Source organism: Halobacterium litoreum (genome assembly GCF_021233415.1).
Lineage (GTDB): Archaea > Halobacteriota > Halobacteria > Halobacteriales > Halobacteriaceae > Halobacterium > Halobacterium litoreum.
This window is the reverse complement of the sequence record NZ_CP089466.1, coordinates 2,077,016-2,131,746: the sequence shown is the minus strand read 5'-3', so window position 1 is coordinate 2,131,746 and position 54,731 is coordinate 2,077,016. Positions and strand designations below refer to the sequence as shown.

At 70.3% G+C, this 54,731-nt stretch carries 62 protein-coding genes, 1 tRNA gene and 1 pseudogene (2 of these 64 running past the window's edge); 39 read left to right on the top strand and 25 right to left on the bottom strand.

All coding sequences use genetic code 11. The features are described 5' to 3' along the window. A protein-coding gene (locus LT972_RS11710; RefSeq protein ID WP_232570563.1) for a type II/IV secretion system ATPase subunit crosses the window boundary here: on the bottom strand, positions 1-66 show its start. The gene continues 2,076 nt to the left of window position 1, outside the view; 66 of the gene's 2,142 nt are visible here — the first part of the coding sequence; its start codon is at positions 64-66; the stop codon falls past the left edge of the window. A 110-nt stretch (positions 67-176) separates the two neighbouring features. On the opposite strand from LT972_RS11710, the gene LT972_RS11705 reads away from it, so the two are divergent. The 5 genes from LT972_RS11705 (at position 177) to LT972_RS11685 (ending at position 4,430) form a co-directional block, all read left to right on the top strand. After that, positions 177-1,073, top strand: coding sequence for a diacylglycerol/lipid kinase family protein (locus LT972_RS11705; protein WP_232570562.1), 897 nt, complete (start codon positions 177-179; stop codon positions 1,071-1,073). A 69-nt stretch (positions 1,074-1,142) separates the two neighbouring features. Continuing rightward, positions 1,143-2,096: a DUF4129 domain-containing protein gene (locus LT972_RS11700; protein WP_232570561.1), complete on the top strand. Its 954-nt coding sequence runs from the start codon at positions 1,143-1,145 to the stop codon at positions 2,094-2,096. Beyond that, the gene (locus tag LT972_RS11695) at positions 2,093-2,677 is read left to right on the top strand and encodes a DUF7269 family protein (protein WP_232570560.1); all 585 of its coding nucleotides are present in this window, start codon (positions 2,093-2,095) and stop codon (positions 2,675-2,677) included. Before LT972_RS11700 ends, LT972_RS11695 begins: the two co-directional genes overlap by 4 nt. Next, on the top strand, positions 2,677-3,939 hold the full coding sequence (locus LT972_RS11690; RefSeq protein WP_232570559.1) for a DUF58 domain-containing protein: 1,263 nt from the start codon (positions 2,677-2,679) through the stop codon (positions 3,937-3,939). The genes LT972_RS11695 and LT972_RS11690 overlap by 1 nt, the downstream gene beginning before the upstream one ends. After that, entirely contained in the window at positions 3,936-4,430 is a 495-nt protein-coding gene (locus LT972_RS11685; RefSeq protein ID WP_232570558.1) for a DUF7519 family protein, read from the top strand. Before LT972_RS11690 ends, LT972_RS11685 begins: the two co-directional genes overlap by 4 nt. Here LT972_RS11685 and LT972_RS11680 read toward each other — a convergent pair. Then, positions 4,427-5,380 (bottom strand): AAA family ATPase, encoded by a 954-nt coding sequence (locus tag LT972_RS11680; RefSeq protein ID WP_232570557.1) that lies wholly within the window; start codon positions 5,378-5,380, stop codon positions 4,427-4,429. The two genes, LT972_RS11685 and LT972_RS11680, sit on opposite strands and share 4 nt — an antisense overlap. 119 nt (positions 5,381-5,499) lie before the next feature. Between LT972_RS11680 and LT972_RS11675 the strand changes: the two genes are divergently transcribed. After that, positions 5,500-5,584: transfer RNA gene (locus LT972_RS11675), tRNA-Ser, on the top strand. A 415-nt stretch (positions 5,585-5,999) separates the two neighbouring features. On the opposite strand, the gene LT972_RS11670 is transcribed toward LT972_RS11675, so the two are convergent. Continuing rightward, entirely contained in the window at positions 6,000-7,529 is a 1,530-nt protein-coding gene (locus LT972_RS11670; RefSeq protein ID WP_269780552.1) for a 2-isopropylmalate synthase, read from the bottom strand. Positions 7,530-7,636: 107 nt separating this feature from the next. After that, positions 7,637-7,981 carry a DUF192 domain-containing protein gene (locus LT972_RS11665; RefSeq protein WP_232570555.1) on the bottom strand — a complete coding sequence of 115 codons (345 nt, stop codon included), beginning with the start codon at positions 7,979-7,981 and terminating at the stop codon, positions 7,637-7,639. Positions 7,982-8,040: 59 nt separating this feature from the next. Between LT972_RS11665 and LT972_RS11660 the strand changes: the two genes are divergently transcribed. The 4 genes from LT972_RS11660 (at position 8,041) to LT972_RS11645 (ending at position 11,551) form a co-directional block, all read left to right on the top strand. Beyond that, positions 8,041-8,559 (top strand): DUF7097 family protein, encoded by a 519-nt coding sequence (locus LT972_RS11660; protein WP_232570554.1) that lies wholly within the window; start codon positions 8,041-8,043, stop codon positions 8,557-8,559. A gap of 45 nt (positions 8,560-8,604) precedes the next feature. Next, entirely contained in the window at positions 8,605-9,036 is a 432-nt protein-coding gene (locus tag LT972_RS11655; RefSeq protein ID WP_232570553.1) for a VOC family protein, read from the top strand. A 94-nt stretch (positions 9,037-9,130) separates the two neighbouring features. Further along, positions 9,131-9,682: a GMP synthase subunit A gene (locus LT972_RS11650; protein ID WP_232570552.1), complete on the top strand. Its 552-nt coding sequence runs from the start codon at positions 9,131-9,133 to the stop codon at positions 9,680-9,682. A 3-nt stretch (positions 9,683-9,685) separates the two neighbouring features. Further along, positions 9,686-11,551, top strand: a complete 1,866-nt coding sequence (locus LT972_RS11645) for a DUF2070 family protein (RefSeq protein ID WP_232570551.1) — start codon at positions 9,686-9,688, stop codon at positions 11,549-11,551. A gap of 66 nt (positions 11,552-11,617) precedes the next feature. On the opposite strand, the gene LT972_RS11640 is transcribed toward LT972_RS11645, so the two are convergent. The 8 genes from LT972_RS11640 to pth2 form a co-directional block, all read right to left on the bottom strand. After that, positions 11,618-11,860 carry a DUF3194 domain-containing protein gene (locus LT972_RS11640; protein WP_232570550.1) on the bottom strand — a complete coding sequence of 81 codons (243 nt, stop codon included), beginning with the start codon at positions 11,858-11,860 and terminating at the stop codon, positions 11,618-11,620. A 3-nt stretch (positions 11,861-11,863) separates the two neighbouring features. Then, the gene (locus LT972_RS11635; protein ID WP_232570549.1) at positions 11,864-12,238 is read right to left on the bottom strand and encodes a prefoldin subunit beta; all 375 of its coding nucleotides are present in this window, start codon (positions 12,236-12,238) and stop codon (positions 11,864-11,866) included. 171 nt (positions 12,239-12,409) lie between these two features. Beyond that, positions 12,410-12,661: a KEOPS complex subunit Pcc1 gene (locus LT972_RS11630; RefSeq protein ID WP_232570548.1), complete on the bottom strand. Its 252-nt coding sequence runs from the start codon at positions 12,659-12,661 to the stop codon at positions 12,410-12,412. A 2-nt stretch (positions 12,662-12,663) separates the two neighbouring features. Next, positions 12,664-12,798, bottom strand: a complete 135-nt coding sequence (locus tag LT972_RS11625) for a DNA-directed RNA polymerase subunit P (protein WP_135827932.1) — start codon at positions 12,796-12,798, stop codon at positions 12,664-12,666. A gap of 3 nt (positions 12,799-12,801) precedes the next feature. Further along, positions 12,802-13,086: a 50S ribosomal protein L37ae gene (locus LT972_RS11620; RefSeq protein ID WP_232570547.1), complete on the bottom strand. Its 285-nt coding sequence runs from the start codon at positions 13,084-13,086 to the stop codon at positions 12,802-12,804. Positions 13,087-13,128: 42 nt separating this feature from the next. Then, complete coding sequence (locus tag LT972_RS11615) at positions 13,129-13,851, bottom strand: DUF2103 domain-containing protein (protein WP_232570546.1); 723 nt, start codon at positions 13,849-13,851, stop codon at positions 13,129-13,131. Positions 13,852-13,891: 40 nt separating this feature from the next. Beyond that, positions 13,892-15,196 (bottom strand): tRNA pseudouridine(13) synthase TruD, encoded by a 1,305-nt coding sequence (truD, locus tag LT972_RS11610; RefSeq protein WP_232570545.1) that lies wholly within the window; start codon positions 15,194-15,196, stop codon positions 13,892-13,894. A 70-nt stretch (positions 15,197-15,266) separates the two neighbouring features. Beyond that, positions 15,267-15,605, bottom strand: coding sequence for a peptidyl-tRNA hydrolase Pth2 (gene pth2 / locus LT972_RS11605; protein ID WP_232570544.1), 339 nt, complete (start codon positions 15,603-15,605; stop codon positions 15,267-15,269). Positions 15,606-15,684: 79 nt separating this feature from the next. Between pth2 and LT972_RS11600 the strand changes: the two genes are divergently transcribed. From LT972_RS11600 to LT972_RS11580, 4 genes and pseudogenes are all read left to right on the top strand, one after another. Beyond that, positions 15,685-16,293: a YIP1 family protein gene (locus tag LT972_RS11600; protein ID WP_232570543.1), complete on the top strand. Its 609-nt coding sequence runs from the start codon at positions 15,685-15,687 to the stop codon at positions 16,291-16,293. 50 nt (positions 16,294-16,343) lie between these two features. Continuing rightward, positions 16,344-16,697: pseudogene (dcd, locus tag LT972_RS11595) on the top strand (dCTP deaminase); the annotation flags it as partial. Then, on the top strand, positions 16,680-18,374 hold the full coding sequence (locus tag LT972_RS11590) for a dCTP deaminase domain-containing protein (protein ID WP_408610821.1): 1,695 nt from the start codon (positions 16,680-16,682) through the stop codon (positions 18,372-18,374). The pseudogene dcd and the gene LT972_RS11590, both read left to right, overlap by 18 nt. Then, complete coding sequence (locus LT972_RS11580; RefSeq protein WP_232570542.1) at positions 18,371-19,273, top strand: thiamine-phosphate synthase family protein; 903 nt, start codon at positions 18,371-18,373, stop codon at positions 19,271-19,273. Before LT972_RS11590 ends, LT972_RS11580 begins: the two co-directional genes overlap by 4 nt. On the opposite strand, the gene LT972_RS11575 is transcribed toward LT972_RS11580, so the two are convergent. The 7 genes from LT972_RS11575 to LT972_RS11545 form a co-directional block, all read right to left on the bottom strand. Next, entirely contained in the window at positions 19,265-20,032 is a 768-nt protein-coding gene (locus LT972_RS11575) for a DUF7551 domain-containing protein (RefSeq protein WP_232570541.1), read from the bottom strand. The genes LT972_RS11580 and LT972_RS11575 overlap by 9 nt on opposite strands. Positions 20,033-20,133: 101 nt before the next feature. Further along, on the bottom strand, positions 20,134-20,877 hold the full coding sequence (locus tag LT972_RS11570) for a 4-phosphopantoate--beta-alanine ligase (protein WP_232570540.1): 744 nt from the start codon (positions 20,875-20,877) through the stop codon (positions 20,134-20,136). A gap of 50 nt (positions 20,878-20,927) precedes the next feature. Further along, positions 20,928-21,761, bottom strand: coding sequence for a pantoate kinase (locus LT972_RS11565; protein WP_232570539.1), 834 nt, complete (start codon positions 21,759-21,761; stop codon positions 20,928-20,930). A 296-nt stretch (positions 21,762-22,057) separates the two neighbouring features. Beyond that, on the bottom strand, positions 22,058-23,362 hold the full coding sequence (gene aspS, locus LT972_RS11560; protein WP_232570538.1) for an aspartate--tRNA(Asn) ligase: 1,305 nt from the start codon (positions 23,360-23,362) through the stop codon (positions 22,058-22,060). A gap of 72 nt (positions 23,363-23,434) precedes the next feature. Next, positions 23,435-24,694, bottom strand: coding sequence for an ABC transporter ATP-binding protein (locus tag LT972_RS11555; protein ID WP_232570537.1), 1,260 nt, complete (start codon positions 24,692-24,694; stop codon positions 23,435-23,437). Beyond that, entirely contained in the window at positions 24,687-25,691 is a 1,005-nt protein-coding gene (locus LT972_RS11550) for an ABC transporter ATP-binding protein (protein WP_232570536.1), read from the bottom strand. Before LT972_RS11550 ends, LT972_RS11555 begins: the two co-directional genes overlap by 8 nt. Then, a complete protein-coding gene (locus LT972_RS11545; protein WP_232570535.1) occupies positions 25,692-26,882 on the bottom strand; it encodes an ABC transporter permease in 1,191 nt (396 codons plus the stop codon). Between the two features lie 125 nt (positions 26,883-27,007). Between LT972_RS11545 and LT972_RS11540 the strand changes: the two genes are divergently transcribed. Further along, on the top strand, positions 27,008-27,961 hold the full coding sequence (locus LT972_RS11540; RefSeq protein WP_232570534.1) for an ABC transporter permease: 954 nt from the start codon (positions 27,008-27,010) through the stop codon (positions 27,959-27,961). A gap of 13 nt (positions 27,962-27,974) precedes the next feature. On the opposite strand, the gene LT972_RS11535 is transcribed toward LT972_RS11540, so the two are convergent. Beyond that, positions 27,975-29,150, bottom strand: coding sequence for an ABC transporter permease (locus LT972_RS11535; RefSeq protein ID WP_232570533.1), 1,176 nt, complete (start codon positions 29,148-29,150; stop codon positions 27,975-27,977). A gap of 132 nt (positions 29,151-29,282) precedes the next feature. On the opposite strand from LT972_RS11535, the gene LT972_RS11530 reads away from it, so the two are divergent. Further along, positions 29,283-30,275 (top strand): ABC transporter permease, encoded by a 993-nt coding sequence (locus LT972_RS11530; RefSeq protein WP_232570532.1) that lies wholly within the window; start codon positions 29,283-29,285, stop codon positions 30,273-30,275. Between the two features lie 112 nt (positions 30,276-30,387). Further along, positions 30,388-31,383 (top strand): ABC transporter permease, encoded by a 996-nt coding sequence (locus LT972_RS11525; protein WP_232570531.1) that lies wholly within the window; start codon positions 30,388-30,390, stop codon positions 31,381-31,383. Here the strand turns inward: LT972_RS11525 and LT972_RS11520 are convergent, their stop codons facing one another. Continuing rightward, on the bottom strand, positions 31,384-32,094 hold the full coding sequence (locus LT972_RS11520; RefSeq protein WP_232570530.1) for a phosphoglycerol geranylgeranyltransferase: 711 nt from the start codon (positions 32,092-32,094) through the stop codon (positions 31,384-31,386). It lies immediately after the preceding gene. Positions 32,095-32,204: 110 nt separating this feature from the next. Beyond that, positions 32,205-33,167, bottom strand: coding sequence for a transcription initiation factor IIB (locus LT972_RS11515; RefSeq protein WP_232570529.1), 963 nt, complete (start codon positions 33,165-33,167; stop codon positions 32,205-32,207). 179 nt (positions 33,168-33,346) lie between these two features. On the opposite strand from LT972_RS11515, the gene rnhA reads away from it, so the two are divergent. Both rnhA and LT972_RS11505 read left to right on the top strand, forming a co-directional pair. Further along, positions 33,347-33,943: a ribonuclease HI gene (gene rnhA / locus LT972_RS11510; protein WP_232570528.1), complete on the top strand. Its 597-nt coding sequence runs from the start codon at positions 33,347-33,349 to the stop codon at positions 33,941-33,943. Then, on the top strand, positions 33,936-34,472 hold the full coding sequence (locus LT972_RS11505; protein WP_232570527.1) for a DUF7108 domain-containing protein: 537 nt from the start codon (positions 33,936-33,938) through the stop codon (positions 34,470-34,472). The genes rnhA and LT972_RS11505 overlap by 8 nt, the downstream gene beginning before the upstream one ends. 41 nt (positions 34,473-34,513) lie before the next feature. Here the strand turns inward: LT972_RS11505 and LT972_RS11500 are convergent, their stop codons facing one another. Beyond that, positions 34,514-34,864 carry a helix-turn-helix transcriptional regulator gene (locus LT972_RS11500; RefSeq protein ID WP_232570526.1) on the bottom strand — a complete coding sequence of 117 codons (351 nt, stop codon included), beginning with the start codon at positions 34,862-34,864 and terminating at the stop codon, positions 34,514-34,516. A 130-nt stretch (positions 34,865-34,994) separates the two neighbouring features. Between LT972_RS11500 and LT972_RS11495 the strand changes: the two genes are divergently transcribed. From LT972_RS11495 to LT972_RS11480, 4 genes are all read left to right on the top strand, one after another. Further along, entirely contained in the window at positions 34,995-35,528 is a 534-nt protein-coding gene (locus tag LT972_RS11495) for an inorganic diphosphatase (protein WP_232570525.1), read from the top strand. Positions 35,529-35,795: 267 nt separating this feature from the next. Next, a complete protein-coding gene (locus LT972_RS11490; protein ID WP_232570524.1) occupies positions 35,796-36,905 on the top strand; it encodes a DHH family phosphoesterase in 1,110 nt (369 codons plus the stop codon). Positions 36,906-36,943: 38 nt separating this feature from the next. After that, positions 36,944-38,302, top strand: coding sequence for an alkaline phosphatase family protein (locus LT972_RS11485; protein WP_232570523.1), 1,359 nt, complete (start codon positions 36,944-36,946; stop codon positions 38,300-38,302). 53 nt (positions 38,303-38,355) lie between these two features. Beyond that, complete coding sequence (locus LT972_RS11480; RefSeq protein ID WP_232570522.1) at positions 38,356-38,538, top strand: hypothetical protein; 183 nt, start codon at positions 38,356-38,358, stop codon at positions 38,536-38,538. Between the two features lie 165 nt (positions 38,539-38,703). Here the strand turns inward: LT972_RS11480 and LT972_RS11475 are convergent, their stop codons facing one another. Beyond that, positions 38,704-39,777 (bottom strand): tubulin/FtsZ family protein, encoded by a 1,074-nt coding sequence (locus LT972_RS11475; RefSeq protein ID WP_232570521.1) that lies wholly within the window; start codon positions 39,775-39,777, stop codon positions 38,704-38,706. Between the two features lie 77 nt (positions 39,778-39,854). Between LT972_RS11475 and LT972_RS11470 the strand changes: the two genes are divergently transcribed. Genes LT972_RS11470 through LT972_RS11420 form a run of 11 tightly spaced genes read left to right on the top strand, consistent with a single transcriptional unit; the run spans position 39,855 to position 50,909 of the window. Next, positions 39,855-40,334, top strand: coding sequence for a DUF7310 family coiled-coil domain-containing protein (locus LT972_RS11470; RefSeq protein WP_232570519.1), 480 nt, complete (start codon positions 39,855-39,857; stop codon positions 40,332-40,334). Continuing rightward, positions 40,331-40,780: a DUF7311 family protein gene (locus LT972_RS11465; RefSeq protein WP_232570517.1), complete on the top strand. Its 450-nt coding sequence runs from the start codon at positions 40,331-40,333 to the stop codon at positions 40,778-40,780. Before LT972_RS11470 ends, LT972_RS11465 begins: the two co-directional genes overlap by 4 nt. Beyond that, entirely contained in the window at positions 40,764-42,560 is a 1,797-nt protein-coding gene (locus tag LT972_RS11460; protein ID WP_232570515.1) for a type II/IV secretion system ATPase subunit, read from the top strand. The genes LT972_RS11465 and LT972_RS11460 overlap by 17 nt, the downstream gene beginning before the upstream one ends. Beyond that, positions 42,557-44,134: a type II secretion system protein gene (locus LT972_RS11455; protein ID WP_232570513.1), complete on the top strand. Its 1,578-nt coding sequence runs from the start codon at positions 42,557-42,559 to the stop codon at positions 44,132-44,134. Before LT972_RS11460 ends, LT972_RS11455 begins: the two co-directional genes overlap by 4 nt. Before the next feature lie 32 nt (positions 44,135-44,166). Then, positions 44,167-44,637, top strand: coding sequence for a DUF7283 family protein (locus LT972_RS11450; RefSeq protein ID WP_232570511.1), 471 nt, complete (start codon positions 44,167-44,169; stop codon positions 44,635-44,637). Then, positions 44,615-45,010 (top strand): DUF7285 family protein, encoded by a 396-nt coding sequence (locus LT972_RS11445; RefSeq protein ID WP_232570509.1) that lies wholly within the window; start codon positions 44,615-44,617, stop codon positions 45,008-45,010. Before LT972_RS11450 ends, LT972_RS11445 begins: the two co-directional genes overlap by 23 nt. Next, positions 45,007-45,459 carry a DUF7284 family protein gene (locus tag LT972_RS11440; protein ID WP_232570508.1) on the top strand — a complete coding sequence of 151 codons (453 nt, stop codon included), beginning with the start codon at positions 45,007-45,009 and terminating at the stop codon, positions 45,457-45,459. The genes LT972_RS11445 and LT972_RS11440 overlap by 4 nt, the downstream gene beginning before the upstream one ends. Continuing rightward, positions 45,456-48,416: a DUF7286 family protein gene (locus tag LT972_RS11435; protein WP_232570507.1), complete on the top strand. Its 2,961-nt coding sequence runs from the start codon at positions 45,456-45,458 to the stop codon at positions 48,414-48,416. The genes LT972_RS11440 and LT972_RS11435 overlap by 4 nt, the downstream gene beginning before the upstream one ends. A gap of 38 nt (positions 48,417-48,454) precedes the next feature. After that, the gene (locus LT972_RS11430; protein ID WP_232570505.1) at positions 48,455-48,886 is read left to right on the top strand and encodes a DUF5791 family protein; all 432 of its coding nucleotides are present in this window, start codon (positions 48,455-48,457) and stop codon (positions 48,884-48,886) included. Then, positions 48,886-49,800 carry an SDR family oxidoreductase gene (locus LT972_RS11425; protein ID WP_232570503.1) on the top strand — a complete coding sequence of 305 codons (915 nt, stop codon included), beginning with the start codon at positions 48,886-48,888 and terminating at the stop codon, positions 49,798-49,800. The genes LT972_RS11430 and LT972_RS11425 overlap by 1 nt, the downstream gene beginning before the upstream one ends. Positions 49,801-49,820: 20 nt before the next feature. Then, entirely contained in the window at positions 49,821-50,909 is a 1,089-nt protein-coding gene (locus LT972_RS11420; protein ID WP_232570501.1) for an aldo/keto reductase, read from the top strand. Here the strand turns inward: LT972_RS11420 and LT972_RS11415 are convergent, their stop codons facing one another. Then, entirely contained in the window at positions 50,910-51,077 is a 168-nt protein-coding gene (locus tag LT972_RS11415) for an HVO_0758 family zinc finger protein (protein WP_232570499.1), read from the bottom strand. Positions 51,078-51,165: 88 nt separating this feature from the next. On the opposite strand from LT972_RS11415, the gene LT972_RS11410 reads away from it, so the two are divergent. The 5 genes in view from LT972_RS11410 to LT972_RS11390 are tightly spaced (at most 60 nt apart) and all read left to right on the top strand, a layout consistent with a single transcriptional unit that may run on beyond the window. Further along, complete coding sequence (locus LT972_RS11410) at positions 51,166-52,368, top strand: MFS transporter (protein ID WP_232570497.1); 1,203 nt, start codon at positions 51,166-51,168, stop codon at positions 52,366-52,368. 26 nt (positions 52,369-52,394) lie between these two features. Then, positions 52,395-53,489, top strand: a complete 1,095-nt coding sequence (locus tag LT972_RS11405; protein WP_232570496.1) for a glycosyltransferase family protein — start codon at positions 52,395-52,397, stop codon at positions 53,487-53,489. Between the two features lie 26 nt (positions 53,490-53,515). Further along, positions 53,516-53,959, top strand: coding sequence for a DUF7109 family protein (locus LT972_RS11400; protein ID WP_232570494.1), 444 nt, complete (start codon positions 53,516-53,518; stop codon positions 53,957-53,959). A gap of 30 nt (positions 53,960-53,989) precedes the next feature. Next, the gene (locus tag LT972_RS11395) at positions 53,990-54,622 is read left to right on the top strand and encodes an NUDIX hydrolase (protein WP_232570492.1); all 633 of its coding nucleotides are present in this window, start codon (positions 53,990-53,992) and stop codon (positions 54,620-54,622) included. A gap of 60 nt (positions 54,623-54,682) precedes the next feature. After that, on the top strand, positions 54,683-54,731 hold the 5' end (the start) of the coding sequence (locus tag LT972_RS11390) for a hydroxysqualene dehydroxylase (protein ID WP_269780530.1). The gene runs 1,577 nt beyond the window's last position; only the first 49 of its 1,626 coding nucleotides appear in the window; the start codon lies at positions 54,683-54,685; the stop codon falls past the right edge of the window.

Here is a 54,731-nt window from a genome sequence, read left to right as displayed (position 1 = left end):
GGCGTACCACGCGTCGGGGTCGCCCGGCGGCACCGGCGCCGGCACGGACTCGACTCGGTCGGGCATTGTCCGCGAATCACGCCTTGTGTAATTTAAAATTTAGTAATTCAGGCCTGAATTATCGCCGCGTGCGGAATGCCGTCCGAGTTAAACCGCTCGGGCGCGACCGTCCGGATATGCAAGTCGGTTCGCGTCGGTGCATCGTCAACCCCGTCAGCGGGACGGGCGACCACACCGACTACGTGCGGCGGCTGATGGCGGCGCGCGGCTTCGAGGTCGTGGAGACGACGGGGCCCGAGGACGCCGCCCGGAAGGGGCTGGAAGCCGGACGCGACGACGTATCGGAACTCGCGGTCTGTGGCGGTGACGGCACCGTCAACGACGTGCTCCGCGGTCTGGCGTCCGCGAACCACCTCGGTGACGTGACGCTCAGCGTGGTGCCGGCGGGCACCGCGAACATCCTCGCGGGGAACGTCGGCGTGCGCGACATCGAACACGGCGTCGAAGTCGCGGACACCGGCGACGTCCGCACCGTCGACCTCGGGGTGGCAGGCGACGAACCGTTCGCAGTGTCCTGCATCGCGGGGCTGCCGGCGGACGCGAGCGTCGCGGCGAGCGGCGACCTCAAAGAGCGGTTCGGGACGCTCGCCTTTCTCCTGACGGGCGCTCAGGAGGCTCTCCAGTTCGACGCGCTCCGGGTCACGTTGGAGGACGGCGACGGCGGGAAACTGTGGTCCGGCGAGGCGCTGTGCGTGCTCGTCGGGAACGCCCGGCGGTTCGTGGAGAAGGGCGGCCAGGCGAACATGGAGGACGGCCGCTTCGACGTGGTGGTCGTCGAACAGATGCCGAATCGGAATCTCGTCGCGGAGAGCGTCGCCCACCGCCTGCTCGGCCGGCAGACCGACGGCGTCACGCACCTCCAGACGAGCGACCTCCGCGTCGCGAGCGAGGACGGCCCCATCACGTTCAGTCGCGACGGCGAACTCAGCACGCACGAGGAACTCGCGGCCCGCGCCCGCCCGAGCGCGCTGGACTTGCGTGTCGGCCCGGCCTACGCCCCCGACCCGACGTGACGCCTCGTGACGGACTGACGCGACAGACGTCCGCAAGACCTTTGGACTCCTCCCCGTAACCGCGGCACAGTGGACCGAAACGTTCGCGCCCTGATAATCGCCCTCCTCTGCGTACTCGCGGTGTCGCTCGCGGCCGCGACGGTCGTGAATCCGCAAGCACCACCCGGCGGCGGCAGCGGTGCCGGCGCCCCGCCCGCGGACACCCCCGGTGACAACGGTGGCGGGGGCGACGACGAAAACGACCAGCAGTCGAACAGTTCGGGCGGAAGCATCGAGTTCGCGGGCGCCTGCATCCCGTTCCTCACGTCGCCCGTGTTCTTCGGCGCCGCCCTCCTCGTCGTCGGCGGCCTCGGCTGGTACCTGAAGCGCCGCGACGGCGCGGTGTTCGCGTTCGGCGTCCTGTTCCCGCTGGTGTTGTTCGCCACGCCGCTGTGGCTCGTCCTCACCGACTGCGGGACGGCGTCCTTCGAACCCGGCGGCACGAGTGCCCTCCCCAACATCTCGTCGGACTCGTCGAGCGTCGCCGGCGGTGGCGGCGGGGGCGGCGCGACGGAGACGCTGCTGTCGCCGCCCGCACTGCTCGCGTTGCTGGTCGTCGCCGCGCTCGTCCTCGCCGTCCTCGTCTACCGCGCGAGCGGCGACGACGCGGTCGAGGAAGTCGACGAACCCGAACCGGTCCAGACCGGCCCCGAGGACGAGGACGCGCTCGCGGCGGTCGGCGCCGCGGCGGGCGACGCCGCGGACCGCATCGACGACGCGGACGACGTGGAAAACGAGGTGTACCGCGCGTGGCGGGACATGACCGACCACATCGACGTCGGCGACCCCGAGACGAGCACGCCCGGCGACTTCGCGGCCGCCGCCAGCGACGCGGGCATGGCGGACGCACACGTCGACACGCTCACGGACCTGTTCCGAGACGTGCGGTACGGCGGACAGGACGCCACCGAGGACCGCGAACGGCGCGCGGTGGACGCTCTGCGCGCCATCGAGGACCGGTACGCGGAGGGGGATGACGAATGACGGTCGTCCGTCGCGTCCTCCTCGTGTTCGGGCTGGTGTTCTCGCTGCTCGGGTTCGCGGTGGTCGTCCAGCCCGGCGTCGTCGACACCGTCCGCCTCCCGGACGTCCCGACCGTCATCGTCGGCGGGTTCGCGCTGTTGCTGGGCGTGACGACGTACCTCTCGCGCCGACACACCGAGTTCCGGGACGCGAGCGACGACGAGGAACGCAACGAACACCTCGAGGACCGATACGAGCCGCCGCGTCCGGGTGCGGACGTCGACGAACGCCTCCGCGAGGGCGCCGGCGACCTCATCGCGAGCGCGTCCGGCAACCGGTTCCGCGAGCGCATGGAACTGCTCGCGATACAGGTGCTCGTGGACGCCCGCGGCGTGAGCCGCGAGGACGCCAAGTCCCAGTTGGACGACGGCACGTGGACCGACGACACGACGGCGGCGTCGTTTTTCTGTAACGACATCGACCCGCCCGCACAGGACGTGTTCAGCACCGTCATCGGGCGGTCGACCGTCTACGAGCGTCAGGTCCACCGCGTCGTCGCGGAACTCCAGTCCATCGCCGGCCTCGACGGGGGTGAGGCGTGATGGAGTTCCGCGACACCCACCGGTGGCGCGGCGCCGCCGGCCTCTCCCTGCTCGCGGTCGGCGCGGGCGCCGTCTCGGAGACGCCGGGCGCGCTCCTGTTGGGCGCGTTCGGCGTCGCGTTCGTGGCGTACGCGCGAGTGTTCACGCCGCCGACGCCCGACCTCTCGCTCGAACGCACCGTCCACGCCGACGACCCCCAGCCCGGCGACGAGGTGGACGTGACGCTCACCGTCACGAACGACGGCGGCTTCCTCCCCGACCTCCGCCTCGTGGACGGCGTGCCGAGTTCGCTCGACGTCGTCGACGGGTCGCCGCGTCTCGCCACCGCGTTACGCGCCGGAAAGCGCGCGTCGATGACGTACACCGTCGAGGCGGCCCGCGGCGACCACGAGTTCTCGCCGGTCGACGTCGTCGCACGGGACGTCACGGGCGCCCACGAGGTGCAAGCGTCGCTGCTCGTCGACGCCGACCTGCAGTCCGTGCCCGCGCTCCCGCAACTGGACTCGTTCCCGCTGCGCAGTCAGACCGTCCAACGCGTCGGGCGCGTCCCGACCTCCACGGGCGGGTCCGGCGTGGAGTTCCACGCCACCCGCGAGTACCGGACCGGCGACCCGCTCTCCCGGGTCGACTGGAAGCGCCTCGCGCGCACGGGCGACCTCTCGACGGTGCAGTTCCGCGAGGAGCGCGCCGCGAGCGTCGTCGCCGTCGTCGACACCCGCGACCGCTCTCACGTCGCCGACGATGCCGGCGAGGACGCCGTCGAGTACAGCGTGGAGGCCGCGGGCGGCGTCGCGTCCGCGCTCCTCGACTCCGGCGACCAGGTCGGCGTCGCGGCGTTCGGCCCGCACTGGGCGTGGCTGCAACCCGGCCTCGGGCGCGAACACCGCGCTCGCGTTCGCGAGATGCTCGCCACCGACCGCGGGTTCGCGCGCGACCCGCCGGACCGGCGGTTCCTCGGCGGTATCGTCTTCCGGCGCCTCCGCAAACACCTCCCCGGTGACGCTCAGGTGGTGTTCTGCTCGCCGCTCGTCGACGACAACGCCGTCGAGTACGTGCGCCGACTGGAAGCCAGCGGCCACCCCGTGACCGTCGTGTCGCCGGACGTCACGGGCGACGGGACGTTCGGCCAGCAGGTCGCCATGCTGGAGCGCGCCGCCCGCATCCGGTCGCTCCGCAAGGGCGGCGTGCGCGTCGTCGACTGGACGACCGACGAACCGCTCGCGCTCGCCGTCGCCACCGCGGAACGGGGGTGGTCGGCGTGACGGCCTTCGACGCCCGTCCGCCCGTCCTCTCGCTCGTGCCCGCCGCCGTCGGCGCCGCGCTCGCGCTCTTCGCGAGCACCACCGGCGCCGCGCCCGTCGCGGCCGGCGGCCTCGGCGCCGTCGCCCTCCTCTACGGCGGCTTCGACGGCCGACGGAACCTCGTCACGCTGGGCGGTGGCCTGCTGTTCTTCGGACTCGTGCTCGGCGCGAGCGCCGGCGTCGACCCGCGCCTCGCAATCCTCGGCGGGGTCGGCGCGACCGTCGCGTACGACGCCGCGGAACACGCGGTCAGCCTCGGACACGACGTCGGAAGAGACGCCCGCGTCGGACAAGCGGTGCTGGTCCACGTCGCGAGCACCGCGTCGGTCGCCGTCCTCGTCGCCGCGTTCGCGTACGTCGTCTACGAGTACGGCCCGGCGAGTCTCCCGGTGACCGGACTGCTCGCGTTGCTGCTCGCGGCGTCGATGCTCGCGTACGCGCTCCGCGACTAGCGCTGGACGGTCGGCACCGCCACGTCTTCGAGGACGCTGTCGACCACGTCCTGCTTCTCGACGTTCTCCACGGCGGCGTCCGGCGTCAACACGATGCGGTGTGCGAGCACGTTCGGCGCGAGTCGCTTCACGTCGTCGGGCACGACGTACTCGCGGCCCTTCACGACGGCGCGGGCGCGCGCCGCCTCGAAGAGGCGCTGGGTGCCACGGGGGCTGACGCCCACGTCCACGCGGCGGTCCTCGCGGGTGGCGCGCGCCACCGAGACCATGTACTGGAGGAGGTCGCCCTCCACCCGGACTTCCTCGGGCGCCTGCTTCGCGTCCTGCACGCGGTCCTCGTCGAGGACGGCTTCGACGGTCGGACTGCGCGTCGTCCGGCCGGCGCGCCGTCGGAGCAAGTCGAGTTCCCCGGACTCGTCGGGGTAGCCGATGCCCGCCTTCGCGACGAACCGGTCCATCTGCGCCTCGGGCAGCGGGAACGTCCCCTCCTGCTCGACGGGGTTCTGCGTCGCGATGACGAAGAAGGGCTGTGGGAGTTCCATCGTCTCCCCGTCGACGGTCGCCTGCCCCTCCTCCATCGCTTCGAGGAGCGCGGCCTGGGTCTTCGGCGGCGCGCGGTTGATTTCGTCGGCCAGCACCACGTTCGCGAAGATGGGGCCCGGCTGGAACTCGAACTCCCGGGACTTCTCGTTGAACACGTGCGTCCCGAGCACGTCCGCGGGGAGGAGGTCCGGCGTGAACTGCACGCGTTGGAAGGAGAGCCCGAGCGCGGTCGCGACGGACCGCGCGGTCAGCGTCTTCCCGGTGCCGGGAACGTCTTCGAGGAGGACGTGGCCGTCGGCGAGAAAGCCGACGAGGACCGTTTCGAGGAACTCGCGGTCGGTGATGACCGCGCGCTCGACTTCGTTCAGGACGGCTTCGCACTCGTCACGCGCGTCGGTGACGTCCATGTCCCTGTCGTGCGACCGCCCCGGTTTAGCGTTACCGGTTAGCACGACGACTGTTTGCCCGTAGTTGGTCTGTCTCCTATCGAAACCCCTAAAGTCGAAGACGAATTCCTATCGAACGAGCCGAGGTAGCCTAGCCTGGCCAAGGCGGTTGCCTCGAAAGCAACTGTCCACACGGACTCAGGAGTTCAAATCTCCTCCTCGGCGCTTTTCGGGAGACCGCACCGGCCAGCGACGCGCCTGTGTCGCTGGCCGTGCGCGGACGTAAACGCAGTGAGGAGATTTGAACCCTGCAAGACGCAGCCCGTGACGTGAGCAAAGCGAACGAACGGGACCGTCTTGCTCCGGTTCAAATCTCCGGCAGACTTTGGTCACTCTCGCTTCGCTCGCGTGACCTCCTCCTCGGCGCTTTTCGGGCCACCGCACCGGCCAGCGACGCGTCTGTGTCGTTCTCTATCGACGCCGTCGAGGGCGACGACGCTTTCCCCGAAAGCCCCCGCGTTCTCGGGTCGCGCGCCTCGCTGCGCGCTCCCTCCGGTCGCGTGCTTGCGTCGGCGTGCTTCCCCGAGACCGCGGCCCCTTTCAGTCCACCCGGCTACCGGCTGTGTAGTCGCTGATTCACTCAGTCGGCGGCAGACGCCTGTTTCTCGGGGAGGAGGCGGTCGAGGGCGTCGACGACGGCGGTGACGCTGGCGGACGTGATGTCCGCGTCGCTGGATTCGACGGAGACGCGGCGGTCGCCGCGCGTGACGACGACTTCGACGGTGACGACGGCGTCGGTGCCGCCGGTGATGGCGTCCACGTGGTAGGAGTCGAGGTGGAAGGTCACGTCGCCGAGGGCGTCGCGGACGGCGGCGACGGCGGCGTCGACGGGGCCGCTCCCGGTGCCGGCGGCGGTGCGCTCCTCGCCGTCGACTTCGAGGCGCACCGAGGCGGACGGGGTGCCGCCGCTGGCGGCCGTGAACTCCCGGAGTTCGACGCGGCGGTCGCGGTCGCTCCCGCGCACGTCGTCGGCGACGGCGAGCAGGTCGGCGTCGGTGACGCGTTTCCCGCGCTCGCCGAGTTCCTTCACGCGCGCGACCACGGCCGCGAGTTCGTCGTCGGTGACGCTGACGCCGTGTTCGGCGAGGGCGGCCTCGACGCCCGCGCGTCCCGCGTGCTTCCCGAGGACGAGGCGGCGTTCGCGTCCGACCGCCTCCGGGGGGTAGGGTTCGTACATGCGGTCGTCCTTGAGCGTGCCGTCGGTGTGGATGCCGGACTCGTGGGCGAACGCGTTCTCGCCGGAGACGGCCTTGTTCGGCGGGAGCGGGACGCCGGTCGCGTCGGCGACCGTGGTGGCGAGGTCGTAGAGGCGCTCTGTCGCCACCGGCTCGGCGTCGTAGCAGTGCCAGAGCGCGACCGCGACCTCTTCGAGCGCGACGTTGCCGGCGCGCTCGCCGACGCCGTTGACGGTGCCGTGGACGAGGTCGGCGCCGGCGGCGACACCCGCGAGCGCGTTCGCGACGGCGAGCCCGAGGTCGTCGTGGGTGTGGACGCTCACGGGACCGTACTCGGCGAGCGCCGACACGCGCGCGTAGACCTCCTCGGGGCTGGCGTGTCCGACGGTGTCCGCGAGACAGAAGCGGTCAGCGCCGGCGTCGCTGGCGGTCTCGGCGAGCGATTCGAGGAACGCGGGGTCGGCCCGCGACCCGTCCTCGCCGATGACCTCCACCCAGAGGCCGTGGTCGGTCGCGTACTCGACGAGGTCGCGGGTGGTGTCGAGGACGCCCTCGCGGGTGGTGCCGACTTTCCCTTCGACGTGCCGGTCGCTCGCGGGCACGACGAGGTTCACGCCGTCTACGCCGCAGTCCAGCGCGAGGTCCACATCCCGTCGGACGCCCCGGCAGAAACTCGTGACGGTGGCGTCGAGGTCGAGCCCCGCGACGCGCCGAATTGTCTCACGTTCGCTCGCGCTCGTACACGCGCTCCCGGCCTCCACGACGTCGACGCCCGCGGCGTCGAGGCCGCGGGCTACCGTCGCTTTCTGGTCGGCTGAGAGCGACACGCCCGGCGCTTGCTCGCCGTCCCTGAGCGTGGTGTCGAGAAGTGCAACGTCTCCCGCGTCGTCTTCCGTGACGAAGTAATCAGTACTGCCGGCGAATTTCCCGGCCAGCCGCCGTGAGGCGACTTCCTCTATCCTCGGCGTCGGTGTGTTCCGACATACTTTCTCCGGCGCGCTCCACGCGCTTGAAGGTGTGGGGTGTGACAGGTGTTGCCGGCCTACTCGACCCAGACGCGGTCGCCGACGCGCACGTCGCTCGCGGCGCCCGCCGGCAACTCGACGAGCGTGTCACAGCGCGCTTCGCCCATCCCGGTCCACGCCGACAGCGTCGCGACCTGCTGGACTTCCTCGTCTTCCATCCAGAGCGCGTCGATGTCGAAGGGCACGAACACCATGTGGGCGTCCCGCGTCTCGACGCTGCCGAACGGGAACACGAGCGCGTAGTCGTCGGGAATCGACCGCCGGAACATCAGCCCGCGGGCCTGCGAGAGAAACGAGTCGGCGGTGTCGACGGTGGCGGCGAGCGTGCGCGCGTCGCCGTCGCGTTCGTGGCGGACGTTCACGGTCGGAGTCACACGGGCACGGCGAAAAGCGTTACTCCGCGCGCCCGCTACCCGTCGCCGTGAAGAAGACGCCGACCGGGACCGCCGTCGGGGTCGAGGACCCCTACGAGCACGCGGGCGTCTGCGACCACGCCACGAGCGACGGGAAGTGCCGGTACGCCCACGACCACGCCCGGCACGACCCCGAATTCGCGGCCGAGCGTCGCGCCGACGACTTCGCGTGCCCGGTCGCGGACGGCGACTGGGAGTGGGCGGACTGCCCGCATTACCGGTGTCGCCAGCAGGCCCGCGAGTGCGTGCGCTGTGGCCTCGAAGAGCGCCGACAGGCCCACGACGACGAGCGTCCGCTCCTCGAAGAACACCACCTCGCGTACGACGACGCCGAGGACGTCGGCCACGAGATTACGGTGTTCCTCTGCCGGTGGTGTCACGCGAAAGTTCACGGCTCGTGGGCGCGCATCGACGACGACGCCAGCCCCGACCCCGAAGCAATCGCGGCCGCCGAGGGCCGCCGGAGCGACGAGCAGGCCGAACTCGGCTTCGACACCGCCGCCGAGCGCTACGACCCGGAGGATTGAGCCGCGACCCTCGTCACTATCGCGGCGGCGCGCGTCTCTCCGGGTATGAGCGAGGGCTTCCACCTCGGACACGTCCACCTGAAAGTGCGCGACCTCGACAGAGCGCTGGCGTTCTACCGGGACGTGTTCGAACTCGACGTGACCGAGCGGTACGACCGGTACGCGTTCCTCTCGTGGGGGGACCACCACCACGACGTGGCGCTGCAGGCCGTCGGCGCGGACGCCCCGGAACCGGGACCGGGGGTCGGCCTCTATCACGCCGCCGTCGAAGCCGACTCGCCGACGCGGCTCCGCGAGGTGTACGAGCGCCTCCGCGAGCGCGGCGTGCGCGTGACGCCCGTCGACCACGGCATCAGCGAGGCGCTTTACTTCTCGGACCCGGACGGCAACGGCCTCGAACTGTACGTCGACACTCGCGACGACGACACTGAGGAGTGGAGCGGCGAGAACCGGCGCTTCGACCCGACCGAGCGATGACGGCGCCGGCGTCCCCGACTCCGGGCCGGCAGTTCTCGCCGGAACTGCGACGGAACGGCTGGGTTTTTAGGCACCAACCGTCTACCTCGGTGTAATGACTCGCATCCTCGTCGTCGACAACCACGGGCAGTTCACCCACCTGGAGCACCGAATGCTCCGGGACATGGACGGGGTGGAGACGGAACTCGTGGACAACACGACGGCCCCCGAGGACATCGAGGCTGACGGCCTCGTGCTCTCCGGCGGCCCCGACATGGACGACACCGGCCACTGCGCCGACTACCTCGACCTCGACGTGCCGGTGCTCGGCGTCTGTCTCGGCCACCAACTCATCGCCACCGAACTCGGCGGCTCGGTCGAATCCGGCGACTACGGCGGCTACGCCGACGTTGACGTCCGCATCCTCGACGAAGACGACCCGCTCGTCGGGTCGCTCGCGCCCGAGACCCGCGTCTGGGCGAGCCACGCAGACGAGGTCGTCGAAGTCCCGGACGGCTTCACGCGCACCGCCGAATCCGACATCTGCGCCGTCGAAGCGATGGCCGACACCGACCGCGACCTCTACGGCGTCCAGTGGCACCCCGAAGTCGCGCACACCGAAGAGGGTCAAGCGGTGTTCGAGAACTTCCGACGCATCTGCGAGTAGGGCATGACGGAGACGCAGGGCGAACTGGCCAGCCTCTCGAAGTACATCTTCCGCGCCCCCCGGTGGTACACGAGCGTCGCGCTCTCGCTCGTCGTCGCCGCGCTCGCCGGCATCGCGGCCTTCGACAGCCTCTACGTCCTCGAAGACGCCTGGCAGGGCGTCTTCTTCATCGGCATCCCGACGGTCGTCGCCAGCCTCGCGACCACGCCCGTCGACCGCTTCTTCGGCGGCCAACTCTCCTACAACCGGTCGTCGCTGCTCGCCACCGCCTGCGAGGTCGTCGTGGTGGTCGTCCTCGTGCTCGCGGGCGTCATCGCGACGCTGTCGGAGACGCTCGGCCAGAACTTCGTCTTCGACGCGCTCATCGCCGCGCTCGCGCTCGTGTTCGCCATTCGCTTCCTCGTCGTGCTCGCCGTCTCCCGGAACTCCCTGCTCGTCGCGGCGGTCCCGGCGGGCATCCAGACCGCGACCGGTGGCATTCTGTTGTTCGTCTACAGCGGCACGATGAATTTCCTCACCGAGGGCGGCCCCATCGTCAGCGCGTACCTCTCCCGTCCTTCGCGCGCGCCGCCCGAGATTCAGTACGCGTTCACGCCCGAGGACTTCGCGCTCCTGGCGTTCATGACGGCGCTGTACGGCGCCGTCGCGTACGGCTTCGTCGCCATCGTCGACCGCCCGTGGAAGCGCAGCCTCGGCGTGAGCGTCCTCGATTTCATTCGCGGGTTCATCGGCCACATCGCCGAAGGCACCCGCGAACTCGAGGACTTCTTCGAGCAAATCGGGGAGGAAGCCGTCGTCCCCGTCACCGTGCTGTCGTTCCGGCGCACCGGCGACGAGACGGAGAAAGCCCGGGTCGTCCTGCCGATGATTCACCCCGGGCCCATGGGCGAAATCGGCGGCGGGAACCTCCCGCAGCGAATCGCCGAGACGTCCTCGGGGCTGGCGTTCCCGCCCCACGCCACCGCCGGCCACGACTTCAACCTCGTCACCGAGCGCGAGGTCGACACTCTCATCGAGGCCGCCGAGCGCGCGTACGAGAACATCGAGTACAGCGACCGCGCGACCGCCAGTGTCCGCGTCCAGGAGGGCGAAGCGAAACTGCTCGGGCAGTCCTTCGGCGACGACGCCTTCCTCGTCTCCACGTACGCGCCCGAGTTCGCCGACGACGTCGAGTACGCGGTCGGCCTGTCGGCCGCCGCCGAGGCGCGCGTCGAGGGGATGGACGACGTGTTGCTCGCCGACGCCCACAACTGCAACAACGGCCTCGACGGCGACGACCTCGGGCACGTCTACCCGGGGAGCGAGCGCTCCTTCCAGATGATTCAGGCCGCCGGCGCCGCGGCCCGCGACCTCCGCGACGCCGACGAACACGACCTCCGACTCGGCACCGCGTGGGACCGCACGACGTGGCGGCCGGCCGACGGCATCGGCCCGCTCGGCGTGCGCGTCGCCGTCCTCGAAGCGGGCGACGAGCGCACGGCCTACGTGCTCGTGGACGGCAACAACATGGAACCCGGGCTCCGCGAGGAGATTCTCGACGCCCTCGACGGCGTCGACCACGCCGAAGTGATGACGACGGACACCCACATCGTGAACACCGTCGAGTCCTCGAACCAGGTCGGCGCCGCCATCGACTGGGCGGAACTCACCGGTCTCGTCGCCGACCTCACCGCGGACGCCGTCGACGACCTCGAACCGGTGGAAGCCGGCATGGCGAGCGAGCGCGCGGAAGTCACCGTTTTCGGGAACGACCGCACCGAGACGCTCGCCAGCCACGCCAACGCCGTCATCGCGATGGGCGGCGCCGTCGCCGGTCTCGCCGTCCTCGCGACGGTGACCATCAGCGTCCTCATCTTCTTCCTGACGTAACCCTCGCCGTCGTACGTTCGACGGACGCGCCGCTGTAGGGCGTAGCGAACTGAGAACGCAGAGGAACTACTCCTCGTCAGCGAACAGGTCGTCGACGGCGGCGCGCGCCGCGAGCGCCGCGTCCTCGGCGACCTGCTCCACGTCGGCGTCAGCCTCGGGCGCGTGGACGTACACGTCCACGTCGAGGACGCCGTCCTCGAACGTCACCGTGATGTCGAGGTCCTCCACGTCGCTGTTCCGCAGACGGTCGAACACGAGGCCTTCGGCGGCCTCGGACGCCGTCTCTACGACCGCTTCGTCTGACGGCATCCGTTACGCGCTCGGGCCGCCCATCGCACCGCCGGCGCCGCCGAGCATGTTCTGGAGTTCCTCCTGCAGGCTGTCGAACTGGTCCTGCACGCGCTCCTCCTGCTTCGTGAGGGTCTCGACGCGGATTTCGAGGTCGTCGACCTTCTCCTCGAGGTCGTCCTGGGCGTCGTCGTACTCCGTCTCCACGAGGAGTTCGCCGACCTCGCGGTACATCGTCGTGCCGGACTCGATGTCGTCCAGCGCGTCGAGTGCGGTCTCGGCCTCGGAGAGCTGGCTCTCGGCCTGCTGCTTCTGCGCGGCGACGGTCTGGGCCTTCTCCTGGAGGTCCTGTAGCTGCTCGAGTTTCTCCTGTGCTTCCGGCGGCAGATTGCCCTGCATACGTCCAGCGACGCGCGCCCGACAGAAAAACCCCCGCTTTACGCCTCGACGGCGCTCGCGGCGCATTCGCGGCATAGAGGCAGCGAAACGCCGTTTTGTTTCCGGACTGCTCTCAGTCAGTGGCTCGCTTCGCTCGCCACTCGGCTCGCGGCTCCAATAGTCCCCGCTCGCTCAGTGAGTTGCCTCACTCCGTTCGGCAACTCGCTCCGCTACCTCGACTAACGTCAACCACGTGTTCTGGCCGGCGCGCAGCGCCGTCAAATCCTGCGCCTCGACGGTGACCGTGACGGTGTCGCCGGTCCGGGAGACGGCGGCTTCGCTCCGGTCGCCCTCGATGTCGCCGGCTTCGACCGCGACGCTGCGCTCCACGACGCGAGCAGTCGCGGTCGAACCGTACGCGAAAACCAGTTCCGTCGAATGCACGCCTACCGGACGCCGACTTCCTTCACGTCGCGACTGCGCTCCTTCAGGAGCACGCGGTGACCGCAGTAGGGACAGCGCACGCCGCCGTACTCGTCGAGTTCGACGTCTCGCTTACAGCGGGAGCACTTGTACGACATTCGTTACTCCTCGACGGCTTCCGCGTCCTCGGACTCGCCGAGCGCGGTGCGAATCGAGCGCGTGACGGACTTGCCACCCGGCGTCTGCGGGCGGTATGCGCCGCCGGCGTACTTGTAGTCGCACTTGCCACACTGCCAGATGCCGGTGCCCTTCCGGGAGACGGCGTCCGCACCGCAGTCGGGACAGGCGTGGTCGTCGTGCATGTCGTCCTCGATCTCGGAGACGCGTCGGCGGGAGACGCGGCCGTAGCGCGCGCCGAACCGACCCGCGGAGCCCTGATTAGCCATAGTGGACGCTCCTACCGTCGGCGCGCACATAAACGCTACGAGTCAGTCCCGCAGGTCGGCGTCGGCGAGCGCGCCGTTGAGGTCCTCGCGCACGCGCTCGCCGGTGTCCCGGTCCATCGCCGTCGTGACGACGCGGTTCTCCTGTACGCTGGAGCCGTCCCGCACGAGCAGGCGCAAATTCCCGTTGTCGTCGGCCCGCGTCACCTTCGCGCGGACGCCGGTTCGGGATCCGGAGCCGCCGGCGTCGATAGGGCCGGGAATCACCTTCTTCACGTTCGGGTGGCCGGCGACCGTGCGAATCGCCTGCTGGCCGTCCCGGTTCCCGATGACCGTCGAGTGACGCCCGCCGATCTTCTCGGTGGCGGGCTTCTCCACGACCTCCAGCGACCGGTCGCCGCGGCGCTCCAGCACGCTCTCGACGGGGTTCTCGCTGGGGACGCGGTACACCTCGTAGTGGAGGTCCGCGCGCACCGCGCGAATCACGTCGTGGTCGCCCGCGACGAACACGTCCTCGGGGCGCTTGCGGCGAATCTCGTCCGCGATGCGGCCCGCGAAGTTCCGGAGTTCCACCACGCCCGCCTCGCCGCCCTCCTCGGGGACGGTGGCGATGTCGGTGCGGCCGACGGTGTCCTCGTCGTCCAGAAACGTCAGCGTCGCGTGGTCGCGGTCGCAGGCCGCGACGACGGCGTCGCAGTTGGCGGTGTCACAGGTCAGGCAGTAGTCGCCCGGCTTCCTGAGTGGGGTTCCACACCGCCGACACTCCATGTCTCGCACCGAGGCGGCGCGCGCGCAAAAGCCCCGTGTTTCAGAGTTCGAGCGGACTCGGCTTCAGGTACTCTCGGAGGACGACTGTCGCGTAACTCCCCGAGGGGAGCGCGAACTCGAAGGTCAGGGGGTCGCGCTCCACGGCGAGGTCGGGGCGGAGCAGGACGGCCCGGCGCGTGCCCTGCGAGTCGAAGTCGCCGGGCAGGTCGAAATCTCCGGGCGCGAGGTCGAGGTCCGAGAGGACGGAACGCTCGATGTCGCCTGGCTCGCCGTCCGCGAACTCCGTCTCCGTCCCGACGAGCGGCGCGGTGACGAACGCCCGGCCGCGCTCGCAGTGCCGCGCCATCACGTCCACCCGCGACTCGGTGACGCGCTGTTCCCGACTCGGGTCGGGGCGCGCGACGCCCTCTGGCGCGTCGGCTTCCGCGAACCACACCACGTCGCCCGCGACGGGTTCGTGGAACGGCAGGCCGCGTTCGAGGCGCTCGGAGAGCATCAGATTGAACGCGTAGGACTGCGCGGCGTTCACGAACAGCCGCTGGAGGTTCGACGGGAACGTCTCGACGGCGTCCCGGAAGCTCCCGCCGTCCGCGAGTTCGTGGAGCATCGTGCGCTCGTAGCGCAGTCGCTGCGGGAACTCCTCCAGCGCGCCCGTCCAGTCCCGCGTCTCTTCGACGTACTCTCGCGCTCGCTGGGAGTCCTCGGGCTCGTGTTCGGTCGGCCGCCCGAGGTACGCCATCGCCGCGCCCTCCCAGTCGTCGCGCAGAATCGCGAGCCCTACCTCGTGGGTGATGGGGCGCTTGCTCCCGAAGCGCTGCTGGCCGAAGAAATTGGGTACGGCTGGGTCGCCGCCCGCGAACTCCGCGAGCTCCGCCGAAATTTCGTCCACCTGCTCGGGGCGCTCGGGGTCGCGCACGACGATGCGGAACTCGTTGCCCGCGAGGTCGCCGAACTGGAGGCCGCGGCCCGCCCGACCCACGACCTCGACGTCGGCGTCGGCAATCTCGGGCACCTGCTCGGGGTCGAGGTCGCGCACCGCGAACAACTGGGTGGTGACGGCGTGGCGGTCTTTCGTCCCCGCCCACGTCACGCGCTCGCGGCTCATCCCGACGGCGTTCGCGAACGCCCGGGCGAAGTCGTTGGTGTCCCACCGGAGGAGCGTCGCGCGCACGACGAGCCACGGGTAGTCGCCGGCGTCCGCGTCCACGGGCTGGGTGTCGAAGTCCTCGATTTCGGTGACGCGGAAGTCCTCGGGCGAGTCCCGGAGGCGGCCGCCGGTGCCGTCGGCGTCGCTCGCGTAGTACTCCATCCCGACGGCGCGCTCCAGTTCGTGTGCCTCGCGCATTCACTCCACGTCGGTCGCCCGGCGGCTTAACGCGGACGGTTCGCGCGGGCCGCGGCCAGCGCCGCCCGACTCAGAACAGCGAGAGGTCGCCGGTCACTTGGTCCACGTCGGCGTCCGGCGCCGGACCGACGGCGACGGCTGTCGGCGTCCCCGGTTCGAGTTGGGTGCGGCCCGCGTCCTCGATGACCGCCGACGGCAGGCCGCGCTGTTTGGCCTCCTCCGCGATGGCGTACAGTTCGCGCTCCCCGCTGGCCTTCACGACGACCTTCTGTTGCCCCTCCGCCTTCCACCGGCGTTTCACGTCCTCGTCGGCGTACTCGTAGGCCTTCAGGGAGGCGTGGGCGACCTGCGCCGCGAGTTTCCCCTGTCCCATCCCGATGTCCGTCCGCGCCGCGATGACCTGTTTCATGTCTCGACGTGGGGGCGCCCCGGCCAAAGCGTTGGCTACTCACCACCAGACACATGACGGAGCCGAGACAGTTCCGAATATGGCTCCCCGCACGCCCCTCCGCAACCCGCGACAGTACTTCGAGGCACACGGCTTCCGCTTCGGTCCCGCGCTCGCCGCCGTCGGCGCGGCCGTCGTCGCGCTCGCCGGCACTCTCCTCGGGTTCGCCGCGCTGTTCAGCCGCCGCCTCGCGAGCGCCGGCCACGGCGACGCCGCGGACGCCGTCTGGAGCCTCGTCTGGTCCGAGTTGTTCGGCGCCGTCCTGGCGCTGTTCGTCGGCTGGCTGCTGCTCGCGGGCGTCCTCCACCTGATTGCGCTCGCGACACTCAGCCACGACGGCTCCTTCGGCGAGACGGTGGCTGTCACCGGCTGGGGCACCGCGCCGTCGGTCCTCAGTACGCTGTTCGCGTTCGTCGTGCTCGCCGTCGCGCTCGACGGCGCGTCGCTTACCTCCCCGGAAGCGTTCGCCGAACAGTTCCGGTCTACCGTCGCGTCGACCGGCGTCGTGCGCGCCGTCGTCTCCTTCCTCGTCGCGACGTGGCAACTGTACGTCTACGACGCCGGCCTCGCCGTCGCGTTCGACACCGACTCCGCGCTCCTCCCCGCCGCACTCGTCGCGTACGGCGGCTGGCTGTTGAGCCTGCTCTGACTCGGGCGTCCTTCTGAAACCTTTAGGCGGCCGGGGCGCGAGAAGCCGATATGATACTCTCGGACCGCGACATCCTCGCGCGACTGGAGGACGGGTCGCTCGTCGTCGAACCGCTCGACGACGTCGACCTGCAAGTCCAGCCCGCGAGCGTGGACGTGCGTCTCGGGCGGCGCTTCCTCGAGTTCGAGCGCGCGAACATCCCCTGCATCCACCCGAATCGCGAGGAGGAGGTCGAGGACTACGTCACGGAGACCGTCGTGGACGACGACGAGGAGTTCGTCCTCCATCCCGGTGATTTCGTGCTCGGCACCACCAAGGAGCGCGTGGAGGTGCCGCCGGACTTGGTCGCACAAGTCGAGGGCCGGTCGTCTTTGGGGAGGCTTGCCGTGGTAGTGCATGCCTCGTTACCGGCGGACGAACAGTTGTTCCTGTGGACGCCCGAAGACGGATTCGGGTTCCACGAAATGGGCGACATCGTCGAGAACGAGCGTTCGGCGCACGCGGTCTCGTTTGACCCCGAGACGCTCCGCGTCCGCACGTTCCCGGTGACCGACTTCATCACCAATCCGACGAAACGCATCTTCCGCGTCACGCTCGACTCCGGCCGGAGCGTTCTCGTCACGAAAGACCACAACGTGTTCACGCTCGACGAACACGGCGGCGTCACCAGGCTCGCCAGCGAGGACGCCGAGGGTGAACACGTCATGGTTCCGGGAACGCTCCCCGAGGCACAGGCTACCGAATCGACGCTCGACCTCGTGGAGTTGTTCCGCGGCGACGAGGACGTCGTCGCGTATGCATCGGACGGAATCGGGTCCGCGAACTGGAGTGACGTTCCGTCGGGGTCGCGCTCACACTACGAGTCGCGGAACAGCGCACCGATGAACGCGCTCGGGTCCGCGACGCTCCCGGGCGATACGCGCGTCGCGTTCAAACAGAGCGACGCGCGCCTCCCGCGTCGAATCCCGGTTTCACCCGAACTGGGCTGGATTCTGGGGTTCTACGTCGCGGAGGGGTACGCTCGCCGCAAGCAGGTCGTCTTCACGCAGAACGACCGCGGTCGACTCGAACGCGTCGCGGACTGGTTCGAGCAGTACGACACGTCGCTCTCGTGGAACGAACTGGAGGAGGGCGCACACCAACTCACGGTGTGTTCCGCGCTCTGGTCGAAGGTCTTCCGAACGCTCGCCGGCAGTGGTAGCGAGAAAAACGTCCCCGAGCGCGCGTGGAATTGGTCGACCGACGTACTCGAAGCGTTCCTCGACGGACTGCTCGACGGTGACGGGCATCGTCGTGAGGAACGGGACACGCTGTACACCGCGAACGAAGCGCTCGCCGACCGCGCGACGTACCTCGGCTCCCGACTCGGGTACCAGACCTCGACGTACCACCGGACGCGCGACCAGTACGTCGAGTCGACTGACACCCACCTCACCGGCGAGGAGTGGGCCGTCGACTTCTACGACGGCGCTCACAAGCGTGGGCAGTACGTCCCCAATCCGTCTGCGCTCCTCCGCGACCTGCGGAACGACGCCGGATTGACGATGGCTGACGTGGCAGACGAAGTCGGGTTCTCCTCGAAGTCGAGTGTCTCGAACATCGAGAACCGGGAGTACGACACGGTGAAACGGGATTCGCTCCGTCGTCTTCGCGATTGCTACGCGGCCAACGGTGTGGATACTGCTCGGCTCGACCAGATTCTCGACGCGAACGTTCGGTTCGACCGTGTCGAGTCGGTCGAAGACACGGGCCGCGTGGAAACGACGTACGACCTCGAAGTACAGCCTCGCGGTCGAAAAATCGAGAACTTCCTCGGCGGATTCGGTGGCATCTTCCTGTCGAACACTGCGGGGTTCATCGACCCCGGCTACCGCGGGCAGGTCACACTCGAACTGTCGAATCTCGGGACCGCGCCGGTCGCGCTGACGCCGGGGATGCGCATCAGCCAACTCGTGTTCACGGAACTCACGTCGCGCTCGGAGCGCCCGTACGGCGCCGAGCGCGGGTCGAAGTACCAGGACCAGGACGGCCCACAGGCCTCACGCATCCGGGGGGACCGGGAGTTCGGGGGCGAGCAATGAGATTCATCGAGGAGGTCGTCGTCGACGAGTTCCTCCCGACGTTCCGGTCGCTGCTGGCGGCCGACCTGCGTGAGCGCGGGCTGACCCAACACGAGGTCGCCGAACTGCTGGGCGTCAGCCAGTCCGCGGTGTCGAAGTACGCCCACGGCGACGTGACGGTGAACGACGTCGTCGCCGAGGACGAGCGCGTCCGGGAGACGGTCGAGCGAATCGGTGAGGGGCTCGCGAGCGGCGACGTGTCCCAGGTGCAGGCGCTCGTGGAGGCCGAGGTGCTGGTGCGTCGGCTCTCCGCCCGCGGGGACGTCGTCGCGGCGCTCCACGAGGACGCGATGCCGGCGCTCTCGGAGTACGACGGCGACTTCCGCGTCCACGACCCGGACAGCGAGGTCAGAGTCCGGGAGCGCGTGCTGTCCTCGGTCCGGCGGGGCGTCCGCACGCTCGAACACGCCAGCGGGTTCGCGACGCTGATTCCCGCGGTCGGGTCGAATCTCGTGGAGTGTACGCCCGACGCCGACGGCGTGGAGGACGTGGCGGGCGTCCCCGGCCGGATTCTGGACGTGATGGGGCGCACGGAGATTCCCGCCGACCCCGAGTTCGGCGTGAGCGTCCACGTCGCCACGGTGTTGCTCGCCGCCCGCGAGGCGGGCAGCGACGCGAAGGCGTGCCTGAACGTCCGGTACGACGAGGCGGTCGTGGACGCGCTCGTGGACGCCGGCTACGAGGTCGCGGAGTTCGACCCGGAGGGCGAGCCGTCCGAGGGCGCGATTCGAGAGGCGGTTTCGGGGGCGCCCGACGCCGACGTGCTCTATCAGACCGGCGGTTTCGGCGTCGAACCCATCGTCTACTTGCTCGCGGACAGCGCGCCCGAGGCCGCGGAGATGGCGCGAGAACTACTGTAGCGGGGCGGTCGCGAGGCCGCGCGGGCCGCCGGTGAGGCGGAGTTCGACGCGCTCCTCGCTCGCGCCGAACGCGACGTCAGCGTCCGGGCGCACCGAGAGCACTGCGACTGCGACCGGGAGCGTGACGGCGGCGCCGTCGGCGCGGACGGCGGGTTCGAACGCCCAGCCGTCCGTGGTGGCCGAGACACCGGTCGCGAGACCGGCGCCCGCGACGGCGGCGAGTGCCTGTCTCGGCGTCGCGTCGGCCGGTGTGACGTCCGACCGCGCGGCGGCGTCTCGCAGGACGGCTGCGAGGTCGGCGTCGTCGAGGTGGTCCTCGAGTGCGGTCGCCGCACACCGCAGCAGGACGACCGAGAGGTCGTCGACGTCGGTGGTCGCTTCGGCGGCAGCGAAGTAGCCGTCGAGGACGGCGCGTTCGGCGTCGCGGTGGCCGGCGGCGCTGAGCGCCTCGAAGACGGCGCCGACGACGTCGTGGCAGGCGTCGGCGCGACTCGGCGCGTCGGCCGCGGGGAGGCCGTCTGCGGTCTCGTGGACGACGAGGTCGTAGCGCGGCGTCCGGGGGTCGTACTGGGCGAGCGTGCTCCGGTAGTTCCGGGCGAGGTCGGCGGCCCGGACGGCGTTCTCGCGGTCGGCGAAGCGCAGGCCGGCGACGGGGAACGGGCGTTCGCCGGTGCGACAGCAGGCGACGACGAACGCGCCGTCGTCGGTCGCCAACTCCTCGAGTCGCTCGCGCATCGAGGCGAGGTCGGTGCCCATCATCTCACGCTCCGGCTCGGCGCTGCTGTGGGGTCGGCGTGCGACGCGACATGTGTTTTAGGCCAACCTAAAGGAACAAAAGCGGTTCGGTTCGCGGAGTGCCGTCAGTCCTCGCCGACGGCGCGAATCCGCGCCTCTGCCGCCTCCAGCGCCGCCTCGCGGTCGAAGCCCTCCACGATGTCGGTCAGTTCCTCGCGGGACGCGTCGGCGAGGTCGCGGGCGTGGGCCGTCACGTTCGGCACGGCGCGCACGATGTTGTCGATAATCGGGACGCTCGCGGTCTGTGCCGACCGAGAGAGCGGATTCAGGTCTATCACGAGTTCGGTCTTCCCCATCTCGGCGAGGGCCTCGGCCCGGTCGCCGTCTTCGAGGGGAACGAGCACCACATCCGCGTCCCCGATGCCGTCGGCGTCCACCTTCGCGCGCTCGTGTTCTAATCCCGGAATCCGACCGTCCGCGGTCAGCCCCTTCACGTCCTCGGCGCCGTGCTCCCGGAGGTAGTCCGCGATGCGCTCCATGCGTTCCTCGGTGCGGTTGAACAGATTGACTTCCACGTCCGCGCCCGTCGCCTCCGCCAACTCCACGATTTCGCCGGGCACGAGCGCCGCGACGTTCCCGTTCACCGACAGCACCGGGTGGTCCGCGAGCAGGAGGTGGGCGGCCGCCGCGCGCTCTGCCTCGTCCGCCGACGGAGTCGTCTCCTCGCCGAGCAGGTAGTCGTAGGCCTCGCCGCGGCCCTGCGCGATGAGCCCCTGTCTGCTCGTGATGCCCGCGTCCACGCCGTCCTCGATGCGGTGGCGCGTCACCAGCGAGTCGTGGCGCGGGTGGTCCTCGGGAATCTCGGTCATAGCGACTCCTCACACCCGCGCTCGCAAAAATCGCCCGTTCCCGGTTTCGACTACCGGAGCGTCGCGCCCGCCGCGTGAATCTCGCACACTTCGGGGTCGTAGCCCGCCTCGGTCAGCCCGGTTCCGAGCGCGAACGCCGTCCGCCCGAGCATCGCCATCGCGGCCTCGCCCCCGGACTCGGTGACGGCTTCGACCGCCGCCGCGACCTCGCCGTCGAGCAACTCGGCGTCCCGCGAGAACTCGCGAGCCAACTCGAAGAAGTGCGGGAGCGTCGGGCGCTCGCGGAGGTCGACGAGCGCGCGCTCGCCCGCCGCCGACAGCGCCTCTGTGTCGCCGCCGATGACCTCGCTCGTGGACAGGCCGCCGAAGGAGACGTACTCGATGCGGCCGGCCGCCGGCACGCCGTCGAGGACGCCGTGGCCGGGCGCTCCCGGTTCGACGCGAATCGGCACGCCGCCACGCGCCTGTGCCACCACGTCCCCGAGTCCCGTTCCGGCTTCGACTTCCGCGGCGTGCGCGAGCGACACGAGGTCGTTCTCCGAGCGCCCGCGGGCGAATGCCGCGTTCGCCGCGAACGCCGTTCCGAGCGCCATCGCGCCGGAGACGCCGAACCCCGCGCCCAACGGGAGATTCGTCTCGGCTTCGACGGTCGCCGTCGCGTCCAGCGCGCCCAGTACTCGGGTCGCGCTCTCCACGTCGATTCTGTCGCCGTTCAGTCGCACCTCGGTGTCGTCGCTCGGCGTCACCCGCACCGTCACGCCCGCCGAGAGCGTCACGCCCGCGCCCCGCGACCCCGCCCGCATCGGGTCGTCGGCCCGCGAGACGCTGAAAAAGCCCGTGACGTGCCCGGGCGCGAACGCCGTCGCCGCGTCGCCGTCGCTCATTGACACGGGTTCGGCGACGCGAGAAGGTAAGCGTTGCAGTCTGGGGACGACCCGCCAGTTCCCAGCTAGGGACTCAGACGCTGACGGTCTTGCGAGACGCTGGCGCGTCTCGCTGACCGACAACGTTCTCCCCTACGGGGAGAGCCGTTGTCGATCTCGCGGGAATATCGCTCGGCGCCAGTCGCGCCCAGCGAATTCTCGTTCGGTCCCCTCACGAGAACGCCGGAAGACGTTCCTGCTCACTGCGTTGCGCGGGCTGCGACTTCCGTGCTCCCGCTCGACAGGGACGCCGTCGCCTACGGCGACAGGCGTTGCCGGTCTCGCGGGAACAGCACGGCTTCCCGGATGTTGTCGAGGTCGAGCATCGTCATCACGAGGCGCTCGACGCCGTACGCCCACCCGGCGTGGGGCGGCATCCCGTAGCGGAACATCTTCGTGTAGTACTCGAACTGGTCGGGGTCGAGGCCCTGCTGCTCGAAGCCCTCGACGAGCGCGTCGTAGCGGTGTTCGCGCTGCCCGCCGGAGACGAGTTCCATGCGCGGGTGCATCAGGTCGAAGCCCTTCGAGAGGTCGGGGTCGTCGTCGTAGTCCTGGATGTAGAACGGCTTGATCTCGCTCGGCCAGTCCGTGACGAAGTAGTGCCCGCCCACGTCGTCGCCGAGGGCCTTCTCGCCCTCGGTCGGCAGGTCGTCGCCCCAGACGAGTTGCTCGTCGAGCTCGCCCGTCGCGTTGATGCGCTCGATGGCCTCCTCGTAGGTGAGCCGCGGGAAGTCGTCGGTCGGCGCCTCGAACTCGTCGGCGATGCCCAGAATTTCGAGTTCCTCCTGGCAGTGCTCCTCGACCGCCGAGTACGCCGCCTTGAGCGTCCCTTCGCAGACATCCATCGCCTCCTCGTGGTCGATGAACGCGGACTCGAAGTCGATCATCGTCGCCTCGTTCAGGTGGCGGGGCGTGTTGTGCTCCTCCGCGCGGAAGATGGGACCGACCTCGAAGACGCGTTCCAGGCCGCTACCGACCATCAGCTGCTTGAACAGCTGGGGGCTCTGGTTCATGAACGCCTCGCGGCCGAAGTACGTCACGGGGAACAGTTCCGTGCCGCCCTCGGTGCCCGTGGCGACGATTTTCGGCGTGTTGATCTCCGTGGAGCCGACGCTCCGGAAGTACTCGCGGACCGCGCGCAGGACTTCCGCGCGAATCTCGAAGACGGCCTTCGTCTCCGGCTTGCGGGCGTCCAGCGTGCGGTTGTCGAGGCGCGTCGAGAGGTCGGCGTCGACCTTCCCCGACGGGTCGAGGGGGAGTTCGGGGTCGGCGTCGGCGAGCACCTGCATCGACTCCGGCGTCACCTCGACGCCGGTCGGCGCGCGCTCTTCTTCCTCGACGTCGCCGGTGACCTGCACGACGGACTCGCGGTGGGCGCCCAGCCCGGTCTCCACGAGGTCGTCGTCCATCTCGTCCTTCTCGAATTTGACCTGAATCTTCCCGGTCTTGTCTCGGAGGATGAGGAAGGCGATGCCACCGAGGTCGCGAATCTCGTGTACCCAGCCGGCGACCGTCGCGTGGTCGCCCGGCTCGGCGTCCGCGGTGAACGTGCGGTCCTGCATGCCTCCCGATTCACGACACCCGGCCTTAAACGCCGCCATTTCCGGCGTGCGGCGAACCGACCGCGAGAGCGGTCAGTCCTGTGCCTGCGTGAGTTCGGGCGGCGCGTGTTCGCTCGCGTGGTCGTGGAGGTGACACGCCGCCGGGTGGCCGGCGTCGGTCTCCTGGAGGGCCGGCTCCTCGCGCTCGCAGACGGACGTGAACGCGTCCCCGAGGCGGTCGGCGGCGGCGTCCTCGTCGCCCGCGAGCAGGTCGTCGATGGCCGACGACACGACGGCTTCGGCGTCGTCGTCGGGCAACGCGGACGGGAGGCCGAACTCCTCGCGCACGTCGCCCTCGCCCGCGAGCAGGTCCTCGTCCACGTCGCCGTTCTCCACGGCGAGCCGGAAGTCCAAGACCTCCCGGAACGAGTCCTCTGGGAAGTCGAACTCCTCGGGTGGCACCACGCGGGGACACCGCGGGTGGAACGAACAGCCACTCGGCGGGTTCGACGGGTCCGGCACGTCGCCGGTCAACTCGATTGCGTCCCCGCGCTGGCGCGGGTCCGGGTCGGGGATGGACGCGAGCAACGCTTCGGTGTACGGGTGCTGGGGGTTCTCGAACAGTTCCTCGGTGGTCCCCATCTCCACGAGTTCGCCGAGGTACATCACGCCGACGCGGTCACACACCTGCTGGACGACGCCGAGGTCGTGGCTGATGAGGAGCATCGACAGATTCAGTTCCTGCTGGAGGTCGTCCAGCAGCGAGAGAATCTCGGCCTGCACGCTCACGTCCAGCGCGCTCACGGGCTCGTCCGCGACGAGCAGGTCCGGGTTCAGGATGAGCGAGCGGGCGAGCGCGATGCGCTGTTTCTGCCCGCCGGAGAACTCGTGGGGGTACCGGCTCGCGTCGTCCGCCGACATCCCGACGCGTTCGAGCAGGTCGCCGACGATTTCCTCCTGCCGGTCGCCGTCGCGGAGGCCGTGGATACCCAGCGGTTCGGCGACCGACTCGCCGACGGTCATCCGCGGGTCGAACGCCGAGTTCGGGTCCTGGAACACCATCTGGGCGCGCCGCCGGAACTCCTTCTGTTCGTCTTTGCCGTACTCCGTGATGTCCTCGCCGTCGAAGTAGACGTCGCCGCCCGTCGGCTCCTCCAGTCGGAGCAGGCTGGTCGCCGTCGTCGACTTCCCGCAGCCGGACTCGCCGACCAGGCCGACCGTCTCGCCCTCGCGGACCTCGAAACTGACGCCGTCGACGGCCTTCACGTGGCCGGTGACGCGGCGCAGCAGTCCGGACCGCACGGGGTAGTGTTTCTCCAGGTTCTCCACGGAGAGGATGGCGTCGTCAGTCATCGTCTGCCTCCAGTGCTTCGGGTTGCTCGTGTTCGGTGCCGTACAGCACGCAGGACGCCTCGTGGTTCCCGCCCACGTCCTCGAAGGCGGGCTGGCCGCCCTCCTCGCACGCCGGGACGGCGTGGGGACACCGCGGGTGGAACCGACAGCCGTCCGGCGGGTCGGTCGGGTCCGGCAGCGACCCGCCGATGGTTTCGAGCGCGCGCCCTCTCCCGGGCAGGCACTTCAACAGCGCCTTCGTGTACGGGTGCGAGGGGTTCTCGAACACCTGGTAGACGTCGCCGGTCTCCATCACCTTCCCCGCGTACATCACCACGACGCGGTCGGCGATTTCCGCGACGACGCCGAGGTCGTGCGTGACGAACACCATCGCCATCCCGCGTTCCTCCTGCAGTTCGTTCAGGAGGCGCAAGACCTGCGCTTGGATGGTCACGTCGAGGGCGGTGGTCGGTTCGTCGGCGATGAGCAGGTCGGGGTCGCAGGCGAGCGCCATCGCGATGACGACGCGCTGTTTCATCCCGCCCGAGAACTGGTGGGGGTAGTCGTCGATGCGCTCCGATACGTCGCCGATGCCGACGCGGTCGAGCAACTCGACTGCGCGCTTCCGGGCCGCCTTCTTCGACACGTCGCGGTGGAGGCGAATCGCCTCCACGAGCTGCTCGCCGACGGTGTAGACCGGGTCGAGTGCGCCCTGCGGGTTCTGGAAGACGTGGCCGATGCGGCCGCCGCGGTACTGCCGGAGTTGCTTCGAGGAGAGGTCGGCGAGGTCCTCGCCGTCGAAGCGCACCTCGCCGCCCGTAATCTCTCCCGGCGGCGTCGGGATGAGCTTCGTGATGGACTCGCAGGCGACCGTCTTCCCGGAGCCGGACTCGCCGACGAGACACACCGTCTCGCCGGGCTCCACGTCGAAACTGACGCCGTCGACGGCTTTCACGGTGCCGTCGTCGGTGTCGAACTGCGTGTGGAGGTCGCGGACCGAGAGCAGCGGCTCCCGCATCTACGCCACCTCCTCCTGTGGGTCGAGAACGTCACGAACCACGTCCCCGAAGACGTTGAACGACACGACGGTGACGACGAGGAACAGCGTGATGAAGCCGGTGACCCACCAGCGCTGGTGCCACGGCACGGGGTTCGCAGACAGTCCACGCATCAGCACCTCGCCGAGCGAGCGGAACGCGACGCTGTTCAGTTTCAGGTACGCGAGCGCCACCTGCGCGAGGATGAGCAGGGGAATCTGTCGCGTGAGCGCGGTGACGATGGTCGCCGTGGAGTTCGGGATGACGTGTTTTCGGACGACGTGGAGGTCACTCGCGCCGGCCGCCTGCGCGGCGCGCACGTAGCCGTCGGTGCGGCGCTGGAGGACTTCACTGCGGACGAGGCGTGCGATGCCGCCCCAGTCGAGCAGGCCGAAGACGAGCGCGAGCGCGAACAGCCCCTTCCCGAGGTACATCGTCGAGAGGATGATGTAGACGACGATGGCGGGGACGGTCTGCTGGACGTCGACGTACCGCATCAACACGTCGTCGACCCAGCCGCCGAAGTAGCCGGCGGCGGTGCCGACGGCGGTCGCGACGACGACCATTATCATCGCCGCGCTCAACGCGAGCTTGAGGCCGATGCGGATGGCGTAGACGATGACTTTCGCGACGTCCTCGCCCACGCGCGTGGTGCCGAGCGGGTACTGCCACGTCCCGTGGCACTGGTTTCCGGCTACCTTCCCGACGCAGTTGTACGCCCGGATGTTCCCGGTGTTCACCGACGTGAACACCGGCGGCTGGACTTTCGCGTAGAAGTCGACGCGGGCCAGCCCGAACCACTCGGGACCGACGAGCCCCATGACGCCGAAGAAGAGGATGTACCCGAGACTCAGGACGCCCGCCGGCCGGCGCACGAACTCGCGGACGTACGTCGACGAGCGTTCGCGGCTGACCGCGAGGGGGACGAGCGCGTACCGGACGAACAGCACCGTCGAGACGAGGAACAGCCAGTCCATCCGGGTGACGTCCCAGTCCATGAACGCGAACAGTTCCCGCGGGGCGGCGACGTAGTCGTAGGTGAACAGGGCGGCGACGAGGAGCAACGCGGCGACGAGTCCGACGCTGCGGTAGCGGACCGACCGCCAGCCGCCGGACTCGTCGCTCCAGTCGATACTGGTGAATTTGGCCGACTCGAGTTCGGTGGAGGGCATCGTGGCGTGTACCTGCGATTATAGCCAATTTTTATAAATCTTTGTGAGAGAGTCTCGCGGGAACACATGCCGAAACAGCCCTCCACCGAGTACAGTTGTCGACCGAAGCGCGACGCGTGGTGGCCGTGAGTTACCTCCAGTATCTGGCGCGTCGCGTGGCGTTCGCGGTGCTCTCGGCGTATCTCGTGGTCACCGCGACGTTCGCGCTCATCACGTTCACGCCGAACGTCGACCTCGGCGCGAAACTCGCGTCGGCCGCGCGGTTCCAGCGCGCGTCACCCGAGGAAATCGAGCAGATACGCCAGCGCTACCTCGAGGCGCGCGGCCTCGACGCGTCGCTGCTCGACCAGTACGTCGGGTGGCTGGTGGACGTGACGACGCTGGAGTGGGGGTACTCGTTCGCGTACCGCAAACCGGTGTGGTCCGTCCTCGAAACTCGCGTCCCCACTACTCTGGAGTACGTCATCCCCGGCGTGATTCTCGCCGTCGCCTTCGGCGTCCTGTTCGGCCTCGCGTCCGCGATGCTCCGGAACTCGCGGTTCGACTGGGTGCTCCGCGTCGGGTCGTACGCGCTGCTCGGGATTCCGGCGTTTGTCGGTCTCGTCTGGTACACCGCCGTCGGCGGCGCCAAAATCCAGTCCATCGGCGGGACGCTGCTGGTCGTGTCGCCGCACCCGCAGGTGTTGGCGGCGGTGACGGTGGCGGCGACGCTGCTGGCGGGCCAGATTCGGTTCGCGCGCATCGCGAGCCTCGAACAGGCCGGCAAGGAGTTCACCAAACTCCTCAAGGCGAAGGGGTCGAGTCGCCTCCGCGTGGCGCGCCACGTGCTGCGGAACGCGTCGATACCCATCGTGTCGCTGTCGGTGACCGAAATCCTCGGCGTGCTCGTCCTCAACATCTACGTCATCGAGGAGATTCTGGAGATAGAGGGGTTGGCGGGGGCGAGTCTGTTCGCGGTGCGGGAACGCGACCTCCCGCTCATCATCGGCACCACGATGATTCTCGTCTTCGTCGGCATCCTCGGCAACCTCCTCCAGGACGTCCTCTACGGCTACCTCGACCCCAGAATCAACGGATAGCGCGACCTCCGCGCTACTCGTGGGGGTCGAGGGCGTCCCGCGCCGCGTCGCCGGCGACGTTCGACGCCGCGACGGTGAGCACGACGACGAGCACCGCCGCGCCCGCCACCCACCACTTCGCCGTCCACTCGCCGGCCACGTACCGCGACGCGAGGCCGCGCCGCAGTAGTTCGCCGATAGAGCGCATGTTCGACTCGCTCAACAGCAGGAACGACAGCCCCACCTGCGTCAACACGAGCATCGGCACGCGACGCGAGAGGCTGGTGGCGACCGCCGGCGACGCGTTCGGCACGAGGTGCTTCCGGACGACGTGGAAGTCGCTGGCGCCCGCCGCGCGGGCGGCGCGCACGTAGCCGTCGTCGCGGCGCTTCAGGACCTCGCTGCGGACGAGGCGGGCGATACCGCCCCAGTCCAGCAGGCCGAAGAACACCGCGAGCAGGATGAGCGCCTTGTCCCGGAGGACGAGCGTCGCCACGAGCACGTAGACGACTACCGCAGGCACCGTCTGCTGGACGTCGACGTACCGCATCAGCACGTCGTCGACCCAGCCGCCGACGTAGCCGGCGGTCGCGCCGACGAAGGTCGCGACGACCCCCATCAGGACGGCCGCCGACAGCGCCACCTGTAGAATCTCGCGCATCCCGTAGACGAGCATGCTGAGCACGTCGATGCCGAGCGCGTTCGTTCCCAGCGGGTGGCGCCACGTGCCGTGACACCGGCCGTTCGAAACGGGGCCGACACAGGCGTCGACGGCGTCCGCGGGGACGCTGAAGAACACCGGCGGCTGGAGTTGGCGCTGGAAACTCACGTGACCGATGCCCCTGAGTTCGGGTGCGAGGAGCGCGACGACGAAGAACGCGGCGAGGTAGCCGACCGCGGCCATCGCCAGCGGGTCGCCGCGGACGCGCCGCCAGTACCGCCGCGTCCGGCCGCGGTCGAGGACGAGCGGGAGCGCGACGAACCGCGCGAACACGACCAACGAGACGGCGAACAGCCAGTCGATGCGGCGCGTGTAGTACGTCCCGTACAGCGGTCCGCTGTGCAGCCAGTTGTCGTACACGAACAGCGCGGCGACGCCGGCGAGCGCGAGGACGAACGCGACGGTGCGGGGACGAACCCGTCGCGAGGCGTCTTCTTCTCCCCAGTCGACACTGGTGAAGGCGGCGCCGTCGAGTCTGCTGGAGGGCATTGCGACAACTGTGTTACACTCGACGGTTATACTTTGGCGTGCGTTGGCGGACACCGAACGCTTATCAGTCGGGCTGTCGACACTCCGGCAGTCGATGGCCCTCCAACGGACTCTCCCGCGCGGTGGTGTAGCGTGAGCTACGCGGCGTTCGTCGCCCGCCGCGGCGCGTTCGCCGTGTTCGCGGCGTTCCTCGTCGTCTCGTTGACCTTCGGCGTCGTCGCCTCCGTCCCGAACCCGGAACTCGGCGCGGAACTGGCGGGCGCCGAGCGCAGCGGCGCGACGCCGGCCCAACTGGACCGAATCGAGGCGCAGTACTACGCGGAACACGGCGGTCGCGGCGGCCTCGTCGAGCGGTACGTCGACTACGTCGCGGGCGTCGCGACGCTCGACTGGGGGCAGTCCTACGAGTTCGACCGACCCGTCGTGGACGTCGTCGCAGACCGACTCCCGTACACGCTCGCGTACGTCGTGCCGGGCGTCCTGCTGTCGTTCGTGCTCGGCGCGGCGTTCGGCGTCGCCGGCGCGTTCGGCCGCGACGGCCTCCTCGACCGCGGGTCCCGCGTCGTCGCGTACCTCGCGATGGGGTTGCCCGCGTTCTGGGTGGTACACTACCTCGACGTCGTCCACCCGTGGACGCTGCCGTGGCTGTCGCCGGCGCGCGTCGTCATCAGCGCGTCGCGGCGCGTGAGCGAGGTGTGGGCGTTCTCGCACCCGCTGCGGTACGTGTGGCCGTCGCTCGTGTTGTCGCTGGGGCTGGTCGCCGGCCTCCTCCAGCACTCTCGCGCGGAGGCCCTGGAGTACGAGCGCGCGCAGTTCGTGAAACTCCTCGAAGCGAAGGGCGCGAGCAGACTCCGGGTCGCGCGACACGTCCTCCGGAACGCCGCCATCCCCATCCTCACGCTGTCGTTCGTCGAGGTGCTCGGCATCCTGATGTTGAACGTCTACATCATCGAGGGCGTGTTCGCCATCCCCGGACTCGGGACGATTAGCCTGTTCGCCATCGAGAACCAGGACGTGCCCCTCGTCGTCGGGACGACGATGGTGTTGGTGTTCATCGGCATCGGCGGGAACTTCCTCCAGGACCTCCTGTACGGCTACCTCGACCCCGGCGTCGACGAGCGTTAACGCGCCCCAAGATTTATTTCAGATACGTTCAACGTTCGGGGACGATGCCCTCCAGTTCGCCGACCGCTCCCAGCAGGCAGTCCCGCCCGTTCGCCGGCCGCGGGGTGGTCTGATGTCGTGGCTGACGTACGCCGCCCGCCGCACCGCGTTCGCCGCGTTCACCGCGCTCCTCGTGGTCTCGTTGACGTTCCTCGTCGTGCGGTACGCACCGAACACCGACCTCACCGCGCGCCTCGTCGGCCTCGACCCCGACAGCCAGGCGGCACAGGAGATTCGCCGCCAGTACCGGCGAGCCCACGGGACGACCGGCACGCTCGCCGAGCAGTACGTCCGGTACATGACCGACGTCGTCACGCTCGACTGGGGATTTTCCTACGAGTTCGACCGCCCGGTCGCCGACATCCTCGCGGAGACGCTCCCGCGGACGCTCGCGTACGTCGTCCCGGGCGTCGTCATCGCGTACACCGTCGGCGTCCTCGGCGGCCTCGCGAGCGCGTACCGCGGCCGCGTCAGCGACTGGACGCTCCGCATTGCCGCCTACGTCGGCCTCGGCGTCCCGAGCATCGTCCTCGGCATCGTCGTCGTGAAAGCGCTCGCGGGCGAGTACCCGTGGCTCGCCGACCCCGTCTGGAACACGCACCCGTTCCTCTTCCGCGGGAGTCCGTCGTTCCGCGGCACCGAGCCGTGGCGGTCGGTCGGCTGGAAGTACCTCCTGCCCGCCGCCGTCCTCGCGGTCGGCCTCGTCTCGGGGCTGTTCCGGCACACCCGGAACAACGCCCTCTCGTACAAGGGGTCGGACACGTCGAAGATGCTCAACGCGAAGGGCGCAAACCAGACGGTGAACGCCCGGCACGCGCTGCGGAACGCGGCGCTCCCGCTGCTGTCGGTGTCGTTCGCGGAGTTGATGTCGGTGCTGGCGCTCGGCGCGTTCGTCGTCGAGACCGTCTTCCGCATCCCCGGCGTCGCCGCCTACCTGCAGGTCGCCGTCTACACGCGGGACTTCCGCCTCGTCGTCGGCGCGGCGACCGTGTTCGCGCTCATCGGCGTCGTCGGCAGTCTCGCTCAGGACCTGCTGTACGGCTACCTCGACCCCCGCGTCGGCGAGTAATCAGTTCTCGGCGTGGGCGTCTTGCACGCCCTCGACGGTCTCCCGGACGGCGTCAACGCCCTCGTCGTGGAGCAAGTCCCCGACGACCACGGTGTCCGCGTGCTGCCCCATCTCGTAGGCCGCGTCGTACGTGCCGACGCCGCCGCCGTAGAACAGCGTCGCGTCGTCCACGCCGTCGGCGGCCGCCGCCACCACCTCGGGGTCGCCGAGCGTCCCCGAGTACTCCACGTAGACGATTTCCTGCCCGAGCAGGCGCTCGGCGACCGTCGCGTACGCTCGCACGTCGTCGGCGTCGAGGTCGCAGTCGGCGTCCGTGTACTCCGCGACGCTCGCCGCCGGATTCAACACGATGTACGCCTCGGTCGTGGTGCGCTCCCAGTCCAACTCCGCGATGCGCACCCACTCCTTGTGCGCGCCGGTGATCCAGAACGGGTCGCCGGCGTTCATCACGACCGGCACGAGGTAGCCGTCCAGCGCCGCGTCGTCCACGACGACCGCGGGATTCGACGGCTCCTGGTAGAGGGGCACGTCGTGTTTTCGGCACGCGTCGATGACCCGCTGCATCTTCTCCGTCGTCACGTCCAGCGTCCCACCGACCTCGATGGCGTCCGTCCCCGTCTCGCAGACGTCGTCGAACGTCTCCCCGTCCACGAGCGACTTGTCCGGGTCCACCTTCAGGACGTGGTCCCAGTCGGCCCACGGCGCAGTCATGTCTCACCGGTTTCGATGCGGCGAGCAAAACCCCTTCGATGCAGGTACTCGGCGACGAGGGCCGGCGGCACCGCTGTTCGGCGACTGGCGGCGAGGAGCGAAACGACGGGCTACCCGTGGATGCCCATCGCTTCGATCTGCTCCTGGTACCGGTTCCGGATGGTGACTTCCGTCACCTGCGCGACGTCCGCGACCTCGCGTTGGGTCTTCTTCTCGTTGCAGAGCAGTGAGGCAGCGTAGATTGCTGCGGCGGCGTAGCCGGTCGGGGACTTTCCGGAGAGCAGCCCCTTCTCGGCGGTGGTCTCGATGATTTCGTTGGCTTTCGACTGGACCTCCTCGGAGAGTTCGAGCTCCGAGCAGAAGCGCGGCACGTACTTCTTCGGGTCGACCGGTTTCATCTCCAGGCCGAGTTCCTGGGAGATGTAGCGGTACGTTCGGCCGATTTCCTTTCGCTCGACTCGGGACACCTCCGAAATCTCCTCGAGGCTGCGCGGGATGCCTTCCTTCCGGCACGCCGCGTACAGCGCGCTCGTGGCGACGCCCTCGATGGAGCGACCTCGGATGAGGTCTTCCTTGAGCGCGCGCCGGTAGATGACCGAGGCGACCTCGCGCACGGAGCGCGGTACGCCGAGCGCGGAGGCCATCCGGTCGATTTCGGAGAGCGCGAACTGGAGGTTGCGCTCCCCGGCGTCCTTGGTGCGGATGCGTTCCTGCCACTTGCGCAGGCGGTGCATCTGCGAGCGCTTCTTCGACGAGATAGACCGGCCGTAGGCGTCCTTGTCCTTCCAGTCGATGGTGGTCGTCAGTCCCTTGTCGTGCATCGTCTGCGTCGTCGGCGCGCCGACGCGGGACTTCTCCTGTCGTTCCTGGTGGTTGAACGCGCGCCACTCCGGACCGGGGTCTATCTGTTCTTCCTCGACGACGAGACCACAGTCGTCACAGACCAGTTCCGCGCGGTCCGAACTCTTCACGAGGTTGTCAGAGCCGCACTCCGGGCACTCCCGTACCCCCTCCTCGGACTCCTCCTGCTCTGTCGCTGTTTCTCGCTCCCGCTGGCGAGTGGACCGTGTCATCGCACTTTTATATTAGCGGTACGCAAGCATTTAAATCCGTTGCCGGTGTTGGTCCGCCTCGCAGACGACACAATCGGCGCGTCGAACGCCCAATCTGCCGATAATCGCGGGACAGAGCCGTTCAATTGCACCAACGTGGATAGTAACCCATATACGGGAGTGGAGGTGACTTCGCGTCAATGCCGGTCGTCGAGTGCGACGTCGAGGCCGCACGCGTTCGCCTCGCGGACGCGGGCGCCACGTTCAGCGAGGGAAACTCCGAGTACGAACAGTGGCACGCCGACCTCGGGGACGCCCACGCCGTCGCCTACGAGGACAAACTCGTCGTGCAGGGCGCCGACCCCACGGACATCACGGCGGTCGTCGAACCCGACCGCGGCGGGCGCGTCCACGTCTACTTCGACGGCGCGAGCCGCGGCAACCCCGGCCCCGCCGCCGTCGGGTGGGTGCTCGTCTCCGGGGACGGCATCGTCGCCGAGAACGGCGAACGCATCGGGCGCGCCACCAACAATCAGGCCGAGTACGAGGCGCTCATCGCCGCGCTCGAAGCAGCCACGGAGTTCGGGTTCGACGAGGCCGAGATTCGCGGCGACTCCCAACTCATCGTCAAACAGGTGAAAGGCGCGTGGAACACCAACGACCCGGAACTCCGCGAGAAGCGCGTCCGCGTCCGCGAACTCCTCGAACGGTTCGACGACTGGACGCTCACGCACGTACCGCGGGAGGTAAACGACCGCGCCGACGAACTAGCCAACGACGCCCTAGACGATGACTGACCTACCCGAGGACGCAGTCGAGGAGGCCGAACGGCTCACGCGACTCGCGCGCGACGCGGTCGACGACAACGCCGCGGACGCCTACCGCGAGCGCCGCGACGACCTGCTCGCCGAACACGAGTTCGTCGCCCGCGTGCGCGAGGGCGACGACACGCTCGTCTGCTACCCGAGCGAGTGGATAGACGACGAGGGAACCGTGCGCCTCGGCGACGTCGAGGACACAGACCGTGCGGCCGAGGTGTCGCTGGCCGGCCCCGGCGAACAGGGCGACTACGACGACGCCGCCGCGCGAAACGCCGAACTCGTCGAGCGAGTGCGCGAGGAACACGGCGACGTCCACGGCGACAACGCCGCGGCGTTCGCGGACTTCATGAACAACCACTACGCGCGACCGATGGACACCGCGTCGGCCCACGAGCGCGAGCAGTTCCTCGCCGAGTTCTTCCCGCGGAACGCGTGGCCGAGCGACGAGCAACGCGACGCCGTCGAGGAGTCACTCGACCTGGTGGACGCGGTCGCCGAGACGTAGCGGTCGCTGGCGGGCGGGAAAGCGGTGAAAAACCGCGAGCGTTAGTTCTCTGCGAGGAGCGCTTCGACCTGTTCTCTGCGTTCGTCGTCCACGACGAACTTCGAGAGGGACCACTCGAGGTCGTCGACGACGGCGTCGAAGCCGTCGTCGGTGAGCGCGTACTCGTTCGTGCGCTTGTCGAGTTCGGACTTCTCGACGAGACCCTTGTTGACGAGGTCGTCGAGGTTCGGGTAGAGCCGGCCGTGGTTGACTTCCTGCCCGTAGTAGTCTTCGAGTTCGCGCTTGATAGCGAGCCCGTAGCGCGCCTCTTCGACGAGGACGGTGAGGATGTTCTTCTGGAACGCAGTCAGGTCCCGGACGTCTGTCCGTGTCTCGGGTTGTGCCTCTGACATAGGTGGAGGAAAGGAGCGCGGATATTTAAACACTTCTCAACGGTACCACAGTTGCCCCTATCCGGCAGGGAGGCGACACGAACCCGGATACGAAAACTCTTTTTCCGCGCGGAGTGGACCTGCAGACGCCATGACGAACCTCTGGGAAGACCTCGAAACCGGCCCCGACGCGCCCGACGTGATTTACGCCGTCGTGGAGTGTCTCAAAGGCGAACGCAACAAGTACGAGTACGACAAGGACATCCCCGGCGTGATGCTGGACCGCGTCCTCCACTCGAACGTCCACTACCCGTCGGACTACGGCTTCATCCCGCAGTCCTACTACGACGACGGCGACCCGTTCGACGTGCTGGTGCTCGTCGAGGACCAGACGTTCCCCGGCTGCGTCATCGAGGCGCGCCCGGTCGCCCTGATGAAGATGGACGACGACGGCGAGAAAGACGACAAGGTCATCGCGGTGCCCGACGAGGACCCGCGCTACGACCACATCCAGGACCTCGAAGACGTCTCCCAGCAGCAACTCGACGAGATCGAGGAGTTCTTCGAGACGTACAAGAACCTCGAGGCGGGCAAGGAAGTCGAGACGCTGGGCTACGAGGACGCCGCCGCGGCGAAGGACGCCATCGAGCACGCACAGGACCTCTACGCCGAGAACTTCGAGTAGCGACGTCGCGCTCCCGGTGGGGCTGATTACCGGGACGTATCTCCGCTCGAACCGCCCATGTGTTATGCGCATGGGTAATTACTTCTGGGGTGCGGCCCTACGACAGGACGAGATGGCAGCCAAACGCTCCGACTTCGGCGTGCGTCACGTCACCGTCGTTCCGACGAACTTCGAACCGACCGAGGACGAAGACGACGCGCGACGCGACACAGCCGAGTAGCCCGGTCGGGGAAACCTACTTAACCGTTCGCGTGGACTTCCGGCTACATGCTCCCGGAGGTCGGCTCCGTCCCCACGCCCACGCTCGCGCTCGTCGCGGGCACCGTGGTCGCAGGGGGCGCGGGCGGCTACGCCATCAACGCCGTGTTGCGTCGCCGCCGGACAGCCGCCACTGACGAGGACTTCGCACAGTTACGCGACACCATCGCCGGCCTGGAGTCCGTCGCACTCGTCGTTCCCGAGAACCCCAGCGTCGACGCGCTCGCCGCCTCCATCGGTCTGCGCGAACTCTGCGAGGAGTGGGGCGTCTCCGCCCGCGTCTTCGCCGAAGGCACCGTCACCAGCGACGACGCCAAGGCGTTCTGTAACCTCTTCAATCTCAGTCTCGACGTGGCCGACGACCCCCTCGACGACTACGACGGCGCGGTCGCGGTCGGCGGCGGCGGCACCGTCCCGTCGTTCGCGAACCGGCCGCCCGTCGTCGCCGTCGTCCGCCACCGCCCCGCCGCCGTCGACCACCCGCTCGTCGTCGCGGGCAACGAGGCCGGCGCCACGTCGACAATCGTCGCGCGGTTCATCGAGCGCGCCGACCGCACCCCCGAACAGGACGTGGCGACCGCGCTCCTCTACGGCATCCGCGCCGGCACCCGCGAGTTCCGGCGCGTGCGCTCCCGCGAGGACTTCCAGGCCGCGAGTTTCCTCCAGGAGTTCGCCGACCAGGGGACCATCGACGCGCTCCGCGCGCCCGGCATGAGCGGCGAGACGTTCGACGTCATCGGCGACGCCATCGCCAACCGCGAGCGCCGCGCCAGTTTCGCCGTCACGAACGTCGGCGCCGTCCCCGCGGTGAGCGCCCTCGAGGAGGCCGCCGACACCCTCCTCCGCCTCGACGGCGTGTCGTCGGCGGCCGCGTTCGGCGTCCACGAGGACACCGTCGTCACCGCCTGTCGCGCCGACGACGTGCGGACGAGCGCGATGGACGTGCTGTCGTCGGCGTTCGACCGCACGGAGGCGCTCGGCGGGGACGCCGACGCCGCCACCGCGCGCGTGCCACTCGGCCTGTTCAGTCGCGTGAGCGCGGAACAACAACAGACCCTCGACGAACTCATCGACGCGAGCACGCGGAAGGCGCTGTTCTCGTCGTTCGAGCAGGCGTAAGACCAACGCTTTAGTAGCCCAGCGGCGACTTCCCCGGTATGGGTCTGTTCGACCGACTCCGTGGGAGTGACGCCGCCCGGGTCGCGTTCGTCGGCATCGACGGCGTCCCGTACAGTCTGATTCGGGACGAACCCGAGACGTTCCCGAACCTCCACGACGTCATCGACGAGGGCACCGGCGGCCCCATCGACAGCATCGTGCCGCCCGAATCCAGCGCGTGCTGGCCGTCGCTCACGACGGGCGTCAACCCCGGCGAAACGGGCGTATACGGCTTCCAGGACCGCGAGGTCGGGAGTTACGAGACGTACGTGCCGATGGGCCGGGACGTGCAGGCGACCCGCGTCTGGGACCGCGTCACCGACGCCGGGCGCGACGCCACCGTGTTGAACGTCCCGGTGACGTTCCCGCCCCAGCGCAACGTCCAGCGCATGGTCTCCGGGTTCCTCTCGCCGGGCGTCGACAAGGGCGCCCACCCCGAGGACGTATCCTCGTACCTCGACTCTATCGGCTACCGCATCGACGCGAACGCGAAACTCGGGCACAAAGCGGACAAGACCGAGTTCATCGACAACGCCCACGAGACCCTCGACGCGCGACAGGAGGCATTCTTGCACTACGTCGAGGAGGACGACTGGGACCTCTTCTTCGGCGTGTTCATGGCGACCGACCGCGTGAACCACTTCCTGTTCAAGGACTACGAGGAGGGCGGCGAGTACGAGCGCGAGTTCCTCGAGTTCTACGAGAAGGTCGACGAGTACATCGGCGAGCTCCGGGACGCGCTCGCGGACGACGTGACGCTCGTCGTCGCTTCGGACCACGGGTTTACGAGCGAGGACTACGAGGTCCACCTGAACCAGTGGCTCGAAGACGAGGGATGGCTGTCCTACGAGGACGACGACCACGACAGCCTCGAAGACATCCACGACGACACGAAGGCGTACTCGTTCATCCCGGGGCGCTTCTACGTCAACCTCGAGGACCGCGAGCCCCGCGGGAGCGTCCCCGAACACGAGTACGAGGACGTGCGCTCTGAACTCCGCGAGAAACTGCTCTCGCTGGAGGGGCCGGAGGGCCGACAGGTCGTCGACCGCGTGGTCGACGGCGACCGCGTGTTCGACGGCGCGCACGACGAAATCGCGCCCGACCTCGTCGCCATCCCGAACCACGGCTTCGACCTGAAAGCCGGCTTCTCGGGGAGCGAGGACGTGTTCACGCACGGCCCCCGGAACGGCATGCACTCCTTCGAGAACGCGACGCTCGTCACCGACGACCCGGACGTCGAAGTGCCGGGGAACACCGACCTCTACGACATCGCGCCGACGCTCCTCGACCAACTCGACGTGCAGTACGACGCCCGCGACTTCGACGGCGACAGCCTCGTGCAGGCCGACGACTGACGGCGCCGGCACCCAAAACCTAACTCCCTGCGCTCCGGTTTCTCGCCCGTTCGATGCCTCGGAATCTCGCTCGCACGCTCGCCCTCCAGCTAGGTGTCACCGGCTTCGGATTCGCCGTCGCCGCGCTGTTCCTCGCCGACGGCACCGCGAACGCCCCGGACGCGCTCTGGAAGACGGTGGCCGTTCTCTTCGTGCTCGGCCTCGTTCTCGCCGGCATCGGCGCGAACGACGAGTAGCGCGACGAGCAGTCGCCGAGCGGTCGAAACGAGCATTCGCCGAGCGAAGCGAGGCGATTCACTGCGCGAGCGAAGCGAGCGCAGGGAGTTTTTAGCGTAGCTTTTTGCGAGGAGTGGTCGCCGAAGGCGACCCGACGAAGTAAAAAGGTCCGTGGAAAAGGTACTTTAGAAGAGCCCGTCGAGTTCGTCGTTCTGGAAGTTCTCGGTCTGTTGTTCGGTTTCGACTTCTTCGCTGGCTTCCTTGGCGCGTTCCATGAACGCCTCGATGCGGTCGGAGCGCGCGACGCCGGAGAGGAGGACGAGGATGGCGACGTTGTCGGAGTCGAGGGGGAAGTCGCCGCCCCGGACTTGCATGCTGCGGGTTTCGTCTTCGACCCACGACCGGGCTTTCTCGACGCCCTTTCGGGGGATGCGGTCGCTGTCGCCGGCGACGACGACGAGTGCGGCGCCGGCTTCCGTGGTTTCGGGGACGCTCATGCCGGTGAGGAGGGCTTTCCGGGTGGTGGAGGTGATGACGTTGATGTTCTCGCCGGCGTCGGCGGCGGCGTCGGCGGACGCGAAGCCGAGCGCGGACATGTTCCCGGATTTGAGGGTGTTGATGACTTCGCTGGAGTCGACGACGCTCTCGCCGACGCCTTCGATGCCTTCGCCGGCGGCGAGCAGGAGGCTGATGCGGCGGGCGATGCGTTCGTTGATGGCGTCGTAGGCTTCGGTGACGCTCTCGCCGGTCTTGCGCCACGCGTCGTTGTCGACGAGGAGGGTGGAGTCGGCTTCGCGGACGAGGGTCTTGAGGGAGCGGCCGGCGTTGGCCTGGTAGATGCCGCCTTCGTCGCGGCCGGGGAGGATGCCGAGGGCGTAGACGGGAATCTCGTAGATGCGCTGGAGTTCGTTGACGATGACGGGGGCGCCGCCGGAGCCGGTGCCGCCGCCGAGCCCGGCGACGACGAAGATGGCTTCGGTCTTGGGGTCGACGACGCCGTCGAGTTCGCCCATGACCTCCCGCACGTCGCTTTTCATCACTTCCGCGCCGAGTTCGTTGTCCGCGCCGACGCCGTGGCCTTTCACACGCTCTTGGCCGACGAGCATCGAGTCGATGTCGAGGCCTTCGAGGTCGGTCTTGGCGGTGTTGACTGCGAACGCGCCGCGGATGGAGTCGTAGCCGGCGCGGCGGTCTTCTTCGAGCAGCGCTTGGGATACCTTCCCGCCGGCCTGCCCGACGCCGATGAGGGCGGCTTTCATATCAGGCGTGTCTCGGGCATCGTGCATCAACGTTGCGCCCCGTAGCGTTAAGTGCGAGAGCGCGGCCAGCGGGGGTCGTGACCGACGAGGATTTCGCAGCGCGACTGCGGGCGGTGGAGCGCGCGGTGACCGACAGCGACGCGGCGGTGGCCGACCTCTCCGAGGCGGCCGTCGTCCACGACCGCCTCGACGAAATCGAGGCGGACCTCGCGGACCTCGCGGAGCGCCTCGACGCGCTCGACGCGACGGTCCAGTCCCTGCACGGCTACGTCGGCGAGATAGACCACGTGAACGAGCGCGTGGAGCGCCGCGCTGACGCAGCGCGGGCGGCCGTCGAGCGACTCGAAGACGAGCGCCGACGCACACCGCGAGACGACACCGAGCGTGCGCACGACACGACCGGCCAACCCGCCCGACGAACCCCAGATACCGACCGAGAGCGCCCTGAAAGCGACGAACTGCCAGCCGACCTCGAAGCCGCGGTCGCCGACAGCGAGAGGCCCGCGGACGGAGACGACGACGCCTCCCTGTTCGACCGCGTCCGAGAGTCGCTGTGACTGTCCGTGTCGTCCTCGCGGTGCTGGCTGCGCTCGCACTCGTCGCGGCCGCACAGCCCGCAGTCGACCACGCGCGAGACACCCAGCAATCGGCGGAGATTCGCGCGAGCGCCGACCGCGTCGCGGACGCCGTGACCGACTTCCACCGGCGGAGCGACCCCGGCGACTCGCTCGCGACGGCGCCGCGGACGACACTCGACCTCGACCTGCCGACAGGTGCCGAACTCCGGGTTCGCGACGACCCGGCGCGACTCGTCGTCGTCCACGGTGGCACCGAACACCGCCGACTGCTCCCGGTTCCGGTCGCGGTCTGTGGCGACCGCCGGACGCTCCGGGGCCCCACGACGCTCGCGTACGTCGAGGCGAGCGACGGCCCGGTGGTCGTCGCGACGCGAGGGTTTATCGGCGGGGAGGCGACCACCGCGGCCCATGCGTGCGTTCTTTGACCGTTTCCGGTCCGACGACGCGGCCTGCGAGTGCGACGCGAGCCACGAGAACGGGACGCTGTGCGTGGACGCGAGTGACTGCCCTGGCGCCGGCGCGCTCGGCGACGAGTCGGCGTGTCGCGTCACCGTGGCGGCCGCCGCGAGACGCTTCGAACCCGAGCGCGTCGTCGTCGACGCCGCGGGGTTCGAGCGCGCGTACGGCGAGCGCGCCGCCGCGCTGTTCACCGCCGCCGGCCGGTTCGCCGCGCGCGTCGAGGACCGCGACGAGCGCCTCGCGGCCCGCGCGCGCTCCGACCCGCTCGCGGCCGCCGCCGAAGCCACCGGGCGCGCCGGACCGGTCGCAGACGTCGCCGCGGAGACCGGGTTCGGCGCCGTCGCCGCGACGTTCTCCGACTACGATGCGCTCCGCCCGCACCTCGGCCCGTCGCTCGCCGACGCGCGAATCGAACCGACGCCGCCGCCCGCGGGCCGCCTCCGCGACGCGCGAATCCTCTCGACGGGCGCCGAGGTCCGCGAGTACGACGTGCCCGACGGACTGCCGGTCTACCACGTCGTGCCGCCGGAGTACGAACTTGACTCGGCAGACTGGGGACTACTCGCGGACGCTCGTCGCAGACTCGCGGACGGGTCGATTCCAGACGGCGAGGACGCGCCCGGTCGCGCGGTGCGCGCCGTCGCGGACGAACACCGTGAACCGCTTGCCGACGCCCTGCACAAGCACACGCGGGGGTTCGGCGTCCTTGAAGACGTGTTCGCCGATCCTCGCGTGAGCGACGCGTTCGCGAGCGCGCCGGTCACCGACGGCCCGCTCCGCGTCACCGTCGACGGCGAGGCGGCGCGCACGAACGTCCGGTTCACCGACGAGGGCGCTGACCGACTCGCCTCCCGACTGCGGGCCGAGAGCGGGCGCCCGTTCTCCCGCGCGAACCCGACGCTCGACACCACCGTCGACGGCCTCGGGGAGACGGGGCGCGTCCGGGTCGCGGGCGTCACCGAACCCGTCAGCGACGGCACGGGGTTCGCGTTCCGCGCGCACGACGCCGACCCGTTCGCGCTCGCGGACCTCGTGGCGAACGGCACGCTCGCGCCGCACCTCGCGGGCTTCCTCGCGACCGCCGTCGAGCGCGGCGCCGCCATCCTGTTCGCGGGCGCTCGGGGCGCCGGGAAGACGACTCTGCTCGGCGCGTCGCTGTGGGCGCTCTCGCCGGCGACCCGCTTGGTCACCATCGAGGACACGCCCGAACTTCCGACGCGCGCGCTCCGGGGCGACGACCGCGACGTGCAGGCGCTGTACGCGAGCGCGGACGGCGCCGGCGCGGACGTGTCGATGGCGGACGCGCTCCGCACCGCGCTCCGACTCGGCGACGGCGCGGTGGCGGTCGGCGAGGTCCGGGGCGAGGAGGCGACCGTGCTCTACGAGGCGATGCGCGTCGGCGCGAGCGACGCCACCGTCCTCGGCACGATTCACGGCGAGGGCGCGGCGGGCGTCCGCGAGCGCGTCGTCTCCGACCTCGGCGTCGCCCCGTCGTCGTTCGCGGCGACCGACCTCGTGGTGACGCTCGCCGAGACCGAACGCGGGCGCCGCGTCACGCGCGTCGAGGAAGTCTTCGACGGCGACGACGCGCTCCTCTACGAGGACGAGGGCGCGGGCCCGGAGCCGACCGGCCGAATCGCTCGCGGGAACAGCCGCGTCGTCGCCGACCTCACCGCGCCCGGCGAGACGTACGCCGACGTGCGCGAGGACGTGACCGCCCGCGCCGAGGCGTTTGCCGGCCGATGACCGACACCGAGTACGCGCGAACCGCGCTCGGCGTCGCCGCGGCCGGTTCGCTGACTGCGGTCCTCGTCGCCGACCACTACCCCTACGTCGGCGCCGCAGTCGGCGTCCTCGGCGTCGCTGCGGGCGTCGGCATCGCCTACGGGCCGCGCGTTCGCGAGGTCGCCGAGCGGTCTCGCGCGCTCGGCGCCGCGCCCGACCTCGTCTGTCTGGTCGTGCTGTCGCTGCGCCTCGAACCCGCGCTGGAGCGCGCGAGCTCGTTCGCGGCCGAACAGGGCGACGGCCGTCTCGCCGACAGCCTCGCGGCGCACACTCGGGAAGCCCGTGGCCGTCCTGCCGCCGGGTTCGACGCGTTCGCCGCAACGTGGGCCGAACACCTCCCGTCGCTCCGGCGCGCCGCCGCGCTCGCGGACGCCGCCGTGGACGCCGCGGGCGGAGACCGCGAGCGCCTCCTCGACCGCACGCTCGCCGTCGTCGTCGAGGGCGCCCGCGAACGCACCAGTGAGTACGCGGACGCCGTCCGCGGCCCGACGACGGCAGTGTACGCGTTCGGCGTGGTGTTACCCCTCGCGCTCGTCGGCGTCGCGCCCGCCGCCGCGAGCGCGGGCGTCCCGCTGACCGTCGGCGCGTTCGCGCTCGGGTACGGCGTCGTCCTCCCGCTGGCCGTCCTCGCGGCGGCGTGCTGGGTGCTCGCGCGCCGCCCCGTCGCGTTTCCGCCGGCGCCGATTCCCGACGGGCACCCAGAACTCGCGGGCCGCCGCGTCAAGACCGCAGCAGCCGCGGGCCTCGGAATCGCCGCGGCCGTCGCCGCGTCGTGGTTCCTCCCAGCGTGGGCGCTCCCGGTGCTCGCCGTCGGCCTCCCGGTCGGTGGCGCACTCGCACAGTGGTTCCGGCCGGCCTGCGAGGTGCGCGAGGACGCTCGCTCCCTCGAAGCCGGTCTCGCGGACGCGCTCTCCGTGCTCGGCCACCGACTCCGGCAGGGGCAGGCCGTCGAAGCCGCCGTGACGGACGCGGGTGACACGCTCGACGGCGCGACCGGCGACGCGTTCGCCGACGCCGCGCGCCGAATGGGCCGCCTCCGAATCGGCGTCGAGGAGGCGTTCCTCGGCGACCACGGCCCGCTGGCTCGCGTCCCCAGCGAGCGCGCGAGGGCAGCCGTCGCGCTCGCCGTCCACGCCGCCGACGCCGGCCCGGAGGGCGGGCGCGTGCTCGTAGACGTCGCCGGACTGTTCGACGACCTCGCCGCCCTCGACCGGGACGTGCGCCGCGAGTTCGCCGACACGACGCGCACGCTCCGGCACACAGCGCTCGTGTACGCGCCGCTCGTCGCCGGCGTGACGGTCGCGCTCTCGGGACGCGTCGGCGGATTGGACGGCGCGACGGCGCTCGACCCGGGCGCGCTGGCCGTCGCCGTCGGCGGCTACGTCCTCTGGCTCGCGGTGCTTCTGCCCGCGCTCGCGGTCGGCCTCGAACGCGGCCTCGACCGCGCGCTCGTCGGCTACCACGCTGGCGTCGCGCTCGCCGCCGCGAGCGTCGTCTACCCCCTGACCGCGGTGCTCGCCGGGCGCGTCCTCTAACTTTAAATCGGAGGCCGGGACCACCGCGGGCCATGTTCGACGCGCCAGCCGACGTCCCGCCGCTGTTGGTCGCACTCTCACTCGCGAGCGCCGCGCTACTCGGCGTCTCGGTCGCCGCGAGCCCGACGCCAGCCCCGTCCGCTGGCGCGCTCGCCGACACCGTGGACGCGGTCGCCGCCGCCGACGAACCCGCCACCGAAACTCACGAGATTCGGGCCGACGCCGTCCGAATCTCCCGAAACCGAATCGCCGTTCGGGGCGACGGCGGCACCGCGCACGCGACGCTCGCCTACGGGCCGGTCGTTCCGGTTCGCGAGGACACCGCCCTCGCTCGCGTGCTCCGTGGCGAACCGCCCTCGGCGGTGTTCGGGAACCGGCTCGCGTTCGCGAACGCCGCCGTCGCGGCCTCGGCCCGCGACCCGGTGTGGCGCACCGGCGCCGACCGACTGACCGTCCGCCGCGTCACGTGGGGAGGTGTCGATGTCACGCTCGTCGGCGCGTAGAGCGCAAGTCGAGCCGGTGCCCGCGCTCGCCGCGGTGCTCGCCGTCTGTCTTGCGCTCGGCGCGTACGCCTCGGCTCGCGGCACCGCGCTCCCCGGCATCGGACACGGCGCGCCGACCGACGCCGTGCTCGCGGACGCGTCGGACGCCGTCACCGAGCCGGGTTCGGCAGTCGCCTCGCCCGCCGACCTGACCACCGAGGGCGTCGCGCCCGAGGGCTTCCGGGTCGCCGTCACGCTGACCGCCGGCGACCGCGAGTGGACGGCCGGACCGGAGCCGCCGGACAGCGCGGCGAGCGAGAGCGGGCGAGTGCCGGTTCGCGTCGCGCCGGGGCGCGTGCGTCCGGGCCACCTCACCGTGGCGGTGTGGCAGTGAGCCGAGCCGTTAGCACGGTCGTCGACGCGTCGATGGCCGTGCTCCTCGTGAGCGCCGCGGCGCTCGCGCTCGCCACGGTGCCCGGCGGCACCAGCCAGCCACCGGACCCGGACGCCGCCGCGCGAACTGTGCTCGCTAGCACCGCCACCACGACCTACGGCCCCGGAGACGGCTCCGTGGCGTCGGGTCGTGTCGCCACGCTCGCCGCGCACGCCGCCGTCGCCGCCGACCGCGGCACCGATTCCGGATTCGTGCGCGGCGTCGAGACGGCGACCGAGGACGTACTCGCGGAGACCGGCGGTCGAATCGAGGTGCTCGCCTCCGCCGGCGGGACGACGGTTCGTGCCGGTCCGCGACCGCCCGCAGACGCGTCTGTCGCCTCGGTGAGCCACGAGGTCGGGGTCCGGAACACGACTGCGACGGTCACCGTCAGGACGTGGTCGCCGTGAGACTCGCCGACGACGAGCGCGCTCGCGTTCCGTTCGCGCTCGCCGGCGTCGTCCTGCTCGTCGCGTCGGCGAGCGCGGCGGCCGTCTTCGCCGCCCGCGACCCGGCGCCCGACCGCACGCGCGCCGACCGCGCCGTCGAACGCGCCGAGACCGGTTCGGGCGTCGCGCTCGCGGGCGCGACCCGAAACGCGCTCGCGGCGGCCGCTCGGAGTCCGGTCGTTTCGCCCGGCGACACCGAGTACGGGCGGGCCATCGAACCCGACCGGGCGTTCCGTGACGCGCTCGCGCTCCGCGTGTACGCCGGTTTCGAGCAGTCGCTCCGCGCGCGAGACGCGACCGCGGGCGGTGTGACGGCGTCCCTGTCGCTTCCGCGCGTCCAGACCACCGCCGACGCCGAGGCCGCGATCGATTCGGTCGCCGTCGAGCGCGTGAACGACTCCGTCGTCCGGGCCACCGTCTCGGGCGTCCGGACGACCGTTCGGCGCGACGGGCGCGTGGTCTCCCGGGAGCGCCGGAACGTTACGACGACGGTCCACAGTACGGCCCTCGAACTCCACGACCGCGTCCAGCGGTTCCGGCGCCTGCTCGACCGGGACGCGCTCGACGGGCCGGGAGTCGACCGCCGCGTCACCGCGTACCTGCAACTGGTCGTGGCGCTCCGCGGCCCGCTCCAGTACGGCGGCGCGCCCATCTCGAACGTGCTCGCGAACCGCCACGTCGAGGTCGCCACGAACCTCGCGGTGCTCGACGCCCAGCGCGCCGCGTTCGGCGAGACGGACGCCGAAGGCCGCGACGCGTTCGCGGAGGCGCTGGCTCGCGTCGGCTTCACGGACGTTCTCGCCGCCGCGAAGGAGGGCGCGAGCCGGCGAGCGTCCGCCGTGCTCCAGTCCGCCGACGCGAGCAAAGCCCCCGTGAGCGTCGGCCTCCCGTCGGTCGTGCAGGCCGGCACCCCCGGAGGCGAGCAGTCGGTTCCGGTCGGCGTGAACGTCACCGCCGACCGCGCGTTCGTCGCGTTCGCGGACGGCGACGGCGAACGCACGCTCGACGGCACGCTCCGAGACGCGTACACAACGACCGCACGACGCGTCACCGAAGTCGAACGCGTCGACACCACCACCTCGCAGTCCGGCGCCGCGCCAGCGGACTGGCGGCTGGCGGACACGGCTTCGACGTCGTCGACGCGCGTCGTGGGCGAAACGAACCCGGCGAGCGTCTCCACGGGCGTCTCGCGCTCGCTCGCCGCGTACGGCCGCCGCGTCGTCGTCACGGAGCGCACGACCCGCGAGTACGCCAACGGCACCCGCGAGCGAACCGTCGTGGAGACGCGCCGCGAGACGTACCGCGTCTCGGTCGCGCTCGGCTACGAACTGACGCCGCCGCCCCGCGGGTGGGGCGACCGCTCTGAGGCGGTTCTCGACCGCCCTGTCGGGTCGGTGAGCGACGCCGTCCGCGAACGAATCGCCGACCGCACGACCCGCGTGCTCGTCGCCGACCACGGTGGCGTGGACGCGCTCGCCCGCCGAGCCGTCACCGACGGCGTCCCGAACCGCGAGCGCGTCGTGCGTCCCGCGGTTCCCGAACCGATTCGAGAGCGCGCTTATCGCGCCGTGGCCCGCGACCGTGACCGCGCGCGGAACGTCACCGAGAACGTCTCCACGACCGAATTGGCCGCGGGTCACTCGGCCGCCGAGTCGCTCCGGGAGCGCGTGTTCGCGCTCCACGCCGCCGCCGACCGCTATCCGACCGCGTCGGCGCGCGCCGTGGCGGCGGCCCGCGAAGCGTACCTCTCCCGGGTCACCGAACGCCTCGCCGACCGGCACTCGGACGGTACGCTCGCGGACGTCGGCGCGCAGTTAGGCGAGCGCGGCGTCGAGGACGCCGACGGCGAGCGCGCTGGCACTCTGTCCGGCGACCCGGTCAGAGCCGTGGACGGCGCGCCGGCGTACCTCCCGCTCGGCGAGGTCGGCCCCGACGTGGACGCCGCAGTCGAGGAGCGCTACCACCCGCTCGCCGCGCGCAACGTCAACTGGTTCACTATCCCGCACGGCGACGCCGCCGACGCCGTGCTCTCGGAGGCGATGGCCGAACCACCCGAGACGGTGCGGCTCGGTCGGGCGGCGCAGGCGCTCGCGGCCGCGGACGGAACGCTCGCCGAGACGGGGAACGCGACGCTCCGCGACCACCGCGACGACCTGCTCGCCGCCGTCGAGCGCGGCGTCGAGGACGCCGGGCGCGCGTACCGCGGCGTGCTCGCGGCGTCGCCCGTCTCGCTCTCGCCGGCCCAACGCGAGGCGGCGACGCGAGCGGCGTTCGCGCGCTGGGAGTCGGTCGCGGCGCGAGCGCGCGCCGTCACGAACGGCTCCGCGGCCCGCGCCGTCGCCGTCGAGGCCGCCCGAACCGCCGACGCCGACGCGGTCGCTCGGGACCGACTTCGGGCGCGCCTGCGAGCCGAGTCGCCGGACGTCGCCGACCGGGGGACGATTCGGGTGGAACCGGACCTCGTCCGGGACACCGCCTTGGCGTCCCGGCAGGTCGCGAGAACGGTCGCGAAGGAGTCCCTGAAACACGCCGGCGGCGTCGCCGCCGAACGCGCCGCCCGCCGACTCGGCGCGTCGAACTTCGGCGCCGTCCCCGCCGGCCTGCCGCTCGCACCCGTGCCGGGGTTCTGGTACGCGACGTTCAACGCTTGGTCGGTGTCAGTCGAGGGGTCGTGGGCGCGCTTCGCGGTGCGGGGCCGCGGCGGGTCGCCCGTCGGCCCTGGGGACGGGACGACGTACGTCCGCGAGGACGCGCCCGTCGCGTTCGACGTGAACGGCGACGGGCGGCCCGACGAAATCGGGCGGAACGAACGCCTCTCCTTCGAGGTGTCGGCGACCGTCGCGGTGGTCGTGCCGGCGGGGACGCGGGGCGTCGGCGACGTGGGCGGCGACCGCGACGAGCAGTCGCCCGGGTGGTAAGCGCAGTACCCTTCAAGCACGGGTGCGTAGCCCGGGTCGTGCTAGCCGAAGCAATCGAGGACCCGTCGGCCACGTCGGCCGACGAGGTGCTCGCGGAGTACGAGGCCGCGATGGCGGACGTAGTGAGCGACGTGGGCGTCGAGACGGCCGCCGAGCGATCGGGCGTCGACGAGGCGAAACTGGCGGCGCTGGTCGACGGCGACGCGCCCGCGTTCACCGTCGAGGAGGCGGCGGCGGTGTTCGCGCTGAGCGACGACTGGCCGGACGCCGAGGGCATCGTCCTCGAGGCCCGGGACAACCTGATGCTCCAGATGAGTTCCGCCGTGATGGACGTCGACGCGCTCGCGTCGGGACTGGACGGCGGCCTCGACCCGAAGGAGATACAGCAGAAGATAGAGGGGCGTCAGCCGATGACGCTCGCGGAGTACGCGCGCATCTACCACCACGTCGCGAGCGAGAACCCGTACTGATGCGGGTCGCCGTCCTCGGCTGTGGGTACGTCGGCCTCGAACTCGGCCGCCAGTTAGTCAACGCGGGCCACGACCCGGTGGGTGTCCGGCGCTCCGACGAGGGCCTCGAAGCGATTCGCGATGCAGGGTTCGACGCGGTTCGGGCGGACGTGACCGACGCGGACTCGCTCGCGAGCGTGCCGGACGCGGACGCCGTGGTGTTCATCGCGTCCTCGGGCGGGCGGGACGCGGAGGCGGCCCGCGAAGTGTACGTCGACGGCCTCCGGACGGCAGTCGAACACTTCGGCGCCCGAAACGACGCACCCGAGAAATTCGTCTACACGTCGAGCACCGGCGTGTACGGCGACCACGGCGGCGACTGGGTGGACGAGGCGACGCCACTCGACCCGACCACGGAGAAGACCGAGGTACTCGTCGAGGCCGAGCGCGTCTGCCGGGAGGAAGCGCCGGAGTTCGGGATGGACCCGACCGTCGTGCGGTTCGCGGGCCTCTACGGGCCGGAGCGCTACCGGCTCACGCGCTACGTCGACGGCCCCGTCACGGAGGGCTACCTGAACATGATTCACCGCGACGACGCGGCCGGCGCCGTGCGGTTCGCGCTCGACGGCGCGGGTGCAGACGCGGACGGGACGGACGCCGAGGTGTTGCTGGCGGTGGACGACGAACCGGTCTCGAAGTGGGCGTTCGCGGACTGGCTCGCCGACGAGTGCGGCGTCGAGCGCCCCGAGAAACAGACGGTCGCGGACCGCATCGAGGCGGGCGACCTGTCGACGCCCGCCGAGCGCCGCCTGAAGACGAGCAAGCGCTGCTCGAACGCTCGCCTGCGAGAACTCGGCTACGAGTTCGCGTACCCGACGTTCCGCGAGGGGTACCGGGAGGCCGTCGAGGCGTTCCGTCGCGGGGAGTACAAGTGACGCCGGCCCCGAACTCGGGTATGGCCACCGCAGACGCGACGTTCCGGTACAAGGAGCGGTTCGGCGAGGGGAAGGCGCGCACGTACTTCCGGCGCGTGGGCGACCGCGCCGTCTCCAGCGTCGGCCTCGGGACGTACCTCGGCGACCCGACCGACGCCGTGGACGACGCGTACTACGAGACCGTCCGGGCGGCCGTCGAGTCCGGCTGTAACGTCGTCGATACGGCCGTGAACTACCGCCACCAGCGCAGCGAGCGCGTCGTCGGGCGCGCGCTCGAAGACGCGGACGTGGACCGCGAGTCGGTGTTCCTCTCGACGAAAGGCGGGTTCGTCGCGTTCGAGGAGGACCGCCCCGAGAACCCCGGCCAGTACGTCCAGCGCGAGTACGTGGACGCGGGCCTCGTGGACGCCGACGACCTCGCCCACGGCAGTCACTCGATTGCGCCCGGGTTCGTGGACGCCCAACTCGACTGGTCGCTGGCGAACCTCGGCGTGGACACCATCGACCTCTACTACGTCCACAACCCCGAGACGCAACTGGACGTCCGGTCAGCGGAGGCAGTCTACGACCAACTGGAAGCGACCTTCGAGCGACTGGAGGAGCGCGTCGCCGCGGGCGACATCCGGCACTACGGCGTGGCGACGTGGGACGCGTTCCGCGTGCCCCGCGACCACGACCACTTCCTGGACCTGAGCGAACTCATCTCGCGGGCGCGCTCCGCGGCGAAGGCCGTCGGCAACACGGCCACCCACCTGCGCGCGATTCAACTGCCGTTCAACGTCTACATGGCCGACGCGTTCACCGTCGACTCGCAGGAGGGCCCCGAGGGCGCCCAGAGCGTGCTGTGGTACGCCCACGAGGCCGGCCTGAACGTCTTCACGTCGGCGAGTCTCGCGCAGGGCGAGGTCTTGGACGGCGTGCCCGAGGACGTCGACGAGAAACTCGCGGGCGACACGCCCGCCCAGCGCGGCCTGAACTTCGCGCGGAGCGCGCCCGGCGTCACCTGCTCGCTCGCCGGCACCACCAGCCCCGAGCACGTCCGCGAGAACGTCGCCGCGGGCGACCACGAACCGCTCGGCGCGGACGCCTTCGACGCCGTCTTCGAGTAGTCAGCGAACCTGCTTCCACTCGCGCCCGCAGTCCGGACACGTGCGCCGCCACCCGGCGCCGGTTCGACTCCGGGTGGCGAGTCGGGTGTCGCAGTCCGCGCAGACGAGTCGTTCGTACGTGTCCTTCCGTACCGTGCCGGACCGGAGCGCCTTCGTGACGGAGCTCATGACTTCGACACCCACCGCCTACCACTTCAGTAAGCGCCGCCTATACCGGAACCGGAAGAATTGACTCGGCGGCCCGAGAAAGGGCGTTGTGTCCAGTTCCACCGCCGAGCGCGACGCTCGCCGCGTCCGCCTGTTCGGGTCGCTGTGCGCGCTCGTGTTCCTCGTGAACTTCGGGCGCGTCGTGTTCGCGCCGCTCGTCGGCCCGCTCCAGGCGGAGTTCGTGACGAGCGACGCCGCGGTCGGACTGGTGGCGACGCTCGCGTGGCTCGGCAGCGCGCTCCCGCGGTTACCGACCGGCTACCTCCTCACGCGCGTTCCCCGCCACCACGTCGTCCTCGGCACGGGCGTCCTGCTGGCGGTGTCGTCGGCGGGGATGACGTTCGCGCCGTCCATCGAGTTCGTGATGCTCGGGGCGCTCCTCGTCGGCCTCGCGTCGGGCGTCTACTTCGTCGCCGCGAACCCCCTCATCAGCGAACTGTTCCCGGACCGCGTCGGTCGCGTCGTCGGCGTCCACGGCACCGCCTCGCAGTTGGCGGCGGCGCTCGCGCCCGTGTTCGTCGGGCGCGTCCTCCTCGAATACTACTCGTGGCAGGCGCCGTTCTACCTGCTGTCGGCGGCGGCGCTCGTCGTCACCGGCGTCCTCTACGTCACCGCGAAGCGCGCGGACCTGCCGGAGGCGGGCGCCGAGGACCGCGACCTCATGCGCGCGATTCGCCGCCAGTACCGCGTCGTCCTGCTCGGCGTCGTCATCGTCGGCGCCACCGGCCTCGTGTGGAACGGCTTCTTCAACTTCTACATCACGTACCTCACCGACAGCAAACAGATTCCGCAGTCGACCGCCCAGACGCTGCTGACGGTGGTGTTCGCGTCCGGCGTGCCCGCGTTCTGGTACACCGGCCGGCTCGCCGACCGGTTCCGGCACGTCCCCCTGATGCTCACCGTGCTCGGCGCGTTCGTCACCACGCTGCTCGCGCTCACCGTCGTCAGCGGCGTCCTCGCGGTCACGCTCGTCTCCGTCGTGTTGGGGTACAGCATCCACAGCCTCTTCCCCGCCATCGACACGTTCCTGCTGGACAGCCTCCCGGACGCCGACCGCGCGAGCGCGTACGCCGCGTACAGCGCCTCGATGATGATCGTACAGGCGTTCGGGAGCGTGGCCGTCGGCACGCTCCTCGGGATGGACGTCGGCTACGACGTCATCTTCCGGACCGGCGCGGTGCTGCTCGCCGTCCTCCTGGCGGCGCTGGTCGCCCTCCAGCGCGCCGGTCGCCTCCCGCAGGGCGCAAGCTAGTTCCGGGACGCGTCCCCACTCCGGGTATGGACTACACGCAGGAGCGCGTGGCGACGCTCCACGACTACGGCGACGCCGACCCGGACGCGCCGGCGGGCCGCGCGGCCGTGGTGGTGCCGATGACCGACCGCGAGTACGCCGGCCTCGCGCCGGAGCGCGTGTTCTCCGAACTGGAGCGCGTCGACCCCGCGGAAGTGGTCGTGCCCCTTCGCGCGCCAGCCGAGCGCGTCCCCGACTTCCGTGAGTGGCTCGCCGAGTTCGACGTGAACCTCACGCTGCTGTGGTGTGACGGCCCGCGCGTCGAGTCCCTGCTCGCGGACGCCGGCCTGGACGGCGAGCGCGGGAAGGGCAGGGACGTGTGGCTGGCGCTCGGCGTCGCCGCGCGCCGCGACTACGTGGTCGTCCACGACGCCGACACCACGACCTACGAGGCCCGCGACGTGCGGAAACTCCTCTTCCCGCTCGCCGACGGGTTCGACTTCTCGAAGGGGTACTACGCTCGCGTGGAGAACGACCGGCTGTACGGCCGGCTCTTTCGGCTGTTCTACGAGCCGCTGGTGGCGGCGCTCGGCGACGGCGCCGACCACGACGTGCTCGACTTCCTCGGGGCGTTCCGGTACGCGCTCGCCGGCGAGTGCGCGATGACCAGCGACCTCGCCCGAGGGATGCGCGTCCAGCGCCGCTGGGGGCTGGAGGTCGGCACGCTCGGCGAGGCGTTCCGACTGGCGGGCGCGGACGGCGCGGCCCAAGTCGACCTCGGACGCTACGAGCACGACCACCGCGCCGTCTCCGGGCCGACCGGGCTCTCGGAGATGAGCGAGGGGGTCGGGTCGGCGCTGTTCCGCGCAATCGAGGACGCGGGCGTGGAACCGGACTACGACGCGCTCCCCGAGCGCTACCGCGAGCACGCGGCGCGGTTCGTTCGCGCGTACGGCGCGGACGCGGCGTTCAACGGCCTCGACTACGACAGCGAGGGCGAGCGAGACCAGACCGCGACGTACGCCGACGCCATCGCCGAACCCGGCCCGGACACTCGGCTCCCGGCGTGGGCCGACGCGCCACTCGACCCCGACGAGGTGGCCGCGGCCGCCGCCGCGGACGCCGACGACGCGGCAGATTGAAGCCACCGGGACGGACACGCGGAGGCATGGACGGCGACGAACTCGCGGGGGTCGTGGACCTGTTCGGCGGCCTCACGCGGGCCGAACTCGACGACGCGGTGGACGAACTCGCGTTCAAGCGCGGCGAGGAGGCCGACGGCGTCGAGGCGGACGTGGAGAACGCGCTCCGAGACTACTACCTCGTCGAGGTGGACCGGGAGGACGAAACGGTGTTGGCTCCGGGGCCGGCGGCGTTCCCGAGTCCGCCCGAGTACGCCACCGACCTCCCGCACATCCTCGACGTGGAGCGCCGCGAGATTTCGCGGGACGCGCTCGCCGACGCGGTCCGGGCGCGCCTCGAAGCCGACGCCGCGGACGCCGAACCTGGCAGCGAGCGCGCTCGCTCGCTCGTGGACGCGACCTACGACGCCGAGGCGTGGGCGCCCGTCGACCTCGGGGACGTGCGCGCGGAACTCACCGACGACGCGTGAATTAAGGGCGTCGCGGCCGTCACCTCGCGCATGGACCTCTCGCGGGTCGCCGCGCACCGCCCGGTCCGCGTGCGCGACCAGGAGCGCGACGCCGCGGTGCTCGTCCCCGTCGTCGACGGCGCCAGCGACGAGGACGGGCGCTTCGAGGCCGACGACTCGGACCGGGAGCCGGCGCTCGTGTTCACGAAGCGCGCCGACCACCTCGGCGAACACCCCGGCCAGATGAGTTTCCCCGGCGGCGGCCGCGAGCCGAGCGACGGCGACTTGCGGGACACCGCGGTCCGCGAGGTCGACGAGGAAATCGGCCTCCGGCGGGACGAAATCTCGTTCGTCGGCCAACTCGACGACATCGCCACCGTCACCAGTTACTCGGTGACGCCGTTCGTCGGGCGCGTCCCAGACCGGTCGTACGTCCCCGACGAGCGCGAGGTCGACGAGGTGGTCGTCCTCCCGATTTCGGGGTTGACCGACCCCGCGAACTACGAACTCGAGAAGCGCGTCCACCCGAAGTACGGCGAGGCGCTCGTCCACTTCTTCCACGTCCACGGCTACACCGTCTGGGGGGCGACCGGCCGCATCCTCCTGCAGTTCCTCGACCTGGCGGTCGACTGGACGCCGCCGGACCGCGACCCCGAGGTCGTGGAGATGGACCCCGACGCCTGAAGCCGGCGAGCACCCCGGACGACGGGTAGGCTGAAGGTGGGGAGGCCCTAACAGGAAACGATGTCCAGTTCGACGACCGTCGCGGTGCTCGGGGGAGGAATCGCGGGAC

Coding starts and splice junctions, on each gene's coding strand:
- LT972_RS11705 (WP_232570562.1), top strand. CDS start 177: ATGCAAGTCGGTTCGCGTCGGTGCATCGTCAACCCCGTCAGCGGGACG.
- LT972_RS11695 (WP_232570560.1), top strand. CDS start 2,093: ATGACGGTCGTCCGTCGCGTCCTCCTCGTGTTCGGGCTGGTGTTCTCG.
- LT972_RS11690 (WP_232570559.1), top strand. CDS start 2,677: ATGGAGTTCCGCGACACCCACCGGTGGCGCGGCGCCGCCGGCCTCTCC.
- LT972_RS11680 (WP_232570557.1), bottom strand. CDS start 5,380: ATGGACGTCACCGACGCGCGTGACGAGTGCGAAGCCGTCCTGAACGAA.
- LT972_RS11655 (WP_232570553.1), top strand. CDS start 8,605: ATGAGCGAGGGCTTCCACCTCGGACACGTCCACCTGAAAGTGCGCGAC.
- LT972_RS11650 (WP_232570552.1), top strand. CDS start 9,131: ATGACTCGCATCCTCGTCGTCGACAACCACGGGCAGTTCACCCACCTG.
- LT972_RS11645 (WP_232570551.1), top strand. CDS start 9,686: ATGACGGAGACGCAGGGCGAACTGGCCAGCCTCTCGAAGTACATCTTC.
- LT972_RS11640 (WP_232570550.1), bottom strand. CDS start 11,860: ATGCCGTCAGACGAAGCGGTCGTAGAGACGGCGTCCGAGGCCGCCGAA.
- LT972_RS11635 (WP_232570549.1), bottom strand. CDS start 12,238: ATGCAGGGCAATCTGCCGCCGGAAGCACAGGAGAAACTCGAGCAGCTA.
- LT972_RS11625 (WP_135827932.1), bottom strand. CDS start 12,798: ATGTCGTACAAGTGCTCCCGCTGTAAGCGAGACGTCGAACTCGACGAG.
- LT972_RS11620 (WP_232570547.1), bottom strand. CDS start 13,086: ATGGCTAATCAGGGCTCCGCGGGTCGGTTCGGCGCGCGCTACGGCCGC.
- LT972_RS11615 (WP_232570546.1), bottom strand. CDS start 13,851: ATGGAGTGTCGGCGGTGTGGAACCCCACTCAGGAAGCCGGGCGACTAC.
- truD (WP_232570545.1), bottom strand. CDS start 15,196: ATGCGCGAGGCACACGAACTGGAGCGCGCCGTCGGGATGGAGTACTAC.
- pth2 (WP_232570544.1), bottom strand. CDS start 15,605: ATGAAACAGGTCATCGCGGCGCGGACGGACATCGGGATGGGACAGGGG.
- LT972_RS11600 (WP_232570543.1), top strand. CDS start 15,685: ATGGCTCCCCGCACGCCCCTCCGCAACCCGCGACAGTACTTCGAGGCA.
- LT972_RS11580 (WP_232570542.1), top strand. CDS start 18,371: ATGAGATTCATCGAGGAGGTCGTCGTCGACGAGTTCCTCCCGACGTTC.
- LT972_RS11575 (WP_232570541.1), bottom strand. CDS start 20,032: ATGATGGGCACCGACCTCGCCTCGATGCGCGAGCGACTCGAGGAGTTG.
- LT972_RS11570 (WP_232570540.1), bottom strand. CDS start 20,877: ATGACCGAGATTCCCGAGGACCACCCGCGCCACGACTCGCTGGTGACG.
- LT972_RS11565 (WP_232570539.1), bottom strand. CDS start 21,761: ATGAGCGACGGCGACGCGGCGACGGCGTTCGCGCCCGGGCACGTCACG.
- aspS (WP_232570538.1), bottom strand. CDS start 23,362: ATGCAGGACCGCACGTTCACCGCGGACGCCGAGCCGGGCGACCACGCG.
- LT972_RS11555 (WP_232570537.1), bottom strand. CDS start 24,694: ATGACTGACGACGCCATCCTCTCCGTGGAGAACCTGGAGAAACACTAC.
- LT972_RS11550 (WP_232570536.1), bottom strand. CDS start 25,691: ATGCGGGAGCCGCTGCTCTCGGTCCGCGACCTCCACACGCAGTTCGAC.
- LT972_RS11545 (WP_232570535.1), bottom strand. CDS start 26,882: ATGCCCTCCACCGAACTCGAGTCGGCCAAATTCACCAGTATCGACTGG.
- LT972_RS11535 (WP_232570533.1), bottom strand. CDS start 29,150: ATGCCCTCCAGCAGACTCGACGGCGCCGCCTTCACCAGTGTCGACTGG.
- LT972_RS11525 (WP_232570531.1), top strand. CDS start 30,388: ATGTCGTGGCTGACGTACGCCGCCCGCCGCACCGCGTTCGCCGCGTTC.
- LT972_RS11520 (WP_232570530.1), bottom strand. CDS start 32,094: ATGACTGCGCCGTGGGCCGACTGGGACCACGTCCTGAAGGTGGACCCG.
- LT972_RS11515 (WP_232570529.1), bottom strand. CDS start 33,167: ATGACACGGTCCACTCGCCAGCGGGAGCGAGAAACAGCGACAGAGCAG.
- rnhA (WP_232570528.1), top strand. CDS start 33,347: ATGCCGGTCGTCGAGTGCGACGTCGAGGCCGCACGCGTTCGCCTCGCG.
- LT972_RS11505 (WP_232570527.1), top strand. CDS start 33,936: ATGACTGACCTACCCGAGGACGCAGTCGAGGAGGCCGAACGGCTCACG.
- LT972_RS11500 (WP_232570526.1), bottom strand. CDS start 34,864: ATGTCAGAGGCACAACCCGAGACACGGACAGACGTCCGGGACCTGACT.
- LT972_RS11495 (WP_232570525.1), top strand. CDS start 34,995: ATGACGAACCTCTGGGAAGACCTCGAAACCGGCCCCGACGCGCCCGAC.
- LT972_RS11490 (WP_232570524.1), top strand. CDS start 35,796: ATGCTCCCGGAGGTCGGCTCCGTCCCCACGCCCACGCTCGCGCTCGTC.
- LT972_RS11485 (WP_232570523.1), top strand. CDS start 36,944: ATGGGTCTGTTCGACCGACTCCGTGGGAGTGACGCCGCCCGGGTCGCG.
- LT972_RS11480 (WP_232570522.1), top strand. CDS start 38,356: ATGCCTCGGAATCTCGCTCGCACGCTCGCCCTCCAGCTAGGTGTCACC.
- LT972_RS11475 (WP_232570521.1), bottom strand. CDS start 39,777: ATGAAAGCCGCCCTCATCGGCGTCGGGCAGGCCGGCGGGAAGGTATCC.
- LT972_RS11460 (WP_232570515.1), top strand. CDS start 40,764: ATGCGTGCGTTCTTTGACCGTTTCCGGTCCGACGACGCGGCCTGCGAG.
- LT972_RS11455 (WP_232570513.1), top strand. CDS start 42,557: ATGACCGACACCGAGTACGCGCGAACCGCGCTCGGCGTCGCCGCGGCC.
- LT972_RS11450 (WP_232570511.1), top strand. CDS start 44,167: ATGTTCGACGCGCCAGCCGACGTCCCGCCGCTGTTGGTCGCACTCTCA.
- LT972_RS11445 (WP_232570509.1), top strand. CDS start 44,615: ATGTCACGCTCGTCGGCGCGTAGAGCGCAAGTCGAGCCGGTGCCCGCG.
- LT972_RS11425 (WP_232570503.1), top strand. CDS start 48,886: ATGCGGGTCGCCGTCCTCGGCTGTGGGTACGTCGGCCTCGAACTCGGC.
- LT972_RS11420 (WP_232570501.1), top strand. CDS start 49,821: ATGGCCACCGCAGACGCGACGTTCCGGTACAAGGAGCGGTTCGGCGAG.
- LT972_RS11415 (WP_232570499.1), bottom strand. CDS start 51,077: ATGAGCTCCGTCACGAAGGCGCTCCGGTCCGGCACGGTACGGAAGGAC.
- LT972_RS11405 (WP_232570496.1), top strand. CDS start 52,395: ATGGACTACACGCAGGAGCGCGTGGCGACGCTCCACGACTACGGCGAC.
- LT972_RS11400 (WP_232570494.1), top strand. CDS start 53,516: ATGGACGGCGACGAACTCGCGGGGGTCGTGGACCTGTTCGGCGGCCTC.
- LT972_RS11395 (WP_232570492.1), top strand. CDS start 53,990: ATGGACCTCTCGCGGGTCGCCGCGCACCGCCCGGTCCGCGTGCGCGAC.